Source organism: Cetobacterium sp. ZWU0022 (assembly GCF_000800875.1).
Taxonomy (GTDB): domain Bacteria; phylum Fusobacteriota; class Fusobacteriia; order Fusobacteriales; family Fusobacteriaceae; genus Cetobacterium_A.
The window spans coordinates 1-46,538 of record NZ_JRJZ01000184.1; the positions used below are offsets into that span (position 1 = coordinate 1).

Genomic DNA, 46,538 nt, shown 5'->3' on the forward strand with positions numbered 1-46,538 from the left:
ATATCTTTATCCCTTTTCAAAGAACTGGACCTATTTTTCATCTTTAGTTAACAGATTCTTAAAAACATATTATAGCTACCTACTATGTGTATATACTTTACTTTTTTTTCTTTGTCAAATAATTGTTATTCAAAAAAAAGAACTCAAAAATTTGAGTTCTAAATTTCAATTATTTTTTTTTAATGTATTTTTTATATCCTCTTCTATATATTCAAAAAATTCGTTATATCTAATTCTGTAAAGAAGATTTGGTGATAAATAAAGAGCATTATTTTCTCCTTTTAATTTTAAATCTCCTAAAATAGAATGCTTCCCATAAATTGAATTTTCTGGTGAAATTGGAATAGATACATGTGACAGTGAAAAATTAGATTCATTCCATTTTAATCCTGTATCCTTCTCTTCGTAAAACTTTCCTTGATAATAATTTAGTATCCCAACCATATCATCTTTTTTTGTATTATAATTTGAAATAAAAGAGACATTAAATTTAAAATCTAAATCAAGTGCTTCATCTCTTAAATTAAGATTAATTAAATTAGGTTTGAAAAACTCTTCAAACTTTCTATTTATATCAAATATAACCAATTTATTTTCTGAATTTTCCATTTTAAAGAAAATATCATATAAATCTTTATCTAAAACAGTTGAATCAACAAGAGATGTGTAACTATATATTGGAGGTAACTCCGCTTTCTCTTTTTTACTCAATTTCATAAAATTAATTTTAGCTTTCTTTATCAGATAATAAACTTGAATTCCAGAATTTTTAGGAAAAGAGTTATATTTTGCTGGATCGTATTCTGGATTTATATCCAACCATTGAAACTTTTTAAAATAAGGTATCAAGCTTACCCATGAATCCAAAAATCCAAATTTTGCTGCTGGTGAAACTCCCATTGCAGGAGATAACCAAAATACTTTTTCGGGTTTAGGCAATTCCTTATCCTCTCGAATACTACTCGTTATATACTGAAGAGTTGCCGCTGCTCCAGTTGAAAACCCCACCATATAAAATTCAGAATTTTTTATATCTTTCAATTTTTCTTTTATCATTTTTGAACCAAAAATAGCTGCATCCTCAAAATCTTTTTGAGAAACTTTTACAAGTTCTCCTGGGTATGTTCCGTGATACTTATATCTCAGACCCAATACATAATATCCGTTCTCATAAAATATTTTGGCAATATCTCTCATCATAAATGGAGAATCTGTTAATCCATGAAGAAGTAAAACACCACCCTTTATATTTTCAGGAATCATTTCAAATGAAGAGTTGATATTGTTTCCATCCTTATCTAAAGAGGATAATATTCCATTTTTTGAAAATCTTGTCAAATTATCTTTTGAATTCACTTCAACTTCTGAAAATACATCTTTCAAAAATCTATTCTCTGCTAATAAATACTCTTCTACAGTTTTAAACTCTTTATAATCAGGTTCCTTATAACTACTCTTTTCGTGCCATTTTTTTAATTCAGGAGCAACCCTATTATAAATATATGCTCTTAAAAATTGAATAAAAATTATTATGATTATCAAAAAGATTATTATCTTTTTTAAAATTTGCATTACTTTCCTCATTAAATCCTCCCTTTTTCATATTTTTTATTCTTTAATTAAAAATAAAAGCCACTCCAAACTTTTAATCTGGTAGTAGCTTTTCTATTTTTACTTCAATTTTTATATTAATTACTAAACTAGCTCTCTCAATAATTTAGCTAACTGATCTGGGCAAGATGTTCCTCTAGATGAACAATCGATTCCCTCTAATCTTTTTATAACTTCTTCTATAGACATTCCTTCAACTAATTTTTCGATAGCAACAGTGTTTCCGTCACATCCTCCAAAAAATTCTATCTTCTCAATAATATCCCCATTTAATTCTATTCCAATCTCTTTTGCACAAACACCTTTAGTTTTTAAAATTTTCATTCCCAAAATCTCCCTTTTACTTCTTATTCGTATTTTATAAAATTTACGCCGTGTATCCAGAGCAATTCTCTAACTTATCCATAGTTATTTTTTCTAATTCCTCTTTAATTTTTAAATTTACTTCTTCTAATTTACATCTTAATCCACATAAAGCCATTTTAGAACCCGTGCAACTTGTTTTATCTTCAAAGCATCCATTGACCTTTACTCCACCTTCTAAAACTTTCACAACATCATATACACTTATCTCTTCAGGCTTCTTTGCTGCTACATAACCACCTTTGGCACCACGAAATGATTCTACTAAATCAGATGAAGTTAATTTTCCAAGAATTTTTAGTGTAAATCTTATAGAAACACCTGAAATTTCAGAAATCTCCTTTGCATCCATTTTTCTATTTGCTTCACACAGTAAAAGTACAATTCTTACTCCGTAATCAACTTCTCTACTAATTAACATTTTTCCTCCAAATTTTAAAATTTCAATATTAATATTGTAGACCATTTTTCATCATAAATCAATACATATTTTATATAAATTCAATAAAATCCATCTAATTAAATAATATAAAAAAAAGTATCACTATAAAATCTACAATAAAAATTTTTGTTAACAAACTTTTTCTATACATCGGATTACTAAATAATTTAATATAATCATTTATTCCTAAATAACCTCTATATTTTTCATTCATAAAAAAATATGTAAATGCATCAAAAGTTAGTACGATTAAGTTATATATCATCAACCTCTGTACCATATGCCCCTCCTAATTTTTTATTATTATAATAATATATTACTTTATGTATTATATAATGTCAAATATTTGAAGAATCCTATATTTTAAATTGAATTTTTGATTAAAATGAATTATAATGTTAGCAGTTAGTATAATATCTATATATAAATAATGTATTAATCTATAAGGGGGAGAGAAATGAGTTTTTTATCTAAACTTTTCAACAATAAGAATATCAAGGAACTCGAGAAAATTAATCTAACTTTAAGTGAGCAGTTATTAAATCTTCAGAAAGAGTTACAAGAAAAAGAGATTCTTATTAATAACTACTCTTCTTTGCAATCTAAGCCAAATACTGACTATTCTAAACAATGGCAACTTATGGAAAAAAACCTTAGAAATTTACAAGAAGAAAACAAAGTTTTAAAAGAACATCTTATAAAACTAAATAAAATTATTCCTAAACAACAGTGGCAATACTCTTTTTTAGTTGATTTACACCACTTCTATTCTACTAATAAATTTATTGGAATTAGAGAAAAATTAAATGAATCTGGTATCAAATATCTACAAGAGATTACAGAGGAAACATTTAATACAACTTTAAAAGATGATCGTTATGTACAAGAGGGGCTTCAAAAATTTTTGGATTATAAACGTGGAATTATTGATTGGGATGTGAAAACTTTCTTATTGAAAGGTGATAAAGTAACAAAAATATATCAAAAATCTAGAAAGTTTTTAAATATATTAGCTGAAAAAAATATCGAATTCATGATCGACTTAGAGTCATTTAATTTTCACTCTTTAAAAGACTATGGATTTTCTGATGAAGATATAAGCAGTTTCAAAGAAAAATACGAATCGTACAATGCCGAAAGAAAAATATAATAGCTTTTACCTAGTTTAATATTAGGCATAGAGTTTTGGGGAGGGAATTTTGATGAGTACATACAAATTATGGTGCAACTACCTTAGAATTGATAGATTTATATATCCTGATGAAAAGAAATTAAAATTTTTAAATTTCTGTGAGGAAAATAATGCTATCTATCTTTCTGAAATAGATGAGGAGCTTTTATCCAAATACTCCAAAGTACCTGGTGTTGGCCCTGGAAGAATTGCAGACATCAAAAATGATCTGTCTGAAATTATTGAAAGATTTTCAAAACAAAAAACCTACAAAAAAATTGTTGACTGTTATTTAGATAAAATAATATTTAATATAAAACATATAGAGGGAATAAGCATCGGAGAATTCTTAAGTTATACTCAAGATGATATAGATAGATTAAATCTTTCAAATCAAGATTTAGAAAGAATCTATGAAATATGTACAACAACCCTTCCTTTAGAAGAAACTTTAAAAAAAATTAAGCATACTCTATCAACTGATGACATTCAGCTTTTAGTTGATAGACTTGAAAATAATAAAACTCTAGAAGAGATTGGTAGCCAAAGAAATATCAGTCGTGAGAGAACTAGGCAAATAGAGATTAAATTAAAGCAAATTATTGCAAATATCTTCAAAAATACAAATTTGAATATTGCATTAAAAATCGAAGCTGATTTTAAAGATGAAATCTCTCTTGATGAAATGTATATACTTTTTGGAAACGACTATCGTTTCTTAGTTAGTTTTTTAAAAAGAAATGAGATTTTCTCAAGACCTTTTTATATAGATTTCTTAGACTTATTCCTTTTTGACAGAAGAGAAAGATTCTTTAAAATATTTTACTCATTAGAGTTTACAAATATCTTAACCACTGAAAATGTTAAAACTATTAGAAGCAGTTTCAAAAGTTTTAAGTGGATTACACAAGATGAAATTGAAAAGATTATAACTAAGCTAGGATATGAAAAACATGGGAAATACTATGTTCAAAACAGCGGATATAAAGATATCTTAGAACTTTATTTTGTTAAATTGGTTTCACATCCTCTAAGAGTTGATGAAAACACAATTAAATTGATCATCGAAGATATTAATTCAAAATTAGATTATAATCTTTATGCTGAAGAGATAAAAAATATAAACGATAATACTGCTATCTATTTAGCTCGTAGATTAGAAGGATTACTTTCTAGAATTGATGGAATCATTATGACTGATTCTAGAACTTATATCCATATTAATAAGATAAAATACAATGTAGAAGAGTTTTTAAATCTAAAAGACTCAATACTTTCTTTTAACGAAAACTATATTGATAGTATTGCTGTCTATAAGAATTTAGAAAATAATTTAAACGATATCGGAATTTATTCTGATCATGTATTCTACTCTTTATTCAAATATCATTTTGCACAGGAATTAAATCTAAGTACAAATGGTAACAGTAGAGTATTAACTATTGGAGAACAAGGCTTCAATAGAGTTGAAGAGCTTGAGAAGTTCATTGAAGGAGAAGGAAAAATTCTTGAAAAAAGTTACATTCAAGAAAAACTTAACTACTCAAACGTATCTTTAAATAATGCTATAGATAATTCAAATAAAATTATTAGTTTTGACAGATCTTTCATCGGATTAATTAACTTTGTTAATATGAGTAAGGTTGAGATTGAACTATTCAAAACTATGGTGCTTGCAAATGATGACGACGGAAATATATCTATTCCAGAACTTATAAGTAGAATTAATCTAAATAAAGGTTTTAAAACTTTTATTAAGAGAAATGAAATAAATAAATACTTTATTGCGTCTTTAGTTAGATACTATTTCCCTGAATATAAAGGTGGATGTAACCTGCTGAGCAAAAAAAATATTACTAAATAGTCAGAACCTGGTTAAATCCAGGTTCTTTTTTGTTAATTATAACTAAATAACTTGAAAATTTAACTAAAATAATATAATATCTAATTAAGTCTTATTTTGGGAGTATACCTATGAAATTTTTGATTACAGATTATTTTTTTAAAAGTATCCCCTTAGAAAAAAATGATAAAATTCTTGATAGATTACACTTTTTTTATAATCTAATAAAAAGTAATAATAGCTTATCTGGAAAACTACCAAATGGATTCTGGATAAAAAAAATAAATGGCGCTAACTCTCTATACGAATTTCGAGTTGATAGTGGCGATAGAATATTTTTCCTATTCAATACTATTTCTAGAGAAAGCTCTGAAGGTGTTATTATATTTCTTATATACTCTTCTCACGATATGGCTATAAAAAAAGCTAAAAGAAAAGAGGTTTTCGAAAGTAATCTAAAAGATTTTATCATCTTTGATCAAGAGGATAATATCGAAACAATTGATGAAACTTTCTTTAACTATAATAACCTAATCACTTATGAAATTCTTGATGATTCTGATTTCATTAGTAATTTTCATAATAAAAAATATAAATACTACTATTTAAATGATGAACAATACTCTTGCTTAGTAGATGCACCACCACATTTTATTGCTGGAAGTGCTGGGAGTGGAAAAAGTACAATCACTCTTAGAAAACTTTTAAATTTAGAGGAGCATGCTGATTTTTATAACTTCTCTAATATATTGTATCTTACATCTAATAGATATTTAAAGGATAACTCATTTGAACAATATAAAGAGTTTAGAAAAGATGGAGAAAAAATTGCTGATTTTTTCACGCTAAAAGAATTTTTATCCAAGTCTCTAAATATTCCTACTCGAAATATCGTTGATTTTAACCGTTTTAAAGAGTTTTTTAGATTTTCTTATCCCAATAGAAAAAAATTTACTCTTTCTATTGAAGAGATATATTCTGAAATCAATGGAATAATCAAAGGTTTAATGATTAAAGATAATGCCGATAACTGGAACAGAGATTTATCTCAAAACATAATGCCTTTATCTGATTATTTAAAATTAAGTTCTAAATACTCAACACTCGAAAGTGAAATACGAAAATCTCTTTATGAAGTTTGTTTGAAGTATAACTCTTGGCTTAAAGAAAATAATTTATATGATTTAAATGATCTTTCGATAGCTCTTACTGAAAAAAAACTTTCTTTTGATTATATTATTATTGATGAAGTTCAAGATTTAACTGAAATTGAAATCTTCGCTCTTACATCTCTGGTAAAAAGTAAAGAAAATCTTTTTTTAGCTGGTGATATCCACCAAATGATAAATGCTACATTCTTTAATTTTGAAAGAATGAAAAATCTTTTCTATACAAAATATAATCAAAGAGTAAACCTTAAAATTTTATCAAAAAATTATAGAAGTTGTAAAAAAATTGTCGATTTAGCAAACTATTTCGCAGATCTTAGAAGTACCTATATAGGAAACCTTGGAAGTGACGACTATAAAGAGATAGCTATTCAAAAAGATGGTGAGGTCAACCTGACTCCAGTAAATCTCTCTCTTTTACAAAAAGCACAGGAAAGTGCTAACTCAGCTATCGTTGTTCCTGATGATTCTGTAAAATTAGAACTTTTAGATAAACTTGAAAATAAGCATCGTGTCTTTACAATTCAAGAGATTAAAGGACTTGAATATAGTAATATTATTTGCTATAACTTATCATCAAACTACCAAGAGAAATGGGAAAAAATTTTTGCTAAAGAAACAAAATATGATCAACGTTATAGAAAGTATTTTAATATTTTTTATGTCGGAATAACTAGAGCCCAAGAAAATCTGATTATTATGGAAAGTAACATCGAAAATAATAACGTTCTAAAAGAACTGAGATCATTCTTGACTCCAAATAACAACATTATTATTAATAAAAAAAATGAAAATTTAGCTCTCGAAAAAGAAGATTGGTTAAAAGAGGGTATAAAACTATATAAACTAGAGCAAATAGAGGAAGCTCAATATGCTTTTGAAAAAGCTGGCGAGCCCACTTGGATTCTAGAAAAAGAATTAGAACAAAATATTCTATCTCTTGATTTCAAAAATGCTATTTTAAAAGTATCTTTAAAAGCTCTAAAAAGTAAAGAGGTATTCTATAGAAAACTTATTATCGATACCGCTATAGACAACAATCTCTATTTTATAGCTGCAGAATGTAATCGTACATTTGGAATATCTTATAAAGATAAAGAAATCAAAGAAGGTATCAAAAATGGGATTTCAGAAAACATCTTCACTCAAAAAGAATTGCAAAAAATTATTCAATTTTATAAAGAAAAAAAAGACTCCAACTTTGTCGGAGATCTACTCTTAAAAATGAAGAGATTTAACGAAGCACTTATTTTTTACCAAAATTTAAATAATCCTGTTGGAATTAAATTGGCACGTTGTGGAATTTTAGAACCTTATTTTAAATCTGTTTCGAATTTTAAAGAGAAAGTAGATCAACTCGATGAATTGATCACAAATAAAAATATCAATACATTTGATAAAAAAGAAAAGTTAACTCCTTTGCACAGAGCACTTCTTATAAAAAAAGATCCAATTCTTTTTGAAATGATTCTGTACTTAGGAGGAAATATCAATACATATGTGAAAGGAAAGGAGTTTGTTCCATTCTACATTATGCTCAGAATGAATGAACCTAAAGAAATCATCTATAATTTCCTAGACATATGTATAAAGCATAATTTTAATTTTAACAACAATAACAATTTATATATTTATGTAGCTAAAGTTAAGTACTTTAAATATCTCTTGTATAAAGAGGTTATAAATCTTGAAATCTTCGAAGATTATGTAAATAAGCTTCTCGAAGCTTTATTAGAAACTCCAGATAGTAAAATCGAAATAAGAAAATCAACTTTATGTAAGAATATAATTAAAAACTACAAAAAGAAAAAGGAGAATTTATGAACAAGAAACAAAATTTACTTAGAACATCTTTAGGTTCTGTCTTTAGTGAAAGTGACCTTATGGGAGGACTTATTGGAGAAAACAGACTTATCACTATCTCAGGAAAAGTAAACAACCCTGGAATATATGAAATTCCTGAAAATGCGACTCTAAAAGATATCTTAGATATTGCTGGTGGAATGAAAAACGGAAAAGATTTCAAAGCTGCACAATTTGGATTACCATTTGGTGGCTTCGCTACAAAAGAGTCATTAAATGAAGTTGTTGATTTTGAACATTTCTTTGATTCTAATCACCCAAAAGCTTTAATTATCTTATCAGGTGAAAGTTGTATTGTTCAATTTGCTAAGTACTATATCGAATTCATTTTAGGAAAACTTTCTAAAGGAGAGTATAGAGAATATTTAATCGCAAAATTTGAAATTGAAAGATCTTGGAGAGTTTTAGATAGAATTTCTAAAGGAAAAGGAAATATGAGAGATCTTTATCTTTTAAGACAACTTTCTCAAAACATAAAAGAGAGCACTGGTCAAAAACACAATCTTATTGATGAAGCTATTGAAGCATTCTATCATGAATTTGAAGAACACATCGAAGAACATAGATGTTATACAGGTGAGTGTCCTCAACTTGTTAAATTTAGAATAACAAGCAAGTGTATTGGATGTACTGCTTGTGCTAGAGTTTGTCCTGTTCATTGTATCGAAGGAAAAATTAAAGAAAGACATCGTATCGATATAGAAAGATGTACTCACTGTGGTCAATGTGTTGCTGCCTGCCCAGTTAATGCAATCAACGAAGGAGATAACAGCTTAAAATTCTTAAGAGATTTAGGAACTCCTGGTAAAATTGTTATAACTCAAATGGCACCTGCTGTTAGAGTTGCTCTTGGTGAAGCTTTCGGATTTGAAGCTGGAACTAATATCGAAAAGAAAATAAATGGTGCTCTTAGAATGCTTGGTGTAGATTATGTTTTCGATACAGCTTGGGCTGCAGACTTAACTATCATGGAAGAAGCAACTGAATTCCAACAAAGATTAGAAGCATTCTTTAAAGGTGATGACAATGTTAGATTACCTATTCTAACATCTTGTTGCCCAGCGTGGGTTAAGTTCATCGAACAAAGTTATCCTGATATGCTAGATGTTCCATCAACAGTTAAATCTCCAATGCAAATCTTCTCTACAATAGCTAAAGATATTTGGGCTAAAGAAAAGGGATATAAAAGAGACCAAGTTACTGCTGTTGCAATCATGCCATGCTTAGCGAAAAAATATGAAGCGGCAAGAGAGGAGTTCTCAAGAGGAGATAACTATGATACAGACTATGTTATAACAACTAGAGAACTTATTAAAATCTTAAAAGAAACTGAAATTGATTTAAATAAAGTAGAAGAGGAAGAGTTCGACAATCCATTAGGAGAATACTCTGGAGCAGGTATTATATTTGGTAGAACTGGAGGAGTTATTGAAGCTGCAACAAGATCTACTATTGAAATGATTACAGGTGAAAGAATTGAAAATATTGAGTTTGAAGCTTTAAGAGGATGGGACGGTTTCAGAAGTTGTGATTTAACTATAGGACATATTGAACTTAGAATTGGAATCGCACACGGACTTGAAGAAGCTAAAAAGATGCTAGATAAAATAAGAAGTGGTGAAGAGTTCTATCACGCTATCGAAATTATGGCTTGTAAAGGTGGATGTATCGGTGGTGGTGGTCAACCGAAAGCGATAAAAAAACAAGAAACTCTTGAAAAAAGAGCCGAAGGATTAAATAATATCGATAAAATATCTGAGCTTAGAAGATCTCATGAAAATCCTCAAGTTCAAGCTATCTATGATAAATATTTAGACTATCCTTTAAGTAGAAAAGCTCATGAGCTTCTTCATACTAAATATTTCCCTAAAATTAAAACACACAGATAATTCTACTAAATATAGAAGCCTTTAAAAGGCTTCTATATTTTTATTCTATTTTAAACTCTATCTTATGGAGGTTTTTATGAAATTTAATAAATTCATTATATTTATCACTGCTTTAAATATAGTCACTAATAACATAATATATTCAGAAGAAAACTTATCAAAATTAGATATAAATATCTCTTTGAAAAAATCGATTGTTGAAAATATAATCAATTCTCAACTTCCATATACAATAGAAGATACTGGTTCTGGCAGTGAAATTTTCAACGGAAATAAAAATAATATTCTTGAAACAGGTTTAAATCTTCTAGGAGCTATCGATAAAAAATTTGCTCAATCTTCAGAATCATTTATATGGGCATATAAAATTGAACGTTCTCCTATCGTCTTTAATGCCAATGGGCAAGAGATAGGAGCTACAACAAACATAGATGGACAATTCAAAGCTAGTTGGAATAGAGATAAACAAGGAACTGAAATGAAGTTAAATGGAACTGCCGGAATTAAAAGTATAATAAGTATTTCTCCTGATTGGAAACTTGTTGCCAACAGTTCTCCATTTTTGAATATTTCTAATAAAAATATTCCTTTAGATTTAAATCTTTATGGATTAAAATTTAAAACAGATATAAATATTGGAGATAGTTTAGAAAAAAGTATATCATCCAAACTTAGAAAAGCTACTAAAGAGATTGACTCTAAAATCGAATCTTTCAATCTTAGAGAATTAATTGAAAAATATTGGAGCAATTTAAAAGAACCTATATTAGTTAACAAAGATTATAATCTATGGTTAACAATAAACCCAAAATCAGCTCGTTATTCTGATTTAATCAGTTTTGATGATGATTTAGGAATTAAGGTTGGAGCTGATGCAAATCTTCATCTATACATTGGAGATAAACCTGCTAATCAAAACTTGAACTCTCTTCCTGAAATGAATTTTGGTTTTGTTAATGATTCATTTAATATAAATTTGCCCATCTCTACAACTTACGGAAACTTAAATGAAATTATTAATAAAAATATAGAAAATAAAGAGTTTGATATATATACTGGAATTAAATCAACATTACAAAAAGTTATTTTGAGCTCTGAAAATTCAAATTTAAACTTTGAAACTGGGTTTAATCTATCTATATTTGGTTTTTTAAATCCTACTGGAACTATAAAAGGAAGTTTTAAACCATCATTTGATCAAAATACTGGAATTTTCATCGGTGAAAATTTTGATTACTCCTTAGAAAGTGATAGCTTTATCTTAAATATATTCAATAAAATTTTTAAAAATAGTATCAAAAATAATATTATAAAAAATTATCTCTCTTTTGATCCTAACAAAGAGATTGATTTAGCTAAAAACTTTATTCAATCTAAAGTTGAAAACGTTGAACTTGATAAAAATATACATCTTGTTTCTACAGTTGATATATTTAAAGTCGCTGATTTTAAAATAGATAATAATACAATATCTTTAACAGTCAATACAATTGGGAAATCTACAATTGAAATAAAAGAATAAAAAATGAGGGTCAATTAGACCCTCATTTTTTATTTTATAACGACTTGTTTACAACTTCCATAATTTCGTCTCTTTCAATTCTCGATTTTTTTATTACTCTATCTAGCTCCTCTAAAGTCTCTTTTTTAAATATCTCATCACTCAATCCACCTAAATTCACTTTCACATTTAAAACTCCACCTTCAATTCCAGAATACAGTAAAATAGCAGCTACTCCTAAATCTGTAATAGCATTTTTATTTCCATTTTTCAATATACTCTTTAATAGTATCAATGCTTTTTCTGAAATTTGACAAATACTCATAGGTGTATCTATTGCTAACTTTAAATTCTTTTCGATAGTTTCTTTTCTTAATAATTTTTCCTCTTCAGTTTCTTTCGGTAGTTTATATGCTGCCATAACTAAATTATACGCTTCAGTGTCCTTATCAATTAACTCCTCTAAAAGATATCTATACTTCTCTAACTCTTCAAAACTTTTTGTAAAATTCTCTTGTTCATCCAAAGGAAGTTCTTTATATTTTTTTTTATCAAAAGTTAAATGAGCTACCATTCTTCCTAAAGTACACCCTAAAGTTGAAACTAAAGCAGAAACAGACCCACCACCGGGTGCTGGACTTTTCGAATCAACTATATTTAAAAAATCTTCAACTGATAAATCTACTAATTTCATTATACCTCCTACTTTTTATAAACCAAACATCCATTTTTAAAAACTTTACTTGTATGATTTACTCCAAAATGATATAAGATATACTCAATATTTTTTGAATCAAAAATTACGAAATCTGCTTTTTTTCCCTCTTCTATTGACCCAACTCTTTTCTCTCTTCCTAAAGATTTAGCAGCATTAATTGTGACAGCTTTAAAAATTTCCTTTGGTTTCATCTTTAATTTTAAAGCAGCAATTTGCATTATCAATTGTAAATTTTCTGTTGGACAAGACCCAGGGTTATAATCCGTAGAAAGTGCTACTTGTACACCATTATCTATCATCTTACGAGCAGGAGCATACTCTTTTCCTAAGCTAAACGATGTTCCTGGAAGAAGATTCGCAATCACATTACTATTTTTTAATGCTTCAATCCCTTCATCACTTATAGCCATTAGATGGTCTGCAGAATACATTTGAAACTCTTTTGCTAATTCAGCTCCTTTAGTATTTTTAATCTCATCTGCATGAATTCTCAATTTAAACCCATATTTTTGAGCTTCACTATACATTTTTCTACTCTCTTCGTTTGAAAATACACCCTCTTCACAAAATACATCAAAAAATTCTGCTAACTCTCTCTCTTTTATAACTGGTAAAAGATCTATAACTTTTTGTATAAAGCCATCTCTATCATTTTTATACTCTTCTGGTAGTGCATGAGCTCCCATAAATGTAGAAACTATATCAATCTCTTGCTCTAATTTCAGTCTTTCATTAACTCTCAGCTGTTTTAATTCTGTTTCATTATCTAATCCATAACCACTTTTTGATTCTACAGTTGTCACTCCATATGACAGCATTCTTCTCAGACTTTTTTTTGCTTTATCTAAAAGTTCCTCCTCTGTTGCTTCTACAGTAGCTTTAACGCTACTTAAAATTCCACCACCTCTTTTTAAAATATCTAAGTAGGGAACACCCTGTATCTTATCTAAAAACTCATTCTCTCTAGAGCCACCATGAACAAGGTGAGTATGAGAATCAATCATTCCAGGAGTCACCACAAGCCCCTCTGCATCTATCAACTTTGTTGTAAACTTTATTAACTTAGATGGCACCTCTCCAGATCCTACTGCCATTATCTCGTTTCCTGAGACTGCAACATATCCATTTATCAATACCTCAATATTTTCCATCTGAGTTTCTCCATCTTTCACTGGCAACTCTCTTCCTGTAACTAACTGCCCTATGTTGTAAATTATCAAATCTGCATTCATATACTCACCTCATAAAAAATCTACTTTAGTAATTCATTTTCAATTATTTTTTCAACACTAAACCCTTCTAAGCCTAAATAGTATTCAATCGAATCTGAAAGTGCTTCCATAGGAACTGCTCCTATGATTTCACTTCCTATTACATTGACACCATATCTTTTAGCTTCCATTTTTACAGTTTCAAAAACTCTATAGATTGGATTCTTTTTAAAATCTTTTATATTCATAGTAACTTGAACAAAGCCTTTTTCTTTTATCTCTGCTGGTCCAGCTTGAATAAATTTGAATCCACCACTTGAAAATCTGATAGCTTTTGAAATCTCTTTAGCTATATTCATATTAGTTGTGTCTAGATTAATATTATACGCAATAAGTGGCATTCTTCCTCCTACTGCTGTAATTCCTGCTGTAGGATGTGGTGCTCTTTCCCCAAAATCTGGTGCCCACTCTTCTAATTTTAATTTTTCTGCCATTCCTTCAAACTCACCTTTTCTTATACTAGGCAACGATACTCTATTTGGAGCTGTCGCCGATTCTTCATACAAGAAAATAGGTATATTAAACTTTGAAGATATTTTTTCTGCTACAATTTTTGAAATCTCAACACACTCTGCCATCGTAATTCCTTTAATTGGAATAAATGGAACCACATCAGTGGCTCCCATTCTCAAATGCTCTCCTCTTTGTACATTCATATCAATTAACTCTGCAGCTATTCCAACTGATTCTACAACAGCTTCTATTATATCCTCTGGTTCCCCTATAACAGTTATAACAGTTCTGTTATAATCTGCATCAGGTTCACATCCCATAAATTTTATATTTTTATTTTTTTTAAATGGTGCAGCTATTTTTTCTATTTTCTCTAAATCTTTTCCTTCACTATAATTTGGAACACACTGAACTAACTTTTTCATTTCTATCCCCCCAATTATATCTTCAATTTACCTACATTTTCCTCTACTTTTTCTACAATCTTATTCGTTTTAATCAATTCCTCTACTTTTTCTATGTCAACATACATAACTCTATCTTTGTCATAATATTCCACAACTTCACGTACTAAAGTATGTGCTTCATTTGTTCCTTTTCCTAATTTTTGAACATCTCTTAAATCTATTCCTTGACATGCTGCTAATATCTCCATCGCAACAACCTTTCTTACATTCCCTAGTATCTCTGCAGCTTTTCTTGCAGCTATTGTTCCCATCGATACATGATCCTCTTGATTTGCTGACGATGGTATAGAATCTACAGATGCCGGATGAGCTAAAACTTTATTCTCTGAAACTAATGATGCGGCACTATACTGAACTATCATAAATCCAGAATTTACTCCTCCATTCTCTACTAAAAATGCTGGTAATCCATTATTTAATGATGGATTAACCAATCTTTCGAGTCTTCTTTCAGAGATATTTGCCATCTCTGCTAGAGCTATTCCTAAAAAATCGAAAGGTAATGCCATCGGTTGCCCATGGAAATTTCCACCTGATAAAACTTCATTTTCTGTAGGGAAAATAATTGGATTATCTGTAACCGCATTCATTTCTATCTCAACCTTTTCTCTTATATAATTCAATGCATCTTTGCTTGCACCGTGAACTTGGGGCGTACATCTAAGAGCATAAGGATCTTGAACTCTTAATTCTCCCTGCTTAGTTATTGAACTACTATTTTTTAAAATTTTGTTTATATTTTTAGCTGTATTAATCTGTCCTAAATGACCTCTTACATCTTGAATTTTTGGATCAAACGCACAAATTATTCCTCTAAGAGCTTCCATTGATAAACTTGCTGCAATGTCTAGATGTTTCATCAAATTTATTCCATCATAAATTGCATGAGCTCCTACAGATGTCATAACTTGCGTTCCATTAATTAAAGCTAATCCCTCTTTTGATGATAACTCCTTTATTGGTTTTAATTTAGCTTTTTTTAAAGCTACATCTCCCTCATAAAGAGTATCTTTATAATATGCTTTTCCAAGACCTAACATAACTAAAACCATATGAGATAATGGTGCTAAATCTCCAGATGCCCCTAAAGAACCTTTTTCAGGTATATAGGGAGTTACTCCTTTATTTATCATATCCACCAATAAATCAATAACCTTTTGACGTATTCCCGAGTGTCCTTGAATCAAGTTATTTACTCTTAAGACCATAATCCCTTTAGCTATATCTATCGGCAGTGGATTACCAACTCCACAAGCATGACTGATTATTAAATTTCTTTGTAATGTTGCTGTTTCCTCTTTAGATATAACCTCATCTGAAAATTTTCCAAATCCTGTGGTTATTCCATAAGATACTTTTCCCTCTTCAACATAGTCATCCACTAATTTTCTAGCTATAGCAACCTTCTCTTTAGCTTCATCTGAGATCTTTACTTCATATCCCTTTCTTGTTACATTGATTAAATCCTCTAAAGTTAGTTTTCTGTTCCCCATTAGTAGTTCCAAATTAATCCTGCCTCCTTTTAGAATAGTACTCCTCCGATAACCCCTGCGATTATCAACGGTATATTGTAGTGTATGAATGTAGGAATACATGTATCCCTTATATGATCATGCTGTCCGTCAGCATTTAATCCAGCTGTTGGTCCTAAAGTTGAGTCTGATGCTGGTGACCCTGCATCCCCTAGAGCTCCTGCACATGCTATCAAAACGATAGTTCCTAAAGGAGATATCCCTAACTCTATACATAGTGGCACATAAATAGCTGCTAATATAGGTACTGTTCCGAATGATGTCCCTATTCCCATTGTTACAAAAAGTCCAACTAAAAGCATAACAAACGATCCTAAAAATTTGCTTCCACCTACTACTCCTACTACTCCTTGAACCAATGGCGCTATCGCTCCGGTTTGTCTAATTACACTTCCATATCCTGCTGCTACAAGCATAATAAAAGCTATAAGCCCCATTATTCCAATTCCACCGCTAACTAATCCATCTATCTCATCCCATTTAATAACTTTTGTCGCTACCATAAACGCAATCGCTACGATTGCTCCTAACGGTAAAGAACCTGTATATAACTGAATTCCAAATGCTATAATTGCTGAAACCAATGTGTACCAATGCTTTAATTCCATTTTTTCAGGAATATCCTCTGTCATTCCTCCAACTGTTAAATTTTTATATTCTCTAGGTTTACTATATGATACAAAAACAGCTATCAAAAGTCCTACAAACATAGCTATCCCTAAAATCCAAGTTGATTGCCACACTTGGCTTAATTCTACATTCATTCCATTACTTACAATCTGGTCTCTTATTATTCCATGGAAGATTAATCCAAATCCAACTGGAAGAACAATATATGGCATTTTTAATCCAAATGTTAACGAACAAGCCATCGCTCTTCTATCCATTTTCAACTCATCCATTAACTTTAATAATGGAGGAATTAAAATTGGAATAAATGCTATATGAACTGGGATTAAATTTTGAGAAAATGATGCTATTACAGCTACAATAAGTGCTAAAATCCATTTTTTCCCACTAACTATCTTAGATATCTTTTTAGATAAAAGTGCTGCAACTCCTGTGCTATTTATAGCCACCGCTAAAGTTCCTAAAAGAATGTAGCTCAAAGCTGTCTCTGAATTTCCTCCCATTCCACCAATCAATGTTTGCATGGTTTCTCCTATACCTATTCCCGAAGTTACACCTGCCACCAAAGCTGCCACTAATATTGCTAGAATTACATTCAACTTTAATAAACTAAGTACAATCATAGTAGTAACTGAAAGTATTACTGGATTAAAAATCATATTGGCCCTCCCATTTTAATTTTTTAACTTCAATATTCTAAGTGGTACTAATATTACCTCACAGATATAATGAAGTCAATAGCAATATAAAAAAAATCCCTCACCAATATAGAAAATATTAGTAAGGGTGTATAAAACTATTTGAATATTTCTAAGGATTTATCTAAAATCCCTGTAACTTCTGCTATAACTAAACCATAATTTGTAATTGGTACATTTGAACCCATCGATTCATCTATTCTACTTTGCATAAGTTTTTTATTTATCATGCAAGCACCACAGTGAATAACTAAAGAGTATTTCGATAAATCCTCTGGGAAGTCTTTTCCACCCATAAAATCAAACTCAATCTCTTTGCCACAATAGTTTCTTACTAACTTTGGAATCTTTACTCTTCCAATGTCCTCATGAGATGTATTGTGTGTACAAGTTTCCGCTATCAGTATTTTATCTCCATGATTTAAAGCTTTTAACTTCTTAACGCCTCTAACCAAATCTTCTAAATCTCCCTTTTGTCTTGCAAAAAGTATTGAGAAACTTGTCAACTTAGCTCGATTATTTAAAATTTTATCTACATTTTTAAAAGCTTGAGAATCAGTTACTACTAAGTCTATATCCTTTATATCTTCTAATGCACTTTCAAGTTCTGTGTCTCTAACCACATAACTTTTTATCCCATGATCAAGACACTCTCTTATCACTTGAACTTGAGGAAGAATTAGTCTCCCTTTCGGCGCTTCAGAATCCACTGGAACTACCATTACAACTTTTCCATTATAAGGAACTAAGTCTCCTAAAAGTTTCGGTTCTTCTTGCTCTTTTTGAATCTCTTTCAAAATTTCATTTTTTAAATTCAAAATACTACTTCTATCTTTTGTTGAAACAAAAATAGATTTAGGAAAAATCTTTTTTATTGTAGATTTTACTTCATCTGTTAATAGTTCTGATTTATTTAGTATCAATTGAAATGGAATATTATATTTTTTAAATTGAATCTCTTGATCTTTATAAAATGCCATATCAATTTTTGTTGCATCCATAACTAATAACGCAAAATCTGTTCTTTTTAACTCTTCTAAACTTTTCTTTACTCTTAATCTACCTAAAGGAGTATTATCCTCTAATCCAGCTGTATCTATAAATAAAACTGGACCAAATGGCAAAAATTCCATAGCTTTTGTCACAGAATCAGTGGTTGTTCCCTCTATATCTGAAACGATAGATATCTCTTGCTCTGTTATAGCATTCAGTAATGAAGATTTTCCAGAGTTTGTTTTACCAAAAATTCCTATATGTAACCTATTTGAATTGGGTGTATTTTTCATAATAAACTCCTTCTTTAAAGATATAAATCTCTCTCTCCATTTTTTATTTTTTCTAATTTTTCTACTGTCAGTTTTTTTATATCCTCTCTAACAATTGTTTGAATCTCTCTTTCTATAACCTCTTCAACTTTTTCTGTCAGTTCTTTATCGCCATAGTCCATTGCATACTCCATTAAAGTTAAAAGTGCATTTGGTGAACATACATTCTGAATATTTCCACTTTTAGCAAGTTGCATAAATCTATCTCCAGTTCTTCCCATTCTATAGCAAGCTGTACAATAACTCGGAACACAATCTTGATCTAATAGTTCTTTTAAAACCTCTAAAGGGGTTCTGTGATCAGCTAATTCAAACTGAGTTCTAGTTTTTCCTTCTTCTCTATCTGTGTATCCTCCAACATCAGCTGATGATCCTGCACTTATTTGTGATATTCCATATTTTATAAGCTCTCTTCTAAGCTCTGCAGTTTCTCTAGTTGATAAAATCATTCCTGTAAAAGGGACTGCCAATCTTATAATAGCAACTATATTTCTAAAAGTATCGTCATCTATTTGATGTGGATATTCTTCTAAACTCATTCCCTCTGCTTTCTTTATTCTCGGAACCGAAATCGTGTGGAATCCTACCCCATACTCTTTTTCCAAATACTCATTATGTAACATAAGTGCTATTATTTCATATCTATAATCCGCCAATCCAAATAAAACACCAGCACCTACATCATCAATACCAGCTTTCATGGCTCGAGAAAAAGCATTTAAATGATATTCATAATCACCTTTTAAAGATTTCGGATGAACTCTTTCATATGTTGGCTTATGATAAGTTTCTTGGAAAAGAATATATGTACCTATCTCTGCATCTTTTAATTTTTTATAATTTTCTACAGTTGTTGCAGCTATATTAACATTTATTCTTCTAATAGATCCATTTTCAAATTTTGTACTGTAAACAGCATCAATAGCCTCTAAGGTATATTCAATTGGGACATTTACAGGATCTTCACCTAGCTCTAATGCAAGTCTTTTATGACCCATCTTTTCTAAAAGCCTAACCTCATTTTGAATTTGTTCTCTTGAAAGCTTTTTTCTTTCAAACTTATTATCTCTTTTATAACCACAATAAGTGCAGTTGTTTACACAATAATCACTCACATATAACGGTGCAAAAACAACTATTCTATTTCCATATATAGACTTTTTTAACTCACCTGCAATTTCATAAAGTCTTTTTTTCTGCTTCTCATCTTTTATTTCTAAAAGTGAAGCAACCTCACTGTGAGTTAATCCCTCTTTATTTTTTGCTTTATTTAGAACTCTTTCAATCTCTTCATAACTAGTATTTTTAGAATTTTTCAATAGGTTTTCAATATAATTTTGATCAATAAAATTTATTTCCTTTTCCATCTGATATTATCTCCTCTTGTTAGTATCGGTTCAAATCCTGATTCTATAACTCCACTTTCTATTTTTAGCTTTTCCTCTGCTGATTCCTTTCCAGAAAAAACTTTTCCATTATAAAGAGCATATTTTTTTCTATATTCCATAGGAGACAAGTTTGGCATTATAACATTTGCACCAGCCTTGAATCCTTTTTCTCTTCCTTTTGGGTCAATTGTTCCTAAAGCTGTTGTTGCCGGCAATAATACATCTGGCAGTAATAATCTTATTATTGCTAACAGTGTAATTGTATCATATGCAGTTCCACCTTTTTCAGATTTTAAAGGTGTGTCTTCGTGTGGTATAAAAGGTCCAATTCCTACCATGTGAGGTTTTAACTTCTTTAAGAAAATTAAATCTTTAGCATAATCCTTCATTTGCAAACCAGGCAAACCTATCAAAAATCCACTTCCTACTTGATAGCCAATCTCTTTAAGGGCCTCTAAGCATTTCTTCCTATTTTCCAAAGACATTTTTGGATGTAACCTATTATAAAGATTTTCATCCACAGTCTCGTGTCTTAAAAGATATCTATCAGCACCAGCTTCATAAAGTCTTCTAAATGATTTCTCACCTCTCTCTCCTAAAGAAAGAGTAATAGCTATATCAGAGTATTCTCTTTTTAAAGTTTTTATTATATCCTCTAAAAGCTCATCTGTAAAATAACTATCCTCTCCTCCTTGGAAAACAAAGGTTCTGTATCCTAACGAATATCCTCTGTGACAAGAATCCAATATCTCATCTTTAGATAATCTATATCTACTAGCCTTGCAGTTAGATGCCCTAATTCCACAGTAAAAACAATCACATTTACAGATATTAGATATCTCTATCAATCCTCTAAAAAAAACTGTTTTACCATAACTTCTCTGTCTAACTTCATAGGCTTTATCTATTAGATAATCTCTATCCTCTTCACTTAAATTGCAGAGTAACTCCTCTAACTCAAATTGAGTTAATTCATTATTTTTATACAATTTATCTATTAAATACCTCATCTCCCACCTCCAAAAGTATATAACATCTCAATTATATACCTTTTTGCTCCAGAAATGAAGTTATATTTTGTTTTTTATAGTAATGGAATATCCTTTGCTTTACACTCTTCTAAAACTTCCTCTGGCCATAAAGATGCTTGAACTTCACCTATATGAAGTTTATCTAAGAAGAATAAACATATTCTAGATTGTCCTATTCCTCCACCTATTGTATATGGCAATTCTCCTGCTAAAAGTCTTTTATGGAAATCTAAAGTTTTTCTATCTTCCGCTCCCGCAATCTCTAACTGTTTGGCTAAAGATTCCTCTGATACACGAATTCCCATCGAAGAAAGTTCTAATCCTATTTTTAACGGTTCATAATATACAATTATATCTCCATTTAAATCCCAATCATCGTAATCTGGGGCTCTTCCATCATGCTTCTCTCCTGAAGCTAAAGCCTTTCCGATTTGGCTTATAAATATTGCACCATGTTTCTCTGCATGTTTATGCTCTCTTTCCTTTGGAGTCAGTTCAGGATAAAGTGTTTCTAACTCTTGAGAAGTTACAAACGAAATCTCCTCTGGTAATTTTTTTGATAACTGTGGATAACTTTCTCTTATATGTTCCTCAGTATCTTTTAGCGAAGTGTATATCTTTTTTACAGTTTCATGTAATTTATCTGTTGTTCTTTCTGATTTATCTAAAACCTTTTCCCAATCCCATTGATCTACATAATATGAATGTATTGGGCTCAAGTCCTCATCTCTTCTTATAGCGTTCATATCTGTATAAAGCCCTTTACCTGTATGGAATCCATATTTATGAAGTGCCATTCTTTTCCATTTTGCTAACGAATGAACAATTACGGCATCCTGTTTACATTTCGTATCAAATGCAACGGCTCTTTCAATTCCATTTAAATCATCGTTTAATCCACTTTCTGGTGTTACAAACAGTGGTGCTGAAACTCTTGTTAAATCCAATTTTTTAGCTAAATCTCTTTCGAAAAAGTCTTTTACCTTCTTAATTGCTACCTCTGTTTCCATAATATCTAGTTTTGCCTTATACATAATTCCTACCTCCATATTTTTTTATAAAATAAAAAAGCTCTCAACATCTCCATCAATGGAAATAGTTAAGAGCTTTAATTTAACAAAATATAATATACCTATTTTTAGATATACTTATACCAAATTATTTACAGTCAAATTTAAATTCTTTATTATTTTCAAAGTAATGGAAATTACACAATACAAATTTCAATAGATTATTATTATTGTTGTTATTATTATTATTCATATTATTAACACAATTATAATTATTATTATTGAAATTTATAAACATAACTTCCTCCTTTTTAAAAATTTATTTTTACTATGGGGTAATAATAAAACTTTTTTGTATAAATGTCAAGATTTTTTTTATAAAATTTCTACATCAGATGAAATTTTATAAATTACATCTTTTCTTTCAACAAAGATTTCTGTTTTATTTCTCAGATGTTCCTCTGATTTTATTTTTAAAAGTAACTCTCTTGAAGGATTGATAGCTCTAGGGTTTCCAACTAAAGTCAGCATACTATAATCTCCATTTGTGTCTCCATACGCATAGCTTTCACTTAAATCTATATCATATTTCTTACAGAAATTATTTATCGCTTTCATTTTATTTTTTGAGTCCCACATTGGAGAAATATCTCCAGATAATTTTCCATCCTCATAGTGATAGATAGAACCACAATAATCATCAGCACCCCATTTTTTAGCCATTCTAGAAACTAGAAAATCTGGACTTCCAGAAATAAATATAACTTTATGACCTTGCTCTTTGTGCCATTTTATCATATCTCTTGTAAATTTATAAACTCTATTTCCTTTAAGTTCTAAAACTTGGTCTGAAATAAAATCGTTATATTGTAGTGATAACCCTTTTATAGCTTCAACATATGTTGTCGTTATATCTTCTAGATATTTATCGTAATCTCCTACTCTTTCATCCCATTCTTTAAAAGCATCCTTTACCTTTAGCTCGTACTCTCTAATATCTAAAAGTTCGTATTTTATAAGCTTTTTAAAATGCTCTGTCAATAATGAATTTCTATAAATTGTTCCATCAATATCAAAAAATGCTGCTTTCATAAATCATTACCTCCTATGAGTTATTATAACTCTTTTACTGTTTCAGCAATCCACTTACAGAATCTCTCTCCTGTCTGATTTGCTATCTCTACAACCTCTTCATGTGAATGTGGCTTCGTTGCAATTCCAGTAGCCATATTTGTGATACAAGATATTCCTAATATTTTCATTCCAAGGTAGTTTGCTACAATTGATTCTGGAACTGTTGACATCCCTACTGCTGATGCACCCATTCCCATCATCATGCTCACTTCTGCTGCCGTTTCATAAGTTGGTCCAGATGATCCTAAGTAGATTCCTTCTTCAAACTCTATATTTAATCTATTTGCAACAGATTTTGCTTTTTCTATTAAAGCCTTACTGTAAGTTTCTGACATATCTGGGAATCTTGGTCCAAATCTCTCATCATTTTTTCCGATTAAAGGATTTGTTCCAAAGAAGTTGATATGATCATTTATAATCATAAGTGTTCCTGGTTTAAAACTTCTATTAGCTCCACCAGCAGCGTTACTTACAATCATAGTTTCTATTCCAAATTTCTTAAATACATATTGAGGATAAGTAACCTCTTTCATATTATACCCTTCGTAATAGTGGAATCTTCCTTTCATAACTAAAACTTCAACACCATTTATTGTTCCAAATACAAGTTCTCCTGCATGACCAGCTACTGTTGAAACTGGGAAGTTTGGTATCTCTTCATATGGTATAATTATTTTATTCTCCACATACTCTACTAAACCACCAAGTCCAGAACCCAATATTATAGCTATTTTAGGTCTATTTGTAACTTTTGAATTTAAAAACTCTACAGTTTCCATTACTTTATTATACATAACACTTCTCCCTTATTTTTTTAGATAAAAAGGGCAGATTACTCTACCCTTCCATTGTTAAAAAGTTATTGTTGAAAATCTTTGATCTAGTTTTACTTTTTCCTCTTTTAACTCGTTCATTAACTTATCTACAATCTCTTGGCAGCTTAAAGCTTCTTTAACTAATCCTGCAACTTGTCCTGACATTACACTTCCGTTTTGAACGTCTCCATCTACAACTGCTAGTCTTAATTTTCCTTTTCCTAACTCTTCAATCTCCTCTTTTGGAGCTCCTTTTTCCTCTAGCTCTAAAATAGTTTTTGAGAATTTGTTATTTAAAACTCTAACTGGATGTCCTGTATAGTTTCCAGTAGTAACTGTTGATCTATCTTTTGCTTTTAATACTAAGTTTTTATAGTTCTCATGAACATCACACTCGTGAGCAACTATGAATATAGTTCCTACTTGAATTGCTTCTCCACCTAATGCTAATGCCGCTAAAAATTGCTCTCCTGAAGCAATTCCTCCAGCAACGATAACAGGAATTGAAACCTCTCTTGCAACTTGAGTAGCAAGTGCCATTGTTGTTATTTCACCAATGTGCCCTCCTGCTTCTAGTCCTTCAGCTACTACTGCATCGGCTCCTATTTTTTCCATTCTTTTTGCTAATGCAACTGATGCAACTACTGGTATAACTTTAATTCCTGCAGCTTTTAATTTTTCCATGTATATTCCTGGATTTCCTGCTCCAGTTGTAACAACTTTTACTCCCTCTTCTATACATACATCTATTTGCTCAGCAACACTTTCCATCATTAACATTAAGTTAACTCCAAATGGATTTTCAGTAATTGACTTTGCTTTTCTAATCTCTTGTCTTAAAATTTCAGGCGGCATTCCTCCACCAGCAATTATTCCTAATCCACCAGCTTTAGACACATGTCCTGCTAAGTTTCCATTTGATATCCACGCCATTGCACCTTGGATAATTGGGTATTTAATCCCTAATAATTCACAAATTCTATTTTTTTGCATTCTTCTTTTCCTCCCAAAATTAAGAGTCTACTTTTTTACTTCTTAACTCTTGTCTCAGTTTTAAAAATTCTTCAAAAGTTTCTTTTGAACTATTTATAATTAGCTCTTTTGGATAATCAACCTCATCTAAAAGCTCAATCGCTCTTTGAAACTCTCCAATATGACCAGAATAGTGCGCATCTGTACCTAAAGCTATATAACATCTCTCCTCTTTAGCTAACTCTAACATTGCTTTACAATTCTTTTTAGAACCAACTCTTGTTATTGTTCCTAGAGATGTATTATTTACCTCTAAGGCCACTTTATTTTCTTTTGCTGCTTTAACTATTCTTTTATAATCTACTGGGAAAATTGGATTACCCAGATGAACTATTATATCAGCTTTTTGCTTTTTTATCAAACTCAATATAGCTGTTGTATTTTTCTCCATATCATCAATAACACCATACTCATCAACTACATGGAATCCTGCTAAAACTAACTCCATATGATCGTACACTCTTTGATTGATATCTAACTTCCCATCTGTATCTAGTATATTAGCTTCTACACCTTTAATTACTCTAACTCCGTCAATAACTTCTGGTAAAATTGCTATATTTACCAAATGCCACCAATGTGGAGTATCTTGTAAAGCTGGTCCATGATTTGTAATAGCTATAACTTCCATTCCTTTTTTTGCTGCTGCAGCTATATTCTCCTCTAAAGTACTAAATGCGTGAGGATTTACATTTGTATGAATATGTAAATCAATCTTATACTCTTTCATTTTTACCCCCATAAATTTATATAATTTTATTTAATTACATGAAAAGTGTATATAATATATTTGTTACTACTCCTGCTACGATTCCACCTATTGTATGACTAAATATAGCTTTTCCTGTCAACTTTCTATATCCTAAACTATCCATCATTGCAACGTGTGTGCTTAAATATCCACTCCAAGTCATACCCATAGCTGTAAATACAGCAATCTCTCTAGATGTAATAGCCTTATCAGCTATAAATTGTGGAACAAGTCCTAAAGCCGCTCCTACTGCTCCTAATGATGTGATTGGAAACGCCAATGCTTTTGCACTTGTAAATCCAAACAGTGGTTTCAGAATAAATTGTAACTTCTCTCCCACATATGGTAAAAGAGCAATCCCTTCGTAAGCTGCTCCAGTATATCCATTTTCTCCAGCACCATTTGTCAATAATAAAACTGTTGTACAAATTATTAGAACTCCAGGAATAATTTCCATTCCCATTTGAACTCCGTTTTTTCCACCTTCTAGAAGCGCTTCTAATAATCTTTCTAAAACATTTCCATCTCTTATATCTCTATACTCAAAAAAACTTAATGTTGAATCATCTTTTTCTACTAAATCTCCCTTTTCATGGAAAATTTTCTTAGTAAAATTAATCATCAAATTTACACTCACAACACTTCCTATAAATGCCCCTAAATTCCCTAAAATAACTGGAAATACAAGGTTTTCATTCATACTTCCACTTTGAGCAATCATAAATGTAGACACTATGAATCCCATTCCAAACGACGTCCCTAAATTTGTTAATGCTGGCAATTGATATTTTTTAAAATATTTTGTGAATCCTTTATCTGCTGATAAACTTAAAATTGCTGGATTATCCGAAATATATGTTGTTAAAACTCCTATTGCTGCTGCTCCAGGTAATCTATATAACGGCTTCATAAGTGGTGATAACAACTTATTCAAAATAGCTATAACTCCAAACTCAGATAAAATTCCTGCAAATGCCCCTGCTATAACTGAAACTCCCATTATAAAAAACACTGTATTTAATAGTAAATCATGTGCTGTTTTTATAATTGTATTTATCATATTTATTCCACCCATCTTACTAGATAAAAGATAGATTAATGTTGATAATATTACTATGCAAACTATTCCTTCTAGTCCCATAGCTTTTTTTCTTCTCGAGTGATTCGTATCCATATTTTTTATTTCTCCTTTTTCTATAATACTACACTATAGAGTATCCTAATTTTTAAAATTTTTCAATTTTTTTACAGGAATATATATATCAATAATTCCTCCAAATCCATTTTCAAGAGGAACAACAACTTCATTTCCAATCTCTATCGAATCTCCAACAACTTCAAAATTATTCTCTTTAATAAATCTATGAAGATTTTCATAGGTTAACTTTATCATATCAAAAGTCGTTTTATGTCTTAGCATAACACAATATTTATTTTCTATAAACTCCTCTCCTAAAATACTATACTCTTCTGGAACCAAGAGTCCTATCTCACTTATAGGAATTTCTGAATTTTCATATATATCCTTTTGCTTAACTTTCGTAATATATAGAATCTCCTTTATTCCATTTTTATTTCCTAACCTCTGTAATTTATCATATGTTTCTGCTATCTCTTTCTCATCAACAGGATCTTTTATCTTTATAAAATAAACCTTCATAGCTTTTAACTCTACTAACTGAACTTTTTCTTCTAAATTTGAAGACATCTCTTTTATACATAAAATTTTTTCTTGAATTGTATCTCTACTTTTTTTTAATTCTTCTATTTTTTTATCAATATCATCTACCTTTTCCTCTAAAAATTCTAAACTTTTTAAGGGCGTTTTTACCTTTGTATATTCTTTTATCTCTTCTAATGAAAATCCAGCTTCTTTTAAAGTTATAATAAAAAACAAATCCCAAATTTGAGAATTAGAATAAAATCTATACCCATTATTCTCATCAATATATTCTGGTATCAAGATACCTTTTTTATGATAAAAAATCAATGTTTGCTTTGAAATATCTGCTATTTTTGCTAACTCTGAAATCTTATATCTATTTTTCATAATTCCTCCTTGACATTATAGTTAAGTATATAGTTTATAATATCATATATCGTGAAGTTAATAAAATTTTAATTTATAGAGGAGAGGAAAATGTCACAAAATATTACCCTTGAAAATGGGTGTGTAAAAAAACTATTTTTTAAATTTGCAATACCTAGTATCTTAGGAATGCTTATTGTATCACTACAAATTATGGTAGATGGATTATTTTTGAGTAAAGGTGTTGGACCATTGGGACTAGCCGCTGTAAACCTATCTATGCCTCTTATCAATCTTTTACTAAGTATCGCTTTAATGATTTGTATTGGTGGAGGAGTTTTAGTAGGAATCGCTTCTGGAAATGGAGAAAAAGAAAGAGCAAAAAGTCTTACAAGCTTGACTTTAATTTTACTTTTAGGAGTTCTTCTTTTTATCTCAATATTTTTACTTCTTAATTTTGATGCTGTTATGAAGCTTTTAGGTACAAACTTAGAAACATATGAGCTTGTTAAGAAATATTTAGCTATTCTGATTCCAGGTTCTATATTCTTCAGTATGCCTATTTTTACTGAAACATTCGTTAGAATTATTGGTAAACCTAATCAGGTTTTCGTGAGTGGCGCTATTTGTTTTTTAACAAATGTATTTCTAGATTATATTTTTGTTATTAAACTAGGAATGGGAATGGAAGGGGCTGCTGTTGCATCATGTTTTGCTAATATGTTTGGTGCTCTTAGCTTATTTTATCACGTACAATTTGGTAAAATATCTGGAACATTAAAAGATATTAAAGAAATTTTCTATAATGGTAGTTCAGAGATGCTAACTGTTATTTCTAGTGCTGTTACAACTTATATTTTCAATATCATTATTATGAAAAACATTGGTGTTTTAGGAGTGTCAGCATTAACAATAGTATTTTATATTAATTCTATCGTAAATATCTCTCTATATGGTTTATCTCAAGCACTACAACCTATTATCTCTTATAATTTAGGAGCTAAAAGAGGTGATAAAATCAAAGATGTTTTAAAAGTAGCTTTAAAATCTGGAGCTGCAATTGGGATTATTACTTTTATATCTATGCATCTTTTTGGAGATAAAATTATTGGACTTTTCTCAAATGGAAACAAAGAACTCCAAGATTTAACTAATAGAGCAATATTTTTCTTTACTTTTGCATACTTATTATCGTTTATCAATATTATCTCAAGCAGTTTCCATACATCTATTGAAAAACCTTTTGAGTCTGCTTTTATATCTTGTGGAAGAGCTATAATATTTGTATTAATTCCACTATTTACATTACCAATAATAATTGGAGAAACTGGAATTTGGTTAGCTATACCTATTGCAGAGCTTATCTGTCTTACAGTTAGTATTCCACTTATGAAAAACTCTTTAAAAAAACTTCCTCTTAAATGTTAAGAGGAGGTTTTTTATTTAGAAAAAATATTTCTTTTGTAATTTAAAAGAATATATGGTAATAATAGTAACAATACTATTAATAAAAAAGGGGTGTTTAAAATGAGCAGAGACGGTTTTCGTGTAACACTTGATAAAAATAATATTATACATAATTTCAACTATATTAAAAACTCTACAAAGAAAGAGGTTATCTCAGTTGTAAAAGCTAATGCTTATGGTCATGGTTTAAAAGAAGTAGTCCCTATTCTAGCTGAAGCTGGTTGCACATATTTTGCTGTTGCCAGAGAATCTGAAGCTATTGAAATCTTATCTTTAAATCTATCTAATATAAGAATTCTTGTTTTTGAAACAATTGAAAATCTTTCTCTTTTGAAAACTCATGATAATCTAGAGATGTGTATAAATAGTCTTTCAGAACTTAAAGAATTGATTGAAAAAGATATAGATTTCTCTCAACTTCATCTGAAATTCGACTTCGGGTTTGCTCGAAATGGATTTACAAAAGATGAGTTAAATGAAATTAAAAATATTATCATAAAAAATGATCTTCATTTCAAAGGTGCTATGACTCATTTTTTTAGTTCAAATCCTGAGGAGATAATTTTAATTCAAAAAGAATTTATTAATTGGATTAATTTTTTAGGTAAGGAACGTTTTAAAATTATTCACTCTCAAAATAGTGCAGCTACAATTCTTGGATTGGGAGAAGGATCGACTCATGTAAGATGTGGAATTAGTCTCTTAGGTATGCTCGATCCTGGAATCGAAGACGAAAATATCAAGCGATCTTGGACTTTGTCAGGACCAATCTACAATATCAAAGATTTTTCCTCTTTAGATTTCATCGGCTATACAAGAAAAGATAACATTGATACTCAAACCTTTAATAAAGTCGGAAAAATTAAAATTGGTTATGGAGATGGATTTGCTAAAAATAATACAAATATTATGTGTCACATAAATAACAAAGAGTTCCCTATCGTTCACATTAGTATGGACACATCTTTTGTTCTTATTGACGACTCTGTACAACAGGGAGATTCTGTTGAAATTTATCGTGATTTTAATAGATGTAACTCTTTCCTTAATATGGATCACTATGAATATACTACTTTACTAAATTCAAGAATTCCTAGAATTATTGTTGAAGAATAAAAGGTTTTTTACAGCTTTTAAGTATAATACATATAGTATCTTTTGGAGGTGTTTATATGAATTTTAAAGATGTTGTATCTAACAGAAGAAGCGTGAATTTTTTTGATCAAAATAAAGATTTAGATTTAAAACTTTTTAAAGAGATTATCAACGAAGCTGTTTTAGCTCCGTCAGCGTTCAATTTGCAACCTTGGCAAATTATAGCTGTTCACTCTGCTGAAGCTAAAGAAAAACTGTTTTCAGCATGTACTCAACCTAAAATAAAAGAAGCTGCAATGACTCTTATAATGGTTGGAGACACTTTTGGATATGGACGTGATAACCCTATGTGGAATGCTAAAATTGATTTAGGAATGAGCGAAGAAAAAGTTAATCAACTTATTAATATGTGTGAAACTGTTTTATATCCAACAGAGGTTAAAAGAAATGCCATGGCTGTTAGAGACGTTTCTCTTTTCGCTATGAATATAATGCTTTGTGCTAAAAATGTTGGGGTTGATACTCATCCAATGATTGGTTTTAATGAAGATAAGGTTAAAGAACTCTTCGAAATTGATGAGGATAAAACTGTTGTAATGTTGCTTTCGATAGGATATTTTGACGAAACTAAAACACTTAATCCTCGTGAGAGAAGACTTCAATTTGATGAAATCTGTGAAATAGTTTAAATAAAAAAACGCAAGGAATCTTGCGTTTTTTTATTATTTAATCCCAAATTCTGGGGCATATTCAACTATTCCATTTATATTTTTTAATGAATCTGGATATAACTCAATAGCCATAAAGTTTTCATCCGGAACTTCTAATGGACATTTTATATTCCACTTTGAAGCTGGTTCATAACCAAATTTTTTATAGTACTCAGCATGTCCTAAAACAACAATTCCTTTGTAGCCTAAATCTTTAGCTATTTTATGTCCTTTTTCAATTAAGCTTTTTCCAATTCCTTTCTTCTGGAATCTTGGTAGTACTGCTAGTGGTGCAAGTGTTAAAAGAGTTTCATCTCCAACTTTAACTTTAGTAAATAGAATATATCCCACTATCATCCCTTTAAATTTTGCAGTTAATGATAAATCTTTTATAAAGGCATCACTTTTCAATAAAGCTCTAACTAAGTTATGTTCATTATGATCTGATAGCTTCTCTTTCAAAAATGCTTTTTGAACAACCTCACAAACAAAATCTTCCTCTGTCATTTTTTTAAATCTTTTCTTTTGGAATATATAAACAGCTAAACTTCCTAATATAAAAAATGATATCCCTAATATTACGTTCATATTCCCCTCCTCATATATTTGTTTCATATCTCTATATACAATCATAACAAATAGAATTCCTTTTTCCAAGTTGTTTTTAATTTACATTTCATTTTTTTACTGTTATACTATTCAAAATAAATTTATAGTGGAGGAACTAATGAAAGCACTTATTGTTGTTGATATTCAAAATGATTTTTGTGAAGGTGGTAGTCTTGAAGTTAAAAATTCAAATGAAATTATTCCTGTAACAAATAAACTTATTGATTATTTTTATAGAAATAATTTTCTAGTTATTGGAACAAAAGATTGGCATCCAAGTAATCACAAAAGCTTTGCTATAAACTCTGGTGGTAATATTGGAGAAATTGGAATTTTAAATAATCTTCCTCAAATTTGGTGGCCTCAGCATTGTGTTCAAAATAGTTTTGGTTCTGAATTTCATTCTGACCTTATAGAAATAAAAAATATTATTTATAAAGGAACTGATCCTGAAATTGATTCTTACAGTGGATTTTTCGACAATGGAAAATTAAAAAAAACTGACCTCTTTCATCTTCTAAAAACACACAATGTAACCGAACTATTTATATTGGGATTAGCTACAGATTATTGTGTTAAATATACTGTTTTAGATGCCCTTGATCTAAAATTTAAGGTTAATGTTATTGAAGATGCTTGTAGAGGAGTTAATTTATCTTCTGACGATTCAAAACTTGCATTTGATGAGATGAAACAAAAAGGAGCTCATATAATTAAAAGTGAAGATCTTATATGATCTTCTTTATTTTATCATTTTAATAAATTTTAAATTTATTAAAATGATAAAATAAAGTTTGACTTTAATAAATATTTGTTGTATATTTCTATTAGAAATTTAATTGGAGGTTCAAAATGAAAAAAATATCATCTTTAACTACACCTAGTTTTCTAGTTAATCTAGATACTTTAGAAAAAAATATAGCCAAATATCAAACTTTAGCAGATAAAAATTGTGTTGAATTATTTCCTATGCTAAAAACACATAAAAGTAGTGAAATCACTAAAATGCAAATTGAAGCTGGAGCTAAGGGAGTTCTTGTGGGAACACTAGATGAAGCTGAGGCAGTTGTAAAAAAAAGTGGCGTTAAAAAAGTTATGCTAGCTTATCCTGTGATAGGAGATAGCAACTTAGAAAGAGTCATCGAACTAAATAAATGTTGTGAATTATTTGTTGCTTTTGACAATGAAATTCCTGCTGCTGAGTTAGCAAAAAAATTAAATAATACTAAAATCAACTATCAAATTATAATAAATAGTGGTTTAAATAGATTTGGAGTTACTCCTGAAAATGCAGTTTCTCTTCTTAATTCATTAAATAAATATCCGAATCTTGTTTTTAAAGGTATTTCAACTCATACTGGACAAGTTTACGGTTTTTCGAAAGAACACGTTAAAGAGATTACAGAAAAAGAGATTACAACTATGACTTTAGCAAAAAATCTTTTAATTGAAGCTGGAGCTAATGTAGAATTTGTAGCTACTGGAACTACTCCAACTTTTGAAAAAGCTATCGAATCAGATGAGATAACTGTTTCTAGACCTGGAAACTATGTTTTCTTTGATGCTATTCAAGTAGCTCTAGGGGCCGCTAAAGAGGAGGAGTGTTCTTTAACTGTTCTTGCTACAGTTATTTCTAATCCCTCTGAAGATTTGTATATTTTAGATTGTGGTAGTAAATGTCTAGGACTTGATCAAGGTGCTCATGGAAACTCTCTTACAAAAGGATTTGGAATCATTAAAAATCATCCTGAATTAACGATTATTGGATTATCTGAAGAAGTGGCGAAAGTAAAAAAAGAGGGCCCTTCGGCCCTAAAAATTGGTGATAAAATAGAAATCATTCCTAATCACTCTTGTTCTGCTGCTAATATGACAAACTACTTAATCGGTCATAAAAATGGTTCTATTGAAAAAATCATCGAAGTTGATATAAGAGGAAACTCTAGAAAATTAACTCTAGATTAATCTTTTAAAGATTTTTCAAGCTTATACACAGCTTCTACAAACCCTAAAAATAGTGGGTGCGGTTTCCCAGGTCTACTTTTAAACTCTGGATGGAACTGCCCTGCTATAAAGAATGGGTGTAAATCTTTTGACAGTTCTACTATCTCTGCTAATGTTCCATCTGGTGATGACCCAGATATCTTTAATCCTTTTTCTTGAATGATCTCTTTAAATTCATTATTAAATTCAAATCTATGTCTATGTCTCTCATAAATAAGCTCCTCTTTATAAAGCTCATATGCTAAACTATTCTTCTCTATTTTACACGGATATACTCCTAATCTCATTGTTCCTCCAAGATTTTTTATATCTTTTTGATCCGGTAAAATATCTATAACTGGATGTTTACTAGTTTTATCAAACTCTGTTGAATTTGCATCTTTCATTCCTAATACATTTCTCGAAAACTCTATAACTGCAGTTTGCATTCCTAAACATATTCCTAAAAACGGAATCTTATTTTCTCTAGCAAAGTTTATAGCGTCAATTTTACCTTGAACTCCTCTATCTCCAAATCCACCAGGTATTAAAATTCCATTAAATTCTCTTAACGATTCTGCATCTAAATCCTCAGCTTGAACATAATTAATATCTGCTTTTAATCCTAAATTATAAGCTGCATGTTCTATCGATTCATTTATACTTATATATGCATCTTTCAATTCAATATACTTACCTACAACGGCTAATTTCACCTTATCTTTTGGATGCTTTATACTTTTTACAATCTCTTTCCAATTTCCAAGATCTGGTTCTCTATTTTCAATTCCTAATTTTTTACAAGCTACATCTGCTAGTCCGTTCTCCTCCATTATTAGAGGAACTTCATAAATTGTCTTAGCATCTGGAGCTTCTATTACTGCCTCTGGATCTATATCACAAAACATCGATAACTTTCTCTTTAAATCAGAGTTTATTGGATGCTCTGTTCTACAAACTAAAATATCTGGCCTTATTCCTAAACTCATCAGCTCTTTCACAGAATGTTGAGAAGGTTTTGTTTTTAACTCTCCAGCAGCTTTTAAATATGGAACTAAAGTCACATGAATATATAAAACATTTTCTCTTCCAACATCATATTTAAATTGTCTAATTGCTTCTAAAAATGGTGTTGATTCTATATCCCCTACTGTTCCACCTATCTCTGTTATAACAATATCTGATCCACTCTCTTTTCCAACTAACTCTATCTTAGATTTTATTTCATTAGTTATATGAGGAATTACTTGAACAGTTTTACCTAAATATTCACCTTTTCTCTCTTTATTTATAACAGATTGGTAAATTCTTCCTGTTGTTATATTATTATATCTTGTTAGATTTTCATCTAAAAATCTTTCATAGTGCCCTAAGTCTAAATCTGTTTCAGCTCCATCTACAGTTACAAATACTTCCCCATGCTCATATGGATTCATTGTTCCTGGATCTACATTTATATATGGATCAAACTTTTGAATAGTTACACTATATCCTCTTTCCTTCAATAATCTTCCTAAAGATGCTGCAGTTATTCCCTTTCCTAAAGATGAAACAACCCCACCAGTTACAAATACATACTTAGTTCTTTTCATTAAATATCCTCCATTCAAATTATAAAATCGAAAAAAAAAAGGCGAAAAAAAAAATTTCGCCTTAACTAAATCCAATCTTTTATAGGAAAAAAATTATTTTTTCTCCTTGGATATATTTATTTTATTTTGATATTTGATTATATTATTATTTTAATTTTTTGTCAACCATTTTATTTTCTTTAAATTTTAAACTAGTTCCATCTTTCAGGTTTAATGTTAAAATATCATTTTCTACAGTAAATGATTGTACTAAATCTAATTTTTCTAAGTACTCACTTTCCATTTTCATAACTTTATCTGAACCTGCCATCAATGTTGCTCCAAGTTTTTCAAACTTTATTCTATTCCCTTTTTTCTCATATCTTCCAAAATAGTTATTCAATCCTGAGAAGCCGTAGAAGTTATGTTCATCAAAACCTATTAAAACATTAGGAATAGAATTCTCTTGAATAAGTATATATTCTCTTCCTACTAATCTTTTATTTTTAGTTGTTAAACTTGAACATCCTCCAAATAAAACTGTAAACATCAATAGTATTCCTAAAATTTTTTTCATTTTTTATCACTCCTTGACTTTTTATTAATAACTATTATAATTACTGCCGCAATCATCAACATCACAAAACTCACTATATGTGGTGCTCTAACTCCTAGCAACATTAAATCTTCAGCTCTAAAAAAGCTTACTACTATTCTATTTATACTATAAATTATTATATATGTCCACCAGATTGTTCCCGTTGCATAATTTTTATTTCTCATATAAAAATATAAAAATATAAATCCTGCAAAATTTAATCCTGCTTCATACAGCATTGCGGGATGTAATGGCAAATTCGGAAATTCAGAACCTGCTGGTGAGCTTGTTGGAAATACCAGTCCCCAGGGAACTAACTCCTTGTATCCTGCTTTATCTGATAAACTTAGAGTATTATAGTAACTATACCATTCATTAAAACTAGGTTTTAGTTTAAAAATTATATTTAGCGGAGTAAACGTTGGAACTCCATGAACTTCTCCATTTGCTAAATTTCCAAACCGTCCTATACCTTGTCCCAATAAAAGCAATGGTGCTACCATATCACCTAATAAAAAGGCATTTAGCTTCTTTCTATGTGCGTATATCAGTGTTCCTATAAATCCACCTAAGATTCCTCCATGAATAGCCATTCCACCCTTCCAAACAGCTAAAATATCCATAGGATAATCTAAATAGTAAGAGAAGTTAAATAAAACATAATATAATCTTCCACCTAAAAGTCCTGAAATCATAGCAACAAAAGCATAATCTTCTACTAATGCCTTAGATAAACCTTTTTTTTCAGCCTCTTTTTTTAAAAGCTCTATTCCTACAAAAAAAGCTATTGCATAACACAATCCATAGTAGCTCAATTTGAAACTTCCTATCTGTAAAAATATTGGATTCATTTAGTCCTCCTTGATAATAAATATTTATAATAAATTATAAATACATATCACTTCTAACTTTTACTTGATTATATCACCACTTCTTATTTTCGTAAAACTTTTTTTACTTTTTCTAAATTTTTAATATCTTTCTATGTACTTTTTATATTTTTTTTGTATAGTTTTTGTTAACCTATATTTAATTATTGTTTATTTTTACAAATATAGTTGAATTTTTAGCAGTTTTAGATTAGAATATAATCACTTAATATAGACTAAAATATCAAGGAGGAAAATATGCATTATCATGCGCCTATTACAGAAAAAGTTTTCTGGATTGGAACTAACGATAGAAAAACTGAAAGATTTGAAAATTATTTGCCATTACCGCAAGGTGTTGCTTATAACTCATATCTAATAAACGACGAGAAAACTTGTATTATAGATACAGTTGATTTCTCTACTGCTGGATTATTTATCGAAAAAATAAATGGAATTTTAAAAGGAAAATCACTTGATTACATTATTGTTAATCACATGGAACCTGATCACTCTGGATCTCTTGGTGAAGTTATGGCATACTTCCCAGAAGCAAAAGTTATCGGTAACGTAATCACTTTAAAAATGATTAAAGCTTTTATACCTGATTTTGATGAAACAAAATTCATATGCATAAAAGAAGGAGATACACTGAGCTTAGGACATCATACTTTAACATTCGCTATGGTACCTATGGTTCACTGGCCTGAATCAATGGTTACATATGATATCACAGATAAAATTTTATTCTCAAATGATGCCTTTGGAAGTTTCGGAACTTTAGATGGTGGAATCTTTGACGATGAAATCAACTTCTCTTTCTATGAGGATGAAATGAGAAGATACTATGCTAACATCGTTGGTAAATACGGTCCTCAAGTTTTAAATGCAATCAAAAAATTGGGTGGACTTGAAATAAAATATATATGTCCTTCTCATGGTATTCTATGGAGAAAAGATATCTCTGTAGTTATAAACCACTTTGCTAACTGGGCTAGCTTTACTCCTGAAGAAGAGGGAGTTGTTATTGTTTATGGAACACTTTATGGTACAACAGCTAAAATGGCAAACGTTATTGCAAGAGAACTTTCTTGGAACGGAATCAAAAATATAAAAATCTATGATGCTTCAAAAACTGATCACTCTTACATTATTAGCGATATTTGGAAGTACAAAGGGCTTATTATTGGATCTGCAGCACATAACAATGATGTTTATCCTGTTTTACAAGGACTTTTACATAAATTAAAAAACTACGGTTTAAAAAATAGATATCTTGGAATTTTTGGAAATATGTTATGGAGCGGTGGTGGAGTAAGAGGTATCCAATCTTTTGCTGACGCTCTTCCAGGACTAGAAATTATTGCTGAATCTGTAGAAGCTAAAGGAGAGCCTACTCCAGAGGATCAAAAAAGATTAGAAAATATTGCAAAAGCTATGGCTGAAAAGTTAAAAAGCGAAAGACAATAGTTATCTAAGAGAGCATTATGTGCTCTCTTTTTTTATATTATTTATTTTTTATAGGGAGGTTTTTATAATGAGAAAAAATATTAGTCAAATCAACAAAGAAGCTCTTATTACTGTTCTTCTTTATGTCTTTTATTTTTGCTGGTGGTATTATTTTGCTTATATTTACAAAGCAGAAAATAACAAATTTATTTTAGGATTACCTAGTTGGTTTTTCTATTCATGTGTTTTAGGATTGGTTGTAATTAACATTCTAGTTTTTATAGCCGTAAAGTGCTTTTTCAAAGACGTTGATTTAGATTAGGAGGGTTTTTAATGCTTATACTTTTACCGATTATTTTGTATCTTTGTTTAATGTTGGGGGTTGCTTGGAAAGTTAATAAAATAAAAAATAGTGGTAGTGTTGATTTTATGGAAGAATATTTCATCGGAAGTAGAAATATGGGTGGTTTTGTCTTAGCAATGACAATCATAGCTACTTATATCGGAGCTAGTTCGTTTATCGGTGGACCTGGAGTTGCCTACAAAATGGGATTAGGATGGGTTCTTTTAGCTTGTATCCAAACTCCTACAGCTTTTCTTACTTTAGGTATTTTAGGAAAGCGTCTAGCTATAATCTCAAGAAAAATTGGTGGTCTAACTATTACTGATTTATTAAGAGCTAGATACAAAAATGATATCGTCGTTATTTTAGGTTCAGTTATTATGCTTATATTTTTCATAGGAACAATTGTAGCTAACTTTGTTGGAGGAGCAAGATTGTTTGAAAGTGTTACTGGTCTACCATATATGGTCGGATTAATTATATTCTCTGTGGTTATAATCACATACACTACTATTGGTGGTTTTAGAGCTGTTGCTTTAACCGATGCCATACAAGGCGGGGTTATGCTTATTGCTTCAGCTATATTGTTCTTTACTATGCTTAAAGTTGGGGGTGGGATGGAAAATATTATGAGAACTATCGAACAAACTAATCCAGCTCTTTTAACTCCTGATGCTGGTGGGGCAATTGCTAAGCCGTTCATCCTATCTTTCTGGATGCTTGTTGGAGTAGCTATTCTTGGTCTCCCTGCTACATCAGTTAGATGTATGGGATTTAAAGATAGTAAATCTATGCATAATGCTATGATTATTGGAACATCTGTTGTTGGAATTCTTATGTTGATTATGCATCTTATAGGAGTTATGGGAGCCGCTATTCTTCCTGGAGTACAAATTGGAGATAAAATTATTCCAACTTTGGCTATTTCTAATTTACATCCTATCTTAGCCGGTGTATTTATAGGTGGACCTCTTGCTGCTATTATGTCAACTGTTGATTCATTCTTAATTCTTTCATCAGCTACTATTGTAAAAGATTTATATATTAACTACATCAATCCAAATCCTAGTGATATTAAAGTGAAAAAACTTTCACTGTTCACATCACTATTTGTTGGAATTATTGTTTTCCTATTAGCACTTGATCCACCTGAGTTACTTGTTTGGATAAATCTATTTGCTCTTGCTGGCCAAGAAGCCGCCTTCTTCTGTCCTATTATTATGGGATTATATTGGAAAAGAGCCAATGCGATTGGTGCTATTTCATCTATGATATTCGGAGTTGCTTCATTTATATACTTCTCTGTTTTCAAAATATCTTTCTCTGGCTTACATCAAATTGTTCCTGTTATTTTTATGAGCTTAATTATTTTTATAATAGGTTCTTATTTGGGAGAAAAACCAGATGATGAAACAATAGATATATTCTTCAATATTTAATATTTATTTTTTAAAATACCTCATCAATTTGCTTGAGGTATTTTTTTTATGGATTTTACTTTGATATTTTTCATTTTTTTATATATAATTTATATATGAACAACAAACTGCGGGAGGATTTAATGTTTAAATATTTTGATCATAAAGTTTTAAAAACAGCTTTGGCTTCTTTCTTATCCTATTATCTTGCTGATTATTTCGGAATAAAATATGGATTGACTGCAAGTATAATTGCTATTATTTCTATTCAAGCAACTAAAAATGATAGTATCAAAATCACTATCGAAAGATTTTTAGCAGTAATATTAGGAATGTCTCTATTTATTTTACTTTCATCTTTTTTAGGATATCAGTATATCACACTGGGGGTATTCATTCTCCTTTTCATGCCTCTTTGTATGAAATTTAGAATAGTTCAAGGTTTTCTAGTGACTACTGTTTTAGCCACTCATATTTTAAGTGAAAAATCGATTTCGATTGATTTTTTATTAAATGAATTTTATGTATTAATACTTGGTTTATCTGTTGGAAATTTACTTAACCTTTATATGCCTACAAATTCTAAAGCTATCGACTCTATAAAATTAAAAGTTGATAATATTATTAAAACAATTTTAATTGATATTGCAGAAAGCTTAAGATGTAGTTGTGTTTCTGTTAATGAAGATAAAAATTTCCGTACTTTAAAAGCTACAATAGAAGAGGGAAGAAAATTTTCTTTATTGGATTATGACAACTCTCTTTTTGATAAATGTAATGAAAATCTAAATTTTTTCTCTATGAGAAGAAGACAGTACAGAATACTAACAAGAATGAGAACGTGCTTTAAAAGATTATATATCACTCATGAATACAGTCTTATTATTGCAGAGTTTGTTTCAAAGGTTGCTGAGAATATTGAGATTGATAAAAACACAACTCCTCTTATCAAAGAACATAAAGAGTTGAAAGAACTTTTTTCAAATTTTCCACTACCAAAAACTAGAGCTGAATTTGAAAATAGAGCTACTTTATTCCAACTTTTACAAGAAATGGAAGAGTTTCTAAATGCTAAAATTGAGTTCAAAAAATCTTACGAAAATTAATATTTTAAGGAGTAGAGAGCCATGTTAGATAGAAGTAACAGACGAATCAATTATTTAAGACTTTCTATTACAGATAACTGTAATTTAAGATGTCAATACTGCCTTCCTGAAAACCCTAATAGTTTTTCAAAGTCTTCAACTCTGCTTAGTAGTGATGACATTCAAAAAATTGTTGAGGCATTTTCTTTAATTGGAATTAAAAAAATTAGAATCACAGGTGGAGAACCTTTAGTCAGAAAAGATTTTCCTGAAATTTTAAAAAAAATTAATAAAATCCAAGGAATAGAAAAAATAGCTATCACTACAAACGGATTCAACCTTTTAGAAAATCTAAACGAGTTTGAAGAGAACGGACTCAATAGAATCAATATAAGTCTAGATAGTTTGAATAAAAAAAAATATAGTGAAATAACTCGTGGAGGAGATTTCGATAAAGTTTTTGAAACCATAAAAAAAATTTCCGAAATGAATTTTGAAAGAGTTCGATTGAATGTTGTTATTATGAAGGGAATTAATGACGATGAAATTTTAGATTTTGTCAATTTAACTAGAAATTTAAATATTGGAGTTAGATTTATTGAACTAATGCCTATAGGTGAAGGTAAAAAATTCACCTCTATGAAGAACTCTGAAATTATATCATTTATAAAACAGACCTATGAACTTCTAGTAAACTCAAACGAATCTACAGATGGACCTGCAACATACTATAAAATTCCTAATTTTTTAGGAGAAATTGGCTTTATAAGTCCTCTATCAAATAGATTCTGTGATAAATGCAATCGTATCAGAGTCACATCTAGTGGATTTTTAAAACTTTGTTTACATTATAACGAGGGCATTGATTTGCTTCAATACCTTAGAAAAAATATATCTATCAAAGAATTGGCCGAAATTATAGAAGCAGCTATTTATAGTAAAAAACCTAAGGAACATAAAATGAATTCTCTAGAAACTGTTGAAAATATTGAAACAAAAGGGATGAACGAAATAGGAGGATAAAATGGGAAAGCTTATTGCTATTTGTATTAGCGAAAACAAGGGAACTGAAAAAAAAGTCGTTGAGAAAGGAGTTCTAATTGAAAATTTTGGACTAGAAAAAGATGCTCATGCTGGAAATTGGCATAGACAAATTAGTTTATTAGAAATCGAAAAAATTGAAGATTTTAATAAAAAAGGGGGAAATGTTGATTTTGGAGCTTTTGGAGAAAATTTAATTATTCAAGATATTGATTTAAAAAATCTAGCCGTTGGATCTATTTTAAAAATTGGAGAATCTTTATTAGAAATAACTCAAAAAGGTAAACAATGTCATCATCACTGTAAAATCTATTATAGAGTTGGTGATTGTATTATGCCTCGTGAAGGTGTCTTTGCAAAAGTAATAAAAGGAGGAGAAATTTCTCCTAATGATAAAATAGAGATTTTAAAGTCTCCTGTTATTTTAGAGGCTTGTGTAGGATCTTATTCAGAAGCTGTCATTGCAATAAAGAATGGTGCTAATAGAATCGAACTTTGTGAAAATCTTTATGAAGGTGGAACAACTCCATCTTATGGAACCATTAAAAAAATTAGAGAGTTAGCAATTCCTAGCTTTGTTATGATTAGACCTAGAGGTGGTAATTTTGTGTATTCTTGTGATGAAATTGAAATCATGAAAGAAGATATCAAAATATGCAAAGAACTTGGAGTTCTTGGAGTAGTTTTTGGAGTTCTTACCGAGGATAATAAAATCGATTACAAACTTTTAGAAGAACTTGTGACTTTAGCGAAACCTATGAGTGTAACTTTTCATAAAGCTATCGATGAAATAGAAAATCCTGAAAATGAAATTCTAAATTTAGCTAAATTAGGGGTTGATAGAATTTTAACATCTGGTAAAAAAGCGACAGCACATGAAGGTGCTTTGCTTTTGAATTCACTTATTAAAATCGCTGAAGACAAAATTAAAATTATCGTTTGCGGTGGTGTTACAAAAGATAATTTTAATTATATAAATAACTTAATACCAAATACTGAATACCATGGAAAAAAAATAGTTTAAACAAAAAAAAATGACGAAATATGTACTTTTCGTCATTTTTTATTATATATAACTTGATTTTTAATCACTTATACTTTACAATATAACTACTGTATATTAGTATTATTACACAAATGAATAATTAGGAGGGGTGTTTTATGAAATTTTTTAACAAAAAATATATTAGTCTTTTAACTTCTTTATTTCTAACAACAACATTAACTTACGGAAAAGAATTTATTTCTACAGCAAAAGGTTATAATGGAGATATTAAAGTCAAAGTAAATATTATTGACAATGAAATTAAAAATATTGAAGTTTTAGAGGAGAAAGAAAGTAGCTTTACAAAAGATGGAATGAACTCAATTATTGCAGATATTATTGAAACTCAATCTATCAAAGTAGATAATGTAGCAGGAGCTACTTCTACTAGTGTTGGTTTAAAAAGAGCCATTGACAGAGCTGTCAAAGAATCGGGAGCAAAGCTTACTAGTAGAGAAAAGAAAGTTATTACATATAATGATGTTACAACTGATGTTGTAGTAATTGGTGGTGGAGGTGCTGGTCTTACTGCTGCTATCGCTGCTAAAGATAATGGAGCAGAAGTTATTTTAGTAGAAAAAGCCGCTATTTTAGGTGGAAATACTAATTATGCAACTGGAGGACTTAATGCTGCTGAGACTTCTATCCAAAAAAATAAAGGTATCAAAGATTCTGTTAATATCTTTATAGAAGATACTATGAAAGGTGGAAAAAATACTAACAATAAAAATTTAGTTACAAAAATGGCTAACTCTTCTGCTGAAATTGTAGATTGGCTAATTTCTAAAGGTGCTGATTTAACAGATCTTGGTAGAATGGGTGGACAGAGTGTTGATAGAACTCATAGACCAACTGGAGGCGCACCTGTAGGACCTGATATGATTGCTGCACTTTCTAAAACTGCTAAAAATTCTGGTGTAGATATCAGACTTTCAACTTTTGCAGAATCTCTGGTATATGACGGTGAAGCTATTAGAGGAATTATCGTTAAAGCTCCAAATGGAGAAAAGTATACTATTAATTCAAAATCTGTTGTAATTGCTACTGGAGGTTTTGGTGCAAACTCTGATATGATTGTTGAATATGTTCAATCTCTAGAAGGATTTGGAACAACAAATCATAAGGGAGCTACTGGTGACGGTATTACTATGGCTAAAGAATTAAATGTTGACTTTGTTGATATGGATCAAATTCAAACTCACCCAACTGTTATTCCTACTAACAGTGTTATGATAACAGAAGCTGTTAGAGGTAATGGTGCTATTCTTGTCAATAGAGATGGTAAAAGATTTGTTAATGAATTAGATACTAGAGATGTTGTTTCTAAAGCTGAACTTGATCAAAAGGGTGGAAGTGCTTTCCTTATGTTTGATGAAACTGTTAAAAATAGTTTAAAAGCTATTGATAGTTATGATAAAAAAGGTTACTTAGTTAAAGGAGATTCTCTGAAAGAACTTGCTGAAAAGTTGGATATTTCAGCCAAAGAATTAGAGAAAACATTCACTAAATATAACGAAAGTGTAAAAAAAGCAAACGATTCTGAATTCAATAGACAAAGTTTACCAACTGTATTAAATCAAGGTCCTTTCTATAGTGTTGAGGTGGCTCCTGCTGTTCATCATACTATGGGTGGAATCAAAATAAATGATAAAGCTGAAGTTCTATCTAATAACGAGCCAATTCCTGGACTTTTTGCTGCAGGTGAAGTTACTGGTGGAGTACACGGAAGCAATAGATTAGGTGGAAATGCTGTGGTTGACATTACTGTTTTTGGTAAGATTGCAGGTGAAAACGCTAGCCTTTTTTCTAAATAATTGTTTTATTTATAAACTTATAGTTTTTAAAACGCATCTATTTTTTAAAATAAATGCGTTTTTTTAATTTTTTTTGAAAAAATTGTATTGATTTATAATACAATCTATGTTAAAATCAGTTGAGCCTATACCACATCAATAGACTCAATATATTTCATAAATGGAAATTGTGAAAAAAATTTTTCAATTTATACAATTATTCCATTATGACACTTTATTATTAGGGAGGAAAAAATGTCTACAAATTCTACAAAAAAAATGAGCTTTTTTGAAAAATTCCTAAACTTTGTTGAAGTTACAGGAAACAAGTTACCTCATCCAGTTGCGATGTTCTTCGGTTTCTTTGTGGTAACAATTATCTTTTCTATGATTCTTTCGTCAATGGGGGTTTCTGTTAACTATAAAGAAATCTCAAGAGCAACAGGTCAAGTTATTGAAAAAACGACTTATGTTCAAAACCTTCTAACTAGAAGCGGTATTAGAGCAATTTTTGGTACAACAGTTACTAACTTTACAGGTCATGCTGCACTTGGTTCAATCGTTGTTGCTATGCTTGGAGTTGGATTAGCCGAAGGAACAGGTTTACTAAACTCTATTATTAAAAAGATTGTTATTTCGACTCCTAGACAACTAGTTTCTGCTATTGTTGTTTTTGCTGGAGTTATGTCAAATATTGCATCAGATGCAGGATACGTTGTTCTTATTCCACTTGGTGCTGTTATCTTCTTATCATTCGGAAGACATCCACTTGCTGGAATAGCCGCTGCATTTGCCGGAGTTTCTGGTGGATTCTCAGCTAATCTTTTGATAGGAACTACTGATCCACTACTTGGAGGAATTACTACTACGGCTGCGCAGATCGTTTTACCAGGATATTCAGTTACTCCTACAGCTAACTTCTTCTTCATGTTTGCTTCTACATTCTTAATTACATTTGTTGGAGCATGGATTACTGATAAAATTGTTGAACCTAGATTAGGTGAATACAAAGGACCAAAAGATGATGTTAATTTAAATGATCAAATTACTCCTGAAGAGAAAAAAGGGTTAAGAGCTGCTGGTTTTGCTACAATTGCTTTTATAGCTTTAATACTTGCAATGGTACTACCTGAAAATGCAGTATTCAGATTAACTTCAGAAGAGGTTACAAAGTTTATAGCTGCTAACAACAGAGAACCTGGTACAATGGAAATTTTAAAACCATTCTTCAGTGATTCTATCGTATATATCTTAATGCTTGCATTCTGTAACTACTCAGCTGGTAGATTACAAAAAATAAAAAATAGCTAAATAATAGGAGATTTC

At 30.0% G+C, this 46,538-nt stretch carries 41 protein-coding genes and 1 pseudogene; 19 read left to right on the forward strand and 23 right to left on the reverse strand.

All coding sequences use genetic code 11. From position 1 onward, the window contains the following. Nucleotides 1-165: 165 nt before the first annotated feature. The 4 genes from L988_RS12295 to L988_RS12310 all read right to left on the reverse strand — a co-directional run bounded on the left by L988_RS12295 (nt 166) and on the right by L988_RS12310 (nt 2,696). Nucleotides 166-1,584 (reverse strand): carboxylesterase, encoded by a 1,419-nt coding sequence (locus tag L988_RS12295; RefSeq protein WP_047384681.1) that lies wholly within the window; start codon nt 1,582-1,584, stop codon nt 166-168. Between the two features lie 111 nt (nt 1,585-1,695). Continuing rightward, complete coding sequence (locus L988_RS12300) at nt 1,696-1,935, reverse strand: TIGR03905 family TSCPD domain-containing protein (RefSeq protein WP_047384682.1); 240 nt, start codon at nt 1,933-1,935, stop codon at nt 1,696-1,698. A gap of 43 nt (nt 1,936-1,978) precedes the next feature. Further along, the gene (locus tag L988_RS12305) at nt 1,979-2,395 is read right to left on the reverse strand and encodes an Rrf2 family transcriptional regulator (RefSeq protein ID WP_047384684.1); all 417 of its coding nucleotides are present in this window, start codon (nt 2,393-2,395) and stop codon (nt 1,979-1,981) included. 94 nt (nt 2,396-2,489) lie between these two features. After that, nucleotides 2,490-2,696 carry a hypothetical protein gene (locus L988_RS12310; protein ID WP_047384687.1) on the reverse strand — a complete coding sequence of 69 codons (207 nt, stop codon included), beginning with the start codon at nt 2,694-2,696 and terminating at the stop codon, nt 2,490-2,492. A gap of 177 nt (nt 2,697-2,873) precedes the next feature. On the opposite strand from L988_RS12310, the gene L988_RS12315 reads away from it, so the two are divergent. The 5 genes from L988_RS12315 (at nt 2,874) to L988_RS12335 (ending at nt 11,873) form a co-directional block, all read left to right on the forward strand. Continuing rightward, nucleotides 2,874-3,566: a hypothetical protein gene (locus tag L988_RS12315; RefSeq protein WP_047384689.1), complete on the forward strand. Its 693-nt coding sequence runs from the start codon at nt 2,874-2,876 to the stop codon at nt 3,564-3,566. Between the two features lie 52 nt (nt 3,567-3,618). Continuing rightward, nucleotides 3,619-5,451 carry a sigma factor-like helix-turn-helix DNA-binding protein gene (locus tag L988_RS12320; RefSeq protein WP_047384691.1) on the forward strand — a complete coding sequence of 611 codons (1,833 nt, stop codon included), beginning with the start codon at nt 3,619-3,621 and terminating at the stop codon, nt 5,449-5,451. A gap of 110 nt (nt 5,452-5,561) precedes the next feature. Beyond that, nucleotides 5,562-8,423, forward strand: coding sequence for a UvrD-helicase domain-containing protein (locus tag L988_RS12325; RefSeq protein ID WP_047384695.1), 2,862 nt, complete (start codon nt 5,562-5,564; stop codon nt 8,421-8,423). Beyond that, the gene (locus tag L988_RS12330) at nt 8,420-10,351 is read left to right on the forward strand and encodes a [FeFe] hydrogenase, group A (RefSeq protein WP_047384697.1); all 1,932 of its coding nucleotides are present in this window, start codon (nt 8,420-8,422) and stop codon (nt 10,349-10,351) included. Before L988_RS12325 ends, L988_RS12330 begins: the two co-directional genes overlap by 4 nt. 76 nt (nt 10,352-10,427) lie before the next feature. Further along, a complete protein-coding gene (locus tag L988_RS12335) occupies nt 10,428-11,873 on the forward strand; it encodes a DUF4403 family protein (protein WP_047384699.1) in 1,446 nt (481 codons plus the stop codon). A 34-nt stretch (nt 11,874-11,907) separates the two neighbouring features. Here L988_RS12335 and L988_RS12340 read toward each other — a convergent pair whose 3' ends face one another. The 15 genes from L988_RS12340 to L988_RS13345 form a co-directional block, all read right to left on the reverse strand. Further along, nucleotides 11,908-12,546, reverse strand: coding sequence for a cyclodeaminase/cyclohydrolase family protein (locus tag L988_RS12340; protein ID WP_047384700.1), 639 nt, complete (start codon nt 12,544-12,546; stop codon nt 11,908-11,910). Between the two features lie 8 nt (nt 12,547-12,554). Continuing rightward, nucleotides 12,555-13,802 (reverse strand): imidazolonepropionase, encoded by a 1,248-nt coding sequence (gene hutI, locus L988_RS12345; protein ID WP_047384702.1) that lies wholly within the window; start codon nt 13,800-13,802, stop codon nt 12,555-12,557. A gap of 20 nt (nt 13,803-13,822) precedes the next feature. Next, a complete protein-coding gene (ftcD, locus tag L988_RS12350; RefSeq protein WP_047384704.1) occupies nt 13,823-14,719 on the reverse strand; it encodes a glutamate formimidoyltransferase in 897 nt (298 codons plus the stop codon). A 14-nt stretch (nt 14,720-14,733) separates the two neighbouring features. Further along, entirely contained in the window at nt 14,734-16,254 is a 1,521-nt protein-coding gene (gene hutH / locus L988_RS12355) for a histidine ammonia-lyase (RefSeq protein WP_369798254.1), read from the reverse strand. A 29-nt stretch (nt 16,255-16,283) separates the two neighbouring features. After that, nucleotides 16,284-17,582 (reverse strand): Na+/H+ antiporter family protein, encoded by a 1,299-nt coding sequence (locus L988_RS12360; RefSeq protein WP_047384708.1) that lies wholly within the window; start codon nt 17,580-17,582, stop codon nt 16,284-16,286. A gap of 137 nt (nt 17,583-17,719) precedes the next feature. Beyond that, the gene (hydF, locus tag L988_RS12365; RefSeq protein WP_047384710.1) at nt 17,720-18,907 is read right to left on the reverse strand and encodes a [FeFe] hydrogenase H-cluster maturation GTPase HydF; all 1,188 of its coding nucleotides are present in this window, start codon (nt 18,905-18,907) and stop codon (nt 17,720-17,722) included. A gap of 14 nt (nt 18,908-18,921) precedes the next feature. Continuing rightward, nucleotides 18,922-20,313, reverse strand: a complete 1,392-nt coding sequence (gene hydG, locus L988_RS12370) for a [FeFe] hydrogenase H-cluster radical SAM maturase HydG (RefSeq protein WP_047384711.1) — start codon at nt 20,311-20,313, stop codon at nt 18,922-18,924. After that, nucleotides 20,298-21,344, reverse strand: coding sequence for a [FeFe] hydrogenase H-cluster radical SAM maturase HydE (gene hydE, locus L988_RS12375; protein ID WP_047384713.1), 1,047 nt, complete (start codon nt 21,342-21,344; stop codon nt 20,298-20,300). Before hydE ends, hydG begins: the two co-directional genes overlap by 16 nt. A gap of 74 nt (nt 21,345-21,418) precedes the next feature. After that, nucleotides 21,419-22,402 (reverse strand): aspartate--ammonia ligase, encoded by a 984-nt coding sequence (asnA, locus tag L988_RS12380; RefSeq protein ID WP_081990347.1) that lies wholly within the window; start codon nt 22,400-22,402, stop codon nt 21,419-21,421. A gap of 348 nt (nt 22,403-22,750) precedes the next feature. Then, on the reverse strand, nt 22,751-23,467 hold the full coding sequence (locus L988_RS12385) for an HAD family phosphatase (RefSeq protein WP_047384716.1): 717 nt from the start codon (nt 23,465-23,467) through the stop codon (nt 22,751-22,753). Nucleotides 23,468-23,490: 23 nt separating this feature from the next. Then, nucleotides 23,491-24,303 (reverse strand): purine-nucleoside phosphorylase, encoded by an 813-nt coding sequence (locus tag L988_RS12390; RefSeq protein WP_047384717.1) that lies wholly within the window; start codon nt 24,301-24,303, stop codon nt 23,491-23,493. A 57-nt stretch (nt 24,304-24,360) separates the two neighbouring features. Beyond that, entirely contained in the window at nt 24,361-25,317 is a 957-nt protein-coding gene (locus tag L988_RS12395; RefSeq protein ID WP_047384718.1) for a nitronate monooxygenase, read from the reverse strand. A 19-nt stretch (nt 25,318-25,336) separates the two neighbouring features. Beyond that, the gene (locus L988_RS12400; RefSeq protein WP_047384719.1) at nt 25,337-26,086 is read right to left on the reverse strand and encodes a phosphatase; all 750 of its coding nucleotides are present in this window, start codon (nt 26,084-26,086) and stop codon (nt 25,337-25,339) included. Nucleotides 26,087-26,120: 34 nt separating this feature from the next. Then, nucleotides 26,121-27,281, reverse strand: coding sequence for a membrane protein (locus L988_RS12405; protein ID WP_047384721.1), 1,161 nt, complete (start codon nt 27,279-27,281; stop codon nt 26,121-26,123). Nucleotides 27,282-27,326: 45 nt separating this feature from the next. Further along, nucleotides 27,327-28,157 (reverse strand): MerR family transcriptional regulator, encoded by an 831-nt coding sequence (locus L988_RS13345; protein ID WP_052191849.1) that lies wholly within the window; start codon nt 28,155-28,157, stop codon nt 27,327-27,329. A 90-nt stretch (nt 28,158-28,247) separates the two neighbouring features. On the opposite strand from L988_RS13345, the gene L988_RS12415 reads away from it, so the two are divergent. From L988_RS12415 to L988_RS12425, 3 genes are all read left to right on the forward strand, one after another. Next, on the forward strand, nt 28,248-29,564 hold the full coding sequence (locus L988_RS12415) for an MATE family efflux transporter (RefSeq protein WP_047384722.1): 1,317 nt from the start codon (nt 28,248-28,250) through the stop codon (nt 29,562-29,564). 99 nt (nt 29,565-29,663) lie between these two features. After that, entirely contained in the window at nt 29,664-30,719 is a 1,056-nt protein-coding gene (gene alr / locus L988_RS12420) for an alanine racemase (protein ID WP_047384724.1), read from the forward strand. Nucleotides 30,720-30,775: 56 nt separating this feature from the next. Next, a complete protein-coding gene (locus L988_RS12425) occupies nt 30,776-31,387 on the forward strand; it encodes a nitroreductase family protein (protein ID WP_047384725.1) in 612 nt (203 codons plus the stop codon). Between the two features lie 33 nt (nt 31,388-31,420). On the opposite strand, the gene L988_RS12430 is transcribed toward L988_RS12425, so the two are convergent. Next, nucleotides 31,421-31,996: a GNAT family N-acetyltransferase gene (locus L988_RS12430; protein WP_081990344.1), complete on the reverse strand. Its 576-nt coding sequence runs from the start codon at nt 31,994-31,996 to the stop codon at nt 31,421-31,423. Between the two features lie 139 nt (nt 31,997-32,135). Between L988_RS12430 and pncA the strand changes: the two genes are divergently transcribed. Both pncA and L988_RS12440 read left to right on the forward strand, forming a co-directional pair. Continuing rightward, entirely contained in the window at nt 32,136-32,753 is a 618-nt protein-coding gene (gene pncA / locus L988_RS12435) for a bifunctional nicotinamidase/pyrazinamidase (RefSeq protein WP_047384727.1), read from the forward strand. 116 nt (nt 32,754-32,869) lie between these two features. Beyond that, nucleotides 32,870-33,982, forward strand: a complete 1,113-nt coding sequence (locus L988_RS12440) for an alanine racemase (RefSeq protein ID WP_047384728.1) — start codon at nt 32,870-32,872, stop codon at nt 33,980-33,982. Here the strand turns inward: L988_RS12440 and L988_RS12445 are convergent. From L988_RS12445 to lgt, 3 genes are all read right to left on the reverse strand, one after another. Continuing rightward, nucleotides 33,979-35,592 (reverse strand): CTP synthase, encoded by a 1,614-nt coding sequence (locus tag L988_RS12445; protein ID WP_047384729.1) that lies wholly within the window; start codon nt 35,590-35,592, stop codon nt 33,979-33,981. The two genes, L988_RS12440 and L988_RS12445, sit on opposite strands and share 4 nt — an antisense overlap. A gap of 145 nt (nt 35,593-35,737) precedes the next feature. After that, nucleotides 35,738-36,148 carry an META domain-containing protein gene (locus L988_RS12450; protein ID WP_052191850.1) on the reverse strand — a complete coding sequence of 137 codons (411 nt, stop codon included), beginning with the start codon at nt 36,146-36,148 and terminating at the stop codon, nt 35,738-35,740. Continuing rightward, nucleotides 36,145-37,020: a prolipoprotein diacylglyceryl transferase gene (lgt, locus tag L988_RS12455; RefSeq protein ID WP_047384731.1), complete on the reverse strand. Its 876-nt coding sequence runs from the start codon at nt 37,018-37,020 to the stop codon at nt 36,145-36,147. Before lgt ends, L988_RS12450 begins: the two co-directional genes overlap by 4 nt. Nucleotides 37,021-37,296: 276 nt before the next feature. Between lgt and L988_RS12460 the strand changes: the two genes are divergently transcribed. From L988_RS12460 to L988_RS12495, 9 genes and pseudogenes are all read left to right on the forward strand, one after another. Beyond that, entirely contained in the window at nt 37,297-38,508 is a 1,212-nt protein-coding gene (locus L988_RS12460; protein WP_047384733.1) for an FprA family A-type flavoprotein, read from the forward strand. 67 nt (nt 38,509-38,575) lie between these two features. Next, a complete protein-coding gene (locus tag L988_RS12465; protein WP_047384734.1) occupies nt 38,576-38,809 on the forward strand; it encodes a YhdT family protein in 234 nt (77 codons plus the stop codon). 11 nt (nt 38,810-38,820) lie between these two features. Next, nucleotides 38,821-40,269, forward strand: coding sequence for a sodium/pantothenate symporter (panF, locus tag L988_RS12470; protein WP_047384735.1), 1,449 nt, complete (start codon nt 38,821-38,823; stop codon nt 40,267-40,269). A 122-nt stretch (nt 40,270-40,391) separates the two neighbouring features. Next, on the forward strand, nt 40,392-41,354 hold the full coding sequence (locus L988_RS12475; protein WP_047384736.1) for an aromatic acid exporter family protein: 963 nt from the start codon (nt 40,392-40,394) through the stop codon (nt 41,352-41,354). 21 nt (nt 41,355-41,375) lie between these two features. Then, nucleotides 41,376-42,356: a GTP 3',8-cyclase MoaA gene (moaA, locus tag L988_RS12480; RefSeq protein ID WP_047384738.1), complete on the forward strand. Its 981-nt coding sequence runs from the start codon at nt 41,376-41,378 to the stop codon at nt 42,354-42,356. A gap of 1 nt (nt 42,357) precedes the next feature. Then, nucleotides 42,358-42,765: pseudogene (locus L988_RS14130) on the forward strand (MOSC domain-containing protein); the annotation flags it as partial. A 12-nt stretch (nt 42,766-42,777) separates the two neighbouring features. Then, nucleotides 42,778-43,398 carry a copper homeostasis protein CutC gene (locus tag L988_RS14135; RefSeq protein WP_047384750.1) on the forward strand — a complete coding sequence of 207 codons (621 nt, stop codon included), beginning with the start codon at nt 42,778-42,780 and terminating at the stop codon, nt 43,396-43,398. Between the two features lie 137 nt (nt 43,399-43,535). Beyond that, entirely contained in the window at nt 43,536-45,233 is a 1,698-nt protein-coding gene (locus L988_RS12490) for a flavocytochrome c (protein ID WP_047384740.1), read from the forward strand. 234 nt (nt 45,234-45,467) lie between these two features. Next, on the forward strand, nt 45,468-46,523 hold the full coding sequence (locus L988_RS12495; protein WP_081990346.1) for an AbgT family transporter: 1,056 nt from the start codon (nt 45,468-45,470) through the stop codon (nt 46,521-46,523). Nucleotides 46,524-46,538 lie beyond the last annotated feature (15 nt).

What these genes read in the sequence shown, in the direction of transcription:
- L988_RS12430 (WP_081990344.1), bottom strand. Translation starts at nt 31,996, where the DNA reads ATGAACGTAATATTAGGGATATCATTTTTTATATTAGGAAGTTTAGCT.
- L988_RS12300 (WP_047384682.1), bottom strand. Translation starts at nt 1,935, where the DNA reads ATGAAAATTTTAAAAACTAAAGGTGTTTGTGCAAAAGAGATTGGAATA.
- hydF (WP_047384710.1), bottom strand. Translation starts at nt 18,907, where the DNA reads ATGAAAAATACACCCAATTCAAATAGGTTACATATAGGAATTTTTGGT.
- lgt (WP_047384731.1), bottom strand. Translation starts at nt 37,020, where the DNA reads ATGAATCCAATATTTTTACAGATAGGAAGTTTCAAATTGAGCTACTAT.
- L988_RS12465 (WP_047384734.1), top strand. Translation starts at nt 38,576, where the DNA reads ATGAGAAAAAATATTAGTCAAATCAACAAAGAAGCTCTTATTACTGTT.
- L988_RS12385 (WP_047384716.1), bottom strand. Translation starts at nt 23,467, where the DNA reads ATGAAAGCAGCATTTTTTGATATTGATGGAACAATTTATAGAAATTCA.
- L988_RS12400 (WP_047384719.1), bottom strand. Translation starts at nt 26,086, where the DNA reads ATGAAAGAGTATAAGATTGATTTACATATTCATACAAATGTAAATCCT.
- L988_RS12460 (WP_047384733.1), top strand. Translation starts at nt 37,297, where the DNA reads ATGCATTATCATGCGCCTATTACAGAAAAAGTTTTCTGGATTGGAACT.
- L988_RS12320 (WP_047384691.1), top strand. Translation starts at nt 3,619, where the DNA reads ATGAGTACATACAAATTATGGTGCAACTACCTTAGAATTGATAGATTT.
- panF (WP_047384735.1), top strand. Translation starts at nt 38,821, where the DNA reads ATGCTTATACTTTTACCGATTATTTTGTATCTTTGTTTAATGTTGGGG.
- L988_RS12305 (WP_047384684.1), bottom strand. Translation starts at nt 2,395, where the DNA reads ATGTTAATTAGTAGAGAAGTTGATTACGGAGTAAGAATTGTACTTTTA.
- L988_RS12440 (WP_047384728.1), top strand. Translation starts at nt 32,870, where the DNA reads ATGAAAAAAATATCATCTTTAACTACACCTAGTTTTCTAGTTAATCTA.
- L988_RS12405 (WP_047384721.1), bottom strand. Translation starts at nt 27,281, where the DNA reads ATGGATACGAATCACTCGAGAAGAAAAAAAGCTATGGGACTAGAAGGA.
- L988_RS12475 (WP_047384736.1), top strand. Translation starts at nt 40,392, where the DNA reads ATGTTTAAATATTTTGATCATAAAGTTTTAAAAACAGCTTTGGCTTCT.
- L988_RS12340 (WP_047384700.1), bottom strand. Translation starts at nt 12,546, where the DNA reads ATGAAATTAGTAGATTTATCAGTTGAAGATTTTTTAAATATAGTTGAT.
- pncA (WP_047384727.1), top strand. Translation starts at nt 32,136, where the DNA reads ATGAAAGCACTTATTGTTGTTGATATTCAAAATGATTTTTGTGAAGGT.
- hydE (WP_047384713.1), bottom strand. Translation starts at nt 21,344, where the DNA reads ATGAGGTATTTAATAGATAAATTGTATAAAAATAATGAATTAACTCAA.
- hutH (WP_369798254.1), bottom strand. Translation starts at nt 16,254, where the DNA reads ATGGGGAACAGAAAACTAACTTTAGAGGATTTAATCAATGTAACAAGA.
- moaA (WP_047384738.1), top strand. Translation starts at nt 41,376, where the DNA reads ATGTTAGATAGAAGTAACAGACGAATCAATTATTTAAGACTTTCTATT.
- L988_RS12445 (WP_047384729.1), bottom strand. Translation starts at nt 35,592, where the DNA reads ATGAAAAGAACTAAGTATGTATTTGTAACTGGTGGGGTTGTTTCATCT.
- ftcD (WP_047384704.1), bottom strand. Translation starts at nt 14,719, where the DNA reads ATGAAAAAGTTAGTTCAGTGTGTTCCAAATTATAGTGAAGGAAAAGAT.
- hydG (WP_047384711.1), bottom strand. Translation starts at nt 20,313, where the DNA reads ATGGAAAAGGAAATAAATTTTATTGATCAAAATTATATTGAAAACCTA.
- L988_RS12325 (WP_047384695.1), top strand. Translation starts at nt 5,562, where the DNA reads ATGAAATTTTTGATTACAGATTATTTTTTTAAAAGTATCCCCTTAGAA.
- L988_RS12450 (WP_052191850.1), bottom strand. Translation starts at nt 36,148, where the DNA reads ATGAAAAAAATTTTAGGAATACTATTGATGTTTACAGTTTTATTTGGA.
- L988_RS13345 (WP_052191849.1), bottom strand. Translation starts at nt 28,157, where the DNA reads ATGAAAAATAGATATAAGATTTCAGAGTTAGCAAAAATAGCAGATATT.
- L988_RS12295 (WP_047384681.1), bottom strand. Translation starts at nt 1,584, where the DNA reads ATGAGGAAAGTAATGCAAATTTTAAAAAAGATAATAATCTTTTTGATA.
- L988_RS12495 (WP_081990346.1), top strand. Translation starts at nt 45,468, where the DNA reads ATGTCTACAAATTCTACAAAAAAAATGAGCTTTTTTGAAAAATTCCTA.
- L988_RS12395 (WP_047384718.1), bottom strand. Translation starts at nt 25,317, where the DNA reads ATGCAAAAAAATAGAATTTGTGAATTATTAGGGATTAAATACCCAATT.
- L988_RS12390 (WP_047384717.1), bottom strand. Translation starts at nt 24,303, where the DNA reads ATGTATAATAAAGTAATGGAAACTGTAGAGTTTTTAAATTCAAAAGTT.
- L988_RS12360 (WP_047384708.1), bottom strand. Translation starts at nt 17,582, where the DNA reads ATGATTTTTAATCCAGTAATACTTTCAGTTACTACTATGATTGTACTT.
- L988_RS12315 (WP_047384689.1), top strand. Translation starts at nt 2,874, where the DNA reads ATGAGTTTTTTATCTAAACTTTTCAACAATAAGAATATCAAGGAACTC.
- L988_RS12335 (WP_047384699.1), top strand. Translation starts at nt 10,428, where the DNA reads ATGAAATTTAATAAATTCATTATATTTATCACTGCTTTAAATATAGTC.
- L988_RS12310 (WP_047384687.1), bottom strand. Translation starts at nt 2,696, where the DNA reads ATGGTACAGAGGTTGATGATATATAACTTAATCGTACTAACTTTTGAT.
- L988_RS12330 (WP_047384697.1), top strand. Translation starts at nt 8,420, where the DNA reads ATGAACAAGAAACAAAATTTACTTAGAACATCTTTAGGTTCTGTCTTT.
- alr (WP_047384724.1), top strand. Translation starts at nt 29,664, where the DNA reads ATGAGCAGAGACGGTTTTCGTGTAACACTTGATAAAAATAATATTATA.
- L988_RS12490 (WP_047384740.1), top strand. Translation starts at nt 43,536, where the DNA reads ATGAAATTTTTTAACAAAAAATATATTAGTCTTTTAACTTCTTTATTT.
- L988_RS12415 (WP_047384722.1), top strand. Translation starts at nt 28,248, where the DNA reads ATGTCACAAAATATTACCCTTGAAAATGGGTGTGTAAAAAAACTATTT.
- hutI (WP_047384702.1), bottom strand. Translation starts at nt 13,802, where the DNA reads ATGAATGCAGATTTGATAATTTACAACATAGGGCAGTTAGTTACAGGA.
- L988_RS12425 (WP_047384725.1), top strand. Translation starts at nt 30,776, where the DNA reads ATGAATTTTAAAGATGTTGTATCTAACAGAAGAAGCGTGAATTTTTTT.